The following is a 42,149-nucleotide window of genomic DNA, read 5'->3' on the forward strand; positions in this document are numbered from 1 at the left end:
GGGTAGCGGTCGGCTCCACCGTCGGGGTGGCGGTGGGATCCGGGGTCGCCGTGCTTTCCGGGGTCGTGCTCGCGCTGGGCGAGGACTCTACCACCGAAGAGGAACCGTCCTCCCGCAGGATACCGCTCAGCGGCGCGGACCAGTGGCCCAGCGCCTGGGCGGACACGCCCGCGGCCTGGGACGAAGCAGAGGAAACCTTGTTCTTATCCAGGCTCAGGCTTACGATGTATGTATTGCTGCTGTCCATCACCGCCTTGTAGGGGCTGACGGAACCGTCGCTGTAATACACATAGCCTTCGCCGTTCACATTGCCGCTCTTGGCATAGGCCTGCGCCATCACCGGCACCGTGGTGGAAGAGGATTCCGCATAGGCCACCGTATCGCTCAGGGTACCGCCGCCGGCACCGGCGCTGCCGCCGCCGCCATAGCTGTTATCCTCTTCAGCCTCGTTGACCTCGTCCGCCTGGACGATCTCCTCTTCAACCTTTTCGATGTCTACCTTGTAGACCTTTTTCTTCTCCACGGTCACGGTCTGGGCTTCGGGCACCTGGTAGCCCTCGGCGGGCGCCAGGGAGACGGTATAGTCGCCCGGATCCAGTTCCTCGATCAGGACGGTGGCGGTATCCGGGTCAACCGGGTACTCGGTCTGTTTGCCGTCCTCATCGGCCACGATCGCCACAAACTCCACGCCCAGGGCGGGAACCATGTCTTCCTTGTCGCCCTGATCGGTTTCCGTTTCGGGGCTGGCGGCGGGATCCTGCTCTTCCCCGTCCGTCTCGGGGGCGGGCATCAGCACTTCCAGGCCCAGGTCCTGCTGGACCACGGTGGCCACCAGGGTCAGCGGCACATCCGGGCCCGGGGTGGGCGAGGGCTCCGCGGTGGGTTCCGCCGTAGCCGTGGGCGACGGGGTAGCCACCGGTACAACCACCGGCTCCGGCGAAAGGGCCGTGGCCGCCGCGTAGGCGATGCCGGTGCCGGTACTCACCACCAGAAGCCCTGCGCAGCAGACGGCCATCGCCGCCTTGTACAGGGGCAGACGGGCCAGCCGGCTGCCGGAAAAGTATCGGGAAAAATCATGTCGCATAGTGGGTGCTCCTTATGTAAAACGCGTAAAATCTCACAGATAACTATACTATATCATACCCCTGATAAAAAACAAGGAGTTTCCACATATTTCACCTTTTACCGGGCACTGGCAGGGCACCACCGGGCCACCAGCAGATCCACGCAGGCGCCGTAGCTGCGCATGCCCATCTCCTGGCCGTAGCTTTGCAGAAATCCGGTGTAGGTGCTTTCGGCCACCGTCTGCACCGGGCCCTCCATGGAAGCCCAGTATTCATTGTTCACCGCCAGGTCCTGCAGCGCCTGGGGGCACAGGGTGCCGTACACCTGGGCCCAGCGCTCCGGATCGGCGGACCAGAGCGCGTTGGACAGATGCTGGAACCCGAACAGCCAGCCGGAATACTCGTACACCGGATCGCCGCTGTCGGCACAGGCGGCCACCGCCACATAGTTGGCCTCCTGCTCCGGGGCAACGCCCCGCTGGTGGGCAAACTCGTGGGCCACCGTCACCGGCAGGAACACCGCCGGGCAATGCACGTTCAGGGTAGACTCGCCGGTAAACGGGAAGATATACCCGGTAAACCCGGTCAGGCTCATAATATAGGAATACACCGCCGGTTTGGGGCGGCGCTGGGGCCCGGTCAGGCTGGGATACCGCTGGCTGACCCCGTCGTACAGCCCTTCACTGCGGTCAAAAATCTCCTCCACCGTCATCGAAAAGGCCCCGTTTTCGTCCCGGGGCACCCCGGAGGCGGTGGCGTTTACCTGCCGGGCAAACCACTCGGCGGTGGCCGCCAGCTGTTCCACCGAAACCGGCTCCGCCTGGATGCCCTCGGTTTCGGCAAAGCTGTCGGCGTAATACTCCGCCCCCCAGAGCAGGCAGACCCCCGCCCAGATCCACACCCCGGCAGCTGCCAGGATCGCCAGCCGCCGGCCGGCCGCCAGCCACTGGCGGCGCACCGCACAGCGTATCCCGCCCGCCAGCATCCACAGCCCGGCCAGCACCGCCAGGGTGATCAGCAGTTCCGCGCCGCTGAACGGCAGCGGATTCAGCACAGCGCTCACCGCGCCGCGCACCGGGCGGCTTATGTGTCTGACCAGGGCGTTCATCACCGCCCGGCTGCCGCTGAGCCCCCAAAAAAGCGCCAGCGCCGCGGCCCCTGCCGCCAGAACGGCCAGCGGCCCGGCCAGGCGGCCCATGACCCGTCTGTATCGGTTCATCCGATTCTCTCCCCTTTTTTCGTCCGTTTCTACCAGTATAGACACGCCCGCCGCCCCGGCGCAAGCGGCAGGCATGTGAAAAATGCGCGAATAATAGTTTGAACATCAAAATTGTCTTGACTTTTCCTCTGAGAGCCGCTACAATCGGAATTGTTTGAACTTCAAAACGATTGGAGGGAGACTGCCATGACCCGACAGGAGGAACAGATCAACGCCTTTCTGGTGAATGTATTCAACGACGTGCTGCGCCTGGAGGAGGAAAACCTGCGCTGCCTGGAGGGCAAGCGGCTGAGCGTGAGCGAGATGCACGTGCTGGAAGCGGTGCAGCAACAGGGTGAAGCCGATGTGACCATGCGGCAGCTGGCCGCCGGGCTGGGGGTAACCGCCAGCACCCTGACCATCGCGGTCAAGACGCTGGAGCGCAAGGGATACCTGGTGCGGCTGCGTCCGCTGCCGGACAAGCGCCGGGTGGTGGTACAGCTGACCGAGCCCGCGCTGCGGGCGCTGGAAGCCCACGCCCGGTTCCACGAAGCGCTGGTGCATCAGGTAAGCACCCGGCTGACCGGCCCGGAACTGGACGCTTTGTGCCAGGCGCTGGCCCGGCTGCACGGCTTCTTTACCGAGCTTTCCGGCGAAACCGGGCAGCCCGGCCCGAAACAAGCAAGCTGACCCGGGCCAGAGGGCCCGCCCGAACCAAGAGAAATCTGAGAGGAGAACGAGATTTATGATCCGCATCCTGACCGACTCTTCCGCCGACATCCTGCCCGCCGAAGCCGCCCGCATGGGGGTGGAGGTGGTTCCCCTGACCGTTACCTTTGAGGACGGCACCGTACTGCGGGACGGCATCGACCAGACCTCCGACGAGTTTTACGCCAAGCTGGCGGTATGCGACAAGCTGCCCACCACCAGCCAGCCCAGCCCGGACGCCTTTATCCCCCACTTTGAGGAGGCCATGGCCGCCGGGGACACCACCATCGCCATCCTGATTTCGGGCGAATTGAGCGGCACCCTGCAGAGCGCCCGCATTGCCGCCCAGACGGTGGAGTATGAGGACATCCACTTTATCGACAGCCGCAACGCCACCCTGGGCCTGCGTCTGCTGGTGGAGCTGGCGCTGAAGCTGCGGGACGAGGGCCACAGCGCCCCCCACATTGTGGAGGAGCTGGAAAAGGCCAAGCAGCGCATCCGTCTGCTGGCCATTGTGGATGACCTGAAATACTTCCGCAAGGGCGGCCGTCTGCCCGCCGCCGCGGCCTTTGCCGGGGCGGTGCTGGGTATCAAGCCGGTGGTAAGCGTGGTGGAGGGCAAGGTAGTGCTGGCCGGCAAGGCCCGCGGCCTGCCCGGCGCCTATGTGGCCCTGTTCAAGCTGATGGACGAGCAGGGCGGTCTGGACAGCTCCATGCCCTATGTGCTGGGCTACACCGCCCGCCGCAAAGGGGCGGAGCCGCTGCACCGGTACCTGACAAGCAACCTGAAGCTGCCCGCCTGCCCGCTGTACCACATCGGCGTAGCGGTGGGCACCCACGCGGGCCCCGGGGCCTGCGGCATTGCCTTCTTTGCCAAAGAGGGCTGATCCTTCGCCATTTTCTCTGCACACATACAAACCGGCAGGGGGCGCGTTCCATACGGAGCGCGCCCCCTGCCGGTATCTTTTTGTCAGATCTCCCGCACCAGGGCCGGGTCGTAGAAACCCCGGGCGGCGGGCGCCTCGTCGGGAACGCCCAGCGCCACCACCGCCAGCGGCATACCCTGGGTGCCCAGCAATTCTTTCAGCGCCAGGGCCCGGTTCTCCACCGGCCAGCAGCCGCACCAGCAGCCGCCGTACCCCAGTTCCACCGCCTGCAGCAGCAGGTTTTCGATGGCGGCCCCGCAGTCCTGGGGCCAGAACTCGGCGCAGCGGCCCTGCTGCCGGTCCGGCCGGCCGCAGACCACCACCGCCAGCGCCGCGGTGGCAAGCATTTTGGTATAGGGATGCAGTTCCATGATCGAATCCAGCACCGGGCGGCTGCGCACCACCACAAACTCCCAGGGGCGGGTGTTGCAGGCGCTGGGCGCCATCATGGCCGCCTCCAGCATCAGGTGCAGGTGTTCCGGCTGCACCGGTTCCCCTGCCTTGAATCGCCGCACGCTGCGGCGCGCCCGGATCAATTCGGTTCCGTTCATGGTTTCTGCCTCCTTTATAGTTCAGGAATGGATCATGTCCTCCGCCTGACGGATGAACGTCTGCCGGGCGTCCTCGTCCGCGAAAGCCTCGTTGGGGATCACATGGGCCTGCACGCCGCTGCGCATCACCAGGTAGACCCCCTGCTTGCCCGCCAGCACCCGGCGGAACATCTCATACCGGATCAGGCTGTCCCCGTCCGCCCGGCGCACCAGCACCCCCTGCGGGGTGAGGGTCAGGCTCTGGGTGCCCAGGAACCGGTTCATCTCCGGCCGTTTGGCCTGCCGGCGCACCAGCGCCCGCTGCACCGGCGGCAGCCGCATGACCACCACCAGCGCCAGCATCAGCCCCAGCACCGCCGCCAGCAGCGGCTCGGAAAAGGCCAGCGGGATCAGCATTGCCAGCACCAGCACCAGCGCCACCAGCTGGGGCGCCAGGAACCGCCAGTAGCTGCCGGTGCGCATTACCAGGCTGCTCATCTCGGCAAGCAGCGCGGCCAGTTCTTCCCTGTCCAGCGTAAAGCAGACCTGCCCTTCCCCGCCGGTCACCGCGGGCGGAACCGGCTCGCCCAGATCCTGCTGCCGGGCGGCGTCCGCCTGCTCCATAAGCCAGCGGCACCAGGCGGGCGCGGGGCATCCGGCGTGAAACGCTTTCACCGGCACATAGTCGCACATGCCGTTTTCAAACTGCAGCACCACGCCGCAGCCCTCCCCCAGCCGGGCCCACTGCAGCCCGGCCAGCGGCAGCCGGTTGGCGGCGGCCTGACCGGTCTGCCGGATGTAGAAGCCATCCTCCACCCAGACCCGGCTGGTCTCCTTGAACCGGTCGCCCTTGATGCCGTTGAGGGCTTCCATCCGCATCTGGCGGCGGCGCAGGCTCCAGGGCGGCATGAACCAGGCCAGGATCGCCAGCAGAACGATCTCCACCAGGGTGGTGCTGCCCAGCCTCTGCAGGCGGCCCGGATCCTGCAACGCCCCGGGCAGCTGCACCAGAAACGCCAGCGCCACGATCACCACAAAGATCACCGCGGACATGGCACGGGTCAGCACCAGCTGTTTGTGCAGCTGGGTGCCGGGCATCCGCATCAGGGCATTCAGATACCGTTTGTGTTCCTTTTTGCTGAGAATAAATTCGTTTGGCTGCATGGTTGTACCTCATGGCGGCCGCAAAGGGCCGCGTTATTTTTATACAATACGGACAAGCATGCCAAAATATTACATTTTACAGATGAAATGCCCGCTGCACCGCCACCAGAATGCCGGCGCGGGTAGCGGTAAAGTTCAGCCCGCCCTGCAGATAGGCGGTGTAGGGCTCACGCAGCGGCCCGTCGCAGCTCAGCTCGATGCTGCTGCCCAGGGTAAAGGCCCCCGCCGCCATGACCACCGGGCTCTCGTAGCCGGGCATGGCGTAGGGTTCCGGGGCCACAAAGCTGTCCACCGGGCTGCCCGCCTGGATCCCCTGGCAGAAGGCCACCAGCGCCTCGGCGCTGCCGGTGTCCAGGCTGGTGATGATGTCGTTGCGGGGCTCGTTGTACCGGGGGGTGGCGGTGCGGCCCAGCAGCTCCAGCAGGCAGCTGGCGTAGATGCTGCTCTTGAGGGCCTCGGCGGTCACGCCCGGGGCGTAGTAGAGGCCCAGATACAGCTGGCGCAGGGTGTCCAGGGTGCAGCCCAGTTCCCGGCCGGTGCCCGGAGCGGTAAGCCGGTGGCCGCACTTCTCCACCAGATCGGCCCGGCCCGCGATGTAGCCGCCGGTGGGGGCGATGCCGCCGCCCGCGTTCTTGATCAGGCTGCCCACGATCAGGTCGGCCCCCACGGCGGTGGGCTCCTCGGTCTGGGTAAAGGTGCCGTAGCAGTTGTCCACCAGCACCACCGCGTCCGGATTGGCGGCCTTGACCGTCTTTACGATGCGGCCGATGGTCTCCAGATCAAAGGCGGGGCGGTTGGCATAGCCCCGGCTGCGCTGGATGTGGCAGACGGTGGCCCCGGGGGCCTTTTGGGCGATCTGTTCCCAGTCCGGTTCCCGGCCGTTCACCAGCGGAACCTCGTCGTACTTCACGCCGTACTCGGCCAGGCTGCCGCAGCCTGCCCCGGCCCCGTTGATGCCGATGACCCCTTCCAGGGTATCGTAGGGGCGGCCGGTCACCGCCAGCAGGGTATCCCCCGCCCGCAGGCAGCCGAACAGCGCCACCGTCAGCGCGTGGGTGCCGGAGAGAAAATGGGGCCGGCAGAGGGCGTCCTCTGCCCCCACCAGATCCGCGAATACCCGGTCCAGCTTATCCCGGCCCGCGTCGTCATAGCCGTACCCGGTGCTGCCCGCCAGATGGGTGGCGGCCACCCGGTTTTCGGTAAAGGCGTGCAGCATCTTCAGCTGGTTGTGGTCGCGGATGGCGTCCACCTTGGCAAATTCCGGCGCGCACAGTTCCAGCGCCTGCTTGTCCACGGCCAGCAGCGCGTCGCTGATGCCGAACCATTCTTTCAACATTCCGTATAATTCTCCTTATGTTTTACAATTTTCCCGATCCGCCGGAACCCACCAGCGGGGCGCGGGGATATCGTTTGGCTGTGTAAAGCCCAGCGGGCCATAAAAGGCAGTCAGGGCGGGGGCGCACTCCAGCAGAAGCCGCCAGCCCCCGTAGGGGCGGCAGAGTTCCGCCACCAGCCACCGGCCCAAGCCTCTGTCCCGGGCGGCGGGGGCCACCGCCACCGCCGTGAGCACCCCGGTGCGGGTGCCGGGTTCCAGCAGCAGGGCGGCGCAGCCCAGCGGCCCGCCGCCCTCCTCCACCGCCGTGACCAGCGCCCCCTGGCCGTGGTTGCGGCGGGTGCACAGGTCGGCGTAAAAATTGTCCTGCTCCTCCCCGGTCAGGCCGGGCTGCAAAAGCGCCGCCAGCCGGGGGGAGGGCTCTTCGCTCAGCCGCGCCCCCTGGGGGGCGGGCAGCGCGGGCAGCGAACCGGTCAGCGCCAGCTGGCACACCGGTTCCCCGGCCCGCCAGCCCTCCGGCATGGCCCCGTCGCTGCGCAGGGCCCGCACCCCGGCAAAGGTCAGAAAGCCCGCCAGTTCCTCGCTGTCGGCGGGGCCGGCGGCCAGCGCCCCGTCCCCCCGCAGCTGCACCAGACCGCCCTCGCTAGTCAGAAAGGTGCGGCAAAAGGCGGGGCAATCCGCATACAGCCGGTGGTTGACCGCAATGGTGGCGGCCAGCGCCCCCGCGTTCGGGCCCAGCGGCGCCGGGCCGGTGAGCGGAGCGATCACAGGGCGTTCACCAGTTCCTTGAAGTGGCGGCCCCGCACCTCAAAGTTGGGGTACAGGTCAAAGCTGGCGGACGCCGGGGACAGGCTTACGATATCTCCCGGGTTGGCCAGTTTGCGGGCGGCGGCCACCGCCCCGGCCATGTCGGCCGCGTGCTCGATGACCAGGCCGCTCTCGGCAAAGCCCGGGCACTCCCGCACCGCCTTTTCGATCAGCGGGCCGGTCTGGCCCATGAGCACCAGCGCCTTCACGTGGGCCAGGATCTCCGGGGCCAGCGGCTCGTAGGGGATCTTTTTGTCGTAACCGCCGGCGATGATGATGATTTTCTGATCAAAGCTGCGCAGCCCCGCGATGGTGCGGGTGGGGCTGGAGGCAATGGAGTCGTTGAACCACTGCACCCCGTCCAGGGTACGCACCGGCTCGATGCGGTGCTCCACCCCGGCAAACTCCCGGCCCACGGCGGCGATGTCCGCCACCGGAACCAGGCCCCACACCGCGGCGGTGGCCGCCAGCAGGTTTTCGATGTTGTGCAGGCCCCGCAGCCGCACTTCCTCCTTGGGCAGGATCGGGGTCACGGTACCCTTTTCGGCCATGCAGAGCATGCCGTCCTCCCGCAGGAACGCGCCGTTGTCGGTCTCCCGCAGGCGGGTGAACCAGACCTGCTCGCCCTTGCAGTCCGCCTGCATGGAGCGGCTGACCTCGTTCTCGTAGCCCAGCACGGCCCGGCAGGGCGGGGTCTGCCACAGCAGGATGTTCCGCTTGGCGTCAATATACTCCTGCATATCCTTATGATGATCCAGGTGGTTGGGGGTCACGTTGGTGACCACCGCAATCTTCGGGCTGCGGCGCATGCTGATCAGCTGGAAGCTGGACAGCTCCACCACCGCGATATCCGCCGGGGTGATCCCCCCGATAATGGGCAGCAGCGCCCGGCCGATGTTGCCGCCCAGATGCACCGTGCGGCCCGCCTGCCGCAGCATGGCGGCGATCAGGCTGGTGGTGGTGGTCTTGCCGTCGGAACCGGTCACCGCCACAATCTCGCAGGGGCAGAGTTCAAAGAACAGCTCCATCTCGCTGGTGATCTCGGCGCCGGCCTTGCCCGCGGCCTGCAATTCGGGGGTGAAGAACTCAAAGCCCGGGGTGCGCATGATCATGTCCTGCCCCGCAAAGCCCTGCATATAGTCCGTCCCCAGGCTCAGCGCCACCCCTTTGGCGGCCAGCTGGCCCGCCAGTTCGCCCATCTGGTCGGCGGTGCGCTTGTCGCACAGGGTCACCTGGGCGCCCATCTCCACAAACTGGCCGATCAGCTCCCGATGGCTGACACCGGCCCCGATAAACGCTACCTTGCGGCCCCGTACCCGCGAAGCCAGCGGTTCATAGTACTGCTGCATCCCGCATCCTCCCTTACCGCCCGGCATAGGATGTTGTGGCCGGGCATTCTCATTATAGCCGCTTTGGTTGGCGGATGCAAACGAAATCCCGCACAGAAAGCGGCTTTCGGCCTTGTTTTGGCCTGTGATATTTGGTATAGTGAATTTGTATGCGGCACGGCGCTGTACAAAGGCCGGGCCGATCCTGTGGGATAAGGAGATCTGCCATGAAGCGAATCAGGCTTTGGAGCCTTTTTTGTATATTGCTGCTGGCGCTGGGCCTGACCGGCTGCGGCGCCGATCTGAACACCTTTACCTGGCGGGTGGACGCGGTGCCGGTGAACCTGGACCCGCAGCTGGCGGTCAGCAGCGAGGACGTGACCGCGGTGATGCACCTGTTCCGGGGGCTGATGCGTCTGGACGCATCCGGCGAACCCCAGCCCGACGCGGCGGAAAGCTGGACGGTGAGCGAGGACGGCAAGGTATACACCTTTACCCTGAAAGAAGATCTGGAGTGGGTCTGGTACCGGCAGCGCAACCAGGACTATCTGCGGGCGGTGACCGCGGAGGATTATGTGTATGGTTTCCAGCGGGTATTTGACCCGGAAACCGGCAGCCCCTACGCGGACGATTTCAGCTGCATTGCCGGCAGCGAAGCGGTGCGGGAGAGTCGGGCGGACCCGTCCACCCTGGGGGTAGAGGCGGTGGACGAGCGCACGGTGCGCATCACCCTGGAAACCGCCGACCCGGAATTTCTGACCAAACTGTGCCTGCCCGGGGCCATGCCCTGCAACCGGGAGTTTTTTGACAGCACCGAGGGGTCTTACGGACTGTCCTCCAGTTCGGTGATGGGCAACGGGCCTTTTTATCTGTACAACTGGACCAGCGAGGGATTGTTTCTGCGGCGGAGCAGCTCCGGCAGCGCGATCAACAACCTGCGGCTGGTGCTGCGGGACCCGGAGGACACCGCCTCCCCTGCCGACCGGGTGCGGGATGGCTCCAGCGGCGCGGAACTGAGCGATACCGCGGCGGAGGATCTGGCGCAGATTGCCTATACCAGCCGCACCTGGGGGCTGCTGTTCAACTGCAGCGGCGAGGACAACCCGCTGGCCAATGTCTCGGTGCGGCAGGCGCTGGCATCGGCGGCCACCGATGCGGACCTGACGTTGCCCAGCGGCTGCGAACCGGCCCAGGGGCTGATCCCGCCCTCGGTGAGCTACGCGGGGGAAAGCTACCGGGCTACGGTGGGCAGCGCGCTGTTTACCGCCTCCGATCCGGTGCCCCTGTACCAGCAGGGCATGGCGGAACTGGGCCAGACCACCCTGCGCAACATCAGCATCCTGGCCCCGGAGGGCAGCGACTACACCCAGCTGGTGGGGGCGATCAACGCCCGCTGGCAGCAGCTGTTTGCCTGCTTCTTCACGGTGCGGCAGCTGCCGCAGGAGGAATACCAGGCCGCGCTGGCCAGCGGCGATTATCAGATTGCGCTGGCCTCGCTGGAGCCCTCCTCCTCGGCCCTGCTGGATCTGCCCTCCCGCTTTGACGGGGAACTGGCCGGCTTTTCCGACAGCGGTGTGCACGCCATGCTCACCTCTCTGCAGGCCGAGCCGGAACGGGTGAACGCCCAGACGGTGCTGGCGCTGGAAAAGGCCATCCTGAATGCGACCCCCTTTGCGCCGCTTTACTGCCAGCAGCAGTATCTGCTGGTGGACCCCACCGTACAGGGCCTGGGCTTCAGCCCCTTTGGCCCCACGGTGGACCTGACCGCCGCCACCCGCCCCTGACCGGAACGGCGGAATCTTCTCTGGAGAAGACAAACGCGCCCGGGCCAGACGGCCCGGGCGCTTGTTGTTTTATCTGACAGGCGGATCATTTTTATGCCGCAGCCCGGCCCAGTACAGGAACACAAACAGGCCCGCCATAGCCATCACTGCCAGCACCATGGGCACCGCCTCCCGCCATCGGGCGGGCAGGCAGACCGCGGCGGCGCACAGCAGCGGCAGCAGAGCCAGCGTTCCGCAGCACCACCAGCGGAGGGCACACAGAACATAGGGCCAGTTGCCGTTGTGCAGCTTCAGCCCCATCAGATACATCCGGATGGGCCCATCACAAAACAGCTCCATGGGGTGCGCATCGTACCAGGCCGGAAGCCGGGTGGGGGCAAAGAAGCAGGCATACGCCCCGAAAAATGCGCACAGGAAGGTCATGGTCAGGCAGCCGGGCAGCACAAAGGGCAGGCAGTCCGCCCGCCAGGACAGCCAGATGGCGGTCGCCATTCCCGCCGCGCCGACGGGCAGCGCGGCCGCATACCGCCATTTCCAGCGCGGGCCCTCCTGCCAGGCCCGGGGCAGCTTTTCCCGCCCGGTGGCCCGTACCGCCGTCTGCAGCAGGTCCTCCACCTGGTCGGGCGCCATCGGGGCCGGCTGCTCCATCCGTTTGCCCATCAGCAGCTCGGTTACCGTCACCCCCAGCTGTTCCGACAGCGGGATCAGCAGCTGGGTATCCGGCAGGCTGGTACCGGTCTCCCATTTGCTCACCGCCTTGTCGGACACCAGCAGCCGCTGGGCCAGTTCTTTCTGGGTCAGCCCCTTTTCCTTGCGCAGCCGGGCCACAAACGCGCCCCAGCTGGTTTTGTCGATCTGATACATGCCGTTCACCTCTCCCCCATCCTACCCCGGCTGTGGGGTTTTGGTCAACCGATTGTTGGTAGAATGGCGCTGTTACGTCAAAAAACCGGCGCACAGGCAAAGGCTGTGCGCCGGTTTTGCATTTGTTGTGCAGGCGGCGGCCCGCTAAATCAGCGGATGCCGTGCTCTTCCAGCAGGTGGCTGATCTTCTCGTGGGGATCGATGATGGCGCTCACCGACATGTCGTGGTTGATAGCGGCCACAAAGTAGGCGATGTACTTGGACACGTCCACCTCATGGAACCACTCACGGCTGAGCAGCTCGGGGGTGCGGTAGGTCAGGTTGGTGCCGAACACGCCGCTGACGATGCCGTCTTCGTAGGCCTTGTCGAACTCGGCCACGCCGCCGGTGAAGATCGGATAGGTGGCATAGGAGTAGATGTTGCCGGCGCCCCGCTTCTTCAGCTCGTAGGCGATATCCAGCATGCTCTCGCCGGAGGAGATGATGTCGTCGGCGATGAACACGTCCTTGCCCTCCACGCTCTCGCCCAGGTACTCGTGGGCCACGATGGGGTTGCGGCCGTTGACCATGCGGGAGTAATCCCGGCGCTTGTAGAACATGCCCAGGTTTACGCCCAGCACGCTGGCGTAGTACATGTTGCGGTTCATGGCGCCCTCGTCCGGGCTGATGACCATAAAGTTGTCCCGGGTGGGCTGGAAGTTCGGGATGCTGTTGAACATCGCCTTGAGCACCTGATAGGTGGGCATCACATTGTCGAAGCCCATCAGCGGGGCAGCGTTCTGCACCCGGGGATCGTGGGCGTCAAAGGTGACGATGTTGGTCACGCCCATCTGCTGCAGTTCCTGCAGGGCATAGGCGCAGTCCAGACTTTCCCGGTAGGTGCGGCGGTGCTGGCGGCTGCCGTAGAGCAGCGGCATAATGACGGTGATCCGGTGGGCCTTGCCGGAGGCGGCCTGGATCAGGCGCTTCAGGTCCTGATAATGGTCATCCGGGCTCATGCTGTTTTCCGCGCCGAACAGCCGGTACTTGCAGCTGTAGTTGCCCACATCCACGATGAAATACAGATCGTCGCCCCGGACCGTGCTCTTGATAACGCCCTTGCCGTCGCCGGAGGAGAACCGGGGGCACTCGCTGGGGATGATAAAGGTTTCCTTGTCCATCCCCACCCGCTGGGCCCAGCGCACCAGATGCCCGTTGATCTTTTCGCCCAGCTCCTTGGCGCCGGGGGCCACGATCAGCCCCAGGTCGGCCACGCTGTCCTCGCGGTTAAAGAAGTCCTTTTCCGATACTGCGTGAATCATGAATCTTCTCCCGTCCTATTTTCTCTTCGTTTTTCCGTGCCGCCCCCGCGGCGGTACACGGTGCCTATTTCATGTTCAGTTTAACATATATTTTACAAAAGAAACAGTGCTTTTGCGACGATTTCCGCCTGCAGACAGCTTTTTCCGCGCCTTGTCGGTTTCTTCTCGCCGGTGTGCGCACAAAATGCGCGTTTTGCACAAATCAACCTGATAAAGTTTGGTCAAAACAGAAAAGACGGCCGCCCGAAGGCAGCCGTCTTTATTAAAATCAAACCAGCTCGATAATCGCCATCTCGGCGGCGTCGCCGCGGCGCATACCGGTCTTGATGATGCGGGTGTAGCCGCCGTTGCGGTCGGCATACTTGGGGCCGTACTCATCAATAACCTTCTTGGCAACGGTCTCCTTGGTGATGTAGGAGAACACCTGACGCTTTGCGTGCAGGTCTTCCCGCTTGCCGAGGGTGACCATCTTTTCGGCCATGGAACGAACTTCCTTGGCACGGGTAACGGTGGTTTCGATTTTGCCGTTCTCAAACAGATAGGTGACCATAGCGCGCAGCATCGCGTTGCGGTGGTCGCTGGTACGGCCAAGCTTTCTGGTACCGGGCATCCCGTTTCACTCCTTTTGCTGTAATTACTCGTCGTCTTTCGTCAGGGTAAAGCCCAGAGAATCCAGCTTTGCCATGACTTCTTCCAGGCTCTTGCGGCCCAGGTTGCGAACCTTCATCATTTCGTCTTCCGACTTGTTGATCAGGTCCTCAACCGTATTGATGCCGGCGCGCTTGAGGCAGTTGAAGGAACGCACGGACAGATCCAGCTCTTCGATGGTCATCTCCAGAGCCTTCTCCTTGCCCTTGTCGTCTTTTTCCACCATGATCTCAGCGCCCATGCCCTCTTCCGAGAGGTTCACGAACAGGTTCAGATGCTCGGTGAGCACCCGGGCGGCCAGGCTGACCGCTTCCTGTGCGCTGATGGTGCCGTCGGTCCACACTTCGATCGCCAGCTTATCGTAGTCGGTGATCTGGCCCACACGGGTGTTCTCCACCGTGTAGTTCACCTTGAGCACCGGGGTATAGATGCTGTCGATGGGGAGCGTGTTGATGTCGTTCTTCTCCTGGACTGCCTGCTTGTTGCGCTCGGCGGGAACGTAGCCCCGGCCCTTGTCAAAGGTCAGCTCCATCACCAGCTTGCCGTCTTCAGACAGGGTGGCGATGTGCCATTCGGGGTTCAGGATCTCGATGTCGTCGGCCTGCTTGATGCTGCCGGCGGTAACTTCGCCGGGGCCCACCGCCTCGATCCGAACGGTCTTGGGGCCGTCGGAGTACAGCTTGGCGGCAATGCCTTTCAGGTTCAGCACGATCTCGGTGACGTCTTCCTTGACGCCGGGGACGGTGCTGAATTCGTGAACTACACCATCGATCTTAACGCTGATAACCGCTACGCCGGGCAGAGAGGAGAGCAGGACGCGCCGTAAGCTATTGCCCAGAGTCGTGCCGAATCCGCGCTCCAGAGGCTCCACAACGAACTTGCCGTAGCGGCCGTCCGGGCTGAGCGCGGCGGTGTCGATTCGGGGGCGTTCAATCTCCATCATGCAATAACCCTCCTTGGTAAGCCGGCGGCGGAAAACCGCCGGCTGTTTGTAATCGCGTTGCAGTGATCAACCGGCTTACTTGGAGTACAACTCGACGATGAGGTGCTCCTCGATGGGCAGATCAATGGCCTCACGGACGGGCATCTTCACAACGGTGCCCTTCAGGGTGTTCTTCTCGCGCTCCAGCCACTCAGGCAGGGTCACCATGGGGGCGTCCTCACCGGTGAGCTTGGAGAACTTGACGGAAGAACGGCTGGCAGCGGCAACCTCGACCACGTCGCCGGGCTTGACCAGGTAGGAGGGGATGTTGACCTTCTTGCCGTTCACAGTGAAGTGAGCATGGCTCACCAGCTGACGGGCCTCGCGGCGGGTGTTGGCAAAGCCCAGGCGGTAAACCACGTTGTCCAGGCGGCGTTCCACCAGGATCAGCAGGTTCTCACCGGTCTTGCCCTGCATGCGGCTGGCCTTCTCGTAGTAGGAACGGAACTGACGCTCCATGATGCCGTACACGAACTTGACCTTCTGCTTCTCGGCCAGCTGCAGAGCGTACTCGCTCTTCTTCTTTCTCATCTGGCTGCCGGGCTTACGCTTGGTGGTCTTCTTGGCATAGCCCATCACGGCAGGAGAAATGCCCAGCGCATGGCAGCGCTTGGCGATCGGCTGCATATTCTTAGCCATAAATGTTGGTTCTCCTTTCAATCAGATCCGGCGGCGCTTCGGGGGGCGGCAGCCGTTGTGGGGGACCGGGGTCACGTCCTTGATCATGTTGACCTCCAGGCCGGTAGCCTGCAGGGCGCGGATCGCAGCCTCACGGCCAGCGCCGGGGCCCTTGACGTAGACTTCAACGGTCTTCATGCCATGCTCCATCGCAGCGCGGGCAGCGGTCTCAGCAGCAGACTGAGCGGCGAACGGAGTGCTCTTGCGGGAACCGCGGAAGTTGAGCCCGCCGGAGCTGGCCCAGGAAACAGTGTTGCCCTGCGTATCGGTGATGGTGACGATGGTATTGTTGAAGGTGCTCTGGATGTGGGCCGCGCCGCGCTCGATGTTCTTGCGCTCGCGCCGCTTGGTACGGACAGCGCCCTTTTTAGCAGCAGCTTTCGTTGCCATTTCTGTTCCTCCTTGTGCTTACTTCTTCTTGTTGGCGACCGTGCGCTTCGGGCCCTTGCGGGTGCGGGCATTGGTCTTGGTGCGCTGGCCACGGACGGGCAGGCCCTTGCGGTGACGGACGCCGCGGTAGCACTGGACTTCTACCAGACGCTTGATATCCAGGGCGACCTGACGGCGCAGATCGCCTTCCACAACCAGGTTGTTCTTGTCGATATAATCGCGGATCAGAGCTTCCTGATCGGCGGTCAGATCCTTAACCCGGGTGTCCGGATCGATCTGGGTGCCTTCCAGGATCTTCTTCGCGGTGCTGGGTCCGATACCATAAATGTAGGTCAGGCCCACTTCCACCCGCTTCTCGCGGGGCAGGTCTACGCCGGCAATACGTGCCATAGTTCTTAGAACCTCCTAAGTTTCCATCCCATGTCCTTCTCGGGGCCTGCGCCGGGACTCTACGCACTTGGCCCCATAGCCGGGCTTAGCCCTGGCGCTGTTTGTGCTTGGGGTTTTCGCAGATGACCATCACGCGGCCTTTGCGCTTGATGACCTTGCACTTTTCGCAAATGGGTTTCACGGAAGGCTTAACCTTCATGATGACAAACCTCCTTTTGACAGGGCGCCTTACTTGGAGCGCCAGGTGATGCGGCCCTTGGTCAGATCATAGGGCGACATTTCCAGGGTGACCTTATCGCCGGGCAAAATGCGGATGAAGTTGGTGCGCAGTTTGCCGGAGATGTGTGCCAGCAGGCGGTGGCCGTTTTCCAGCTCCACCCGGAAGGTAGCGTTGGGCAGAGCCTCGACCACGATACCCTCAACTTCGATGACGTCTTCTTTAGACAAGCTCTTACCTCCTCATGCGTTCACGCATGCCGCCTGGCCTTCAAAGGCCTCGATGGCGGCTTTGAGCTGATTGTCGCCGGCGAGACACTCGCCTTGCAGGACGGTGGCGGTGGGGGCCACATGCCTCTCCTTCTTCCGCTTTGGATTCGCGAGCGTGCGGCGTGAGCCGTCCGCCAGGAGAAGAATCTGGCCTTCCACGGCCAGAACCGCGAAGGTATGGCCCTTATCCCGCCCGGCCAGGGAGCGGACAAGCTGTCCTTTTACAAACTGCATGTCGGCTCCTCCCAGCCCAGGGTCAGGATCTCGGGGCCGGCGGGCAGGATGGCCACGGTGTGCTCAAAGTGAGCAGAAAGACCGCCGTCCGCCGTTTTTACCGTCCAACCGTCGGGTAACGTGATGACGGAGTGATGCTTTTGGTTGACCATCGGCTCGATGGCCAGGGTCATCCCGCCCACAAGGCGGGGGCCCCGGCCGGCGGTGCCGAAATTGGGGACCTCCGGGTCCTCATGCAGCTCGCGGCCCACTCCGTGGCCCACAAAGCTGCGCACGACCGAAAAGCCGTTTTGCTCCACATAGGACTGCACGGCGTGGCTGATGTCCCCCACCCGGTTGCCGCACACCGCAGCGGCAATGCCGCGGTGCAGGCTTTCGCGGGTGACGTCCAGCAGCCGCTGGGCCTCCAGGTCGATCTTGCCGCACCCGAAGGTGCAGGCGTTGTCGCCGTTGAAGCCGTCGATGGCAGCCCCGGTGTCAATGCTGACGATATCGCCCGGGCGGATCTGGCGCTTATGGGAAGGGATGCCGTGGATCACCTCATCGTTGATGCTGATGCAGGCGGTACCCGGGAACCCGTACAGCCCCTTGAAGTTGGGGCGGGCGCCCTTGCCCTTGATATAGTCGAACAGAATCTTATCCAGGTCGGCGGTCGTCATGCCCGCCTCAATGGATTCGCCCGCGAGGCGAAGCGCCGCTGCACTGATCGCGCAGGCCCGGCGCATAGCCGCCAGCTCGTGGGCATTCTTGATCTGGATCACGATTTACGCCTCCAGAGCTTTCATCAGCAGCGCGGTGGTATCGGCAATCTCCTCCTGGCCTTCCACCACCACCAGCTTACCCCGCTGGCGGTAGAAGTCGATCAGGGGCTCGGTCAACTCGTGGTAGACCTTGAGCCGCTCCAGCACCGTGGCGGGCTCGTCATCCTTGCGGATGATCAGAGCGCCGCCGCACCGGTCACATTTGTCCGGCTGGCTGCTGGGTTTGAAGGCGGTGTGGTAGGAAGCGCCGCAGGCGCTGCACACCCGGCGGCCGCTCAGACGCTCGATGATCTTCTCGTCGGCGACTTCGATATCCACAACCTTGTCGATGCGCACGCCCATGGTCTCCAGGGCCTCGGCCTGGGCCACCGTGCGGGGCACGCCGTCCAGGATGAAGCCGTTCTGGCAATCGGGCTCGGCCAGGCGCTCCTTGATGATGCCGATGATCACATCGTCGGGGACCAGGGCGCCGGAATCGATGTAGCTCTTGGCCTTAACGCCCATCTCGGTGCCTTCCTTGACTGCCGCGCGGATGATGTTACCCGTGCTGATGGCGGGAATATTCAGCTTTTCGCAGACTACTTCCGCCTGCGTGCCTTTGCCGGCGCCCGGGGCGCCCAACAGAATCAGATTCATAGCGCTTTACGTCCCCTTTCGATATTTAGTTTACTGCAGGAAGCCCTTGTGGTGACGCATCACCATGAAGCTTTCCATGCTGCGGGAGGTGTCCAGGGCCACGCCTACCACGATCAGCAGGCTGGTACCGCCCAGCTGGATGGGAAGGCCGCTCACGTTGCCCAGGAGAATGGGCAGCACGGCGACCACGCCCAGGAACAGGGCGCCCACCAGGGTGATCTTGCCCAGTACCTTGGTGATGAAATCGCTGGTCGGCTTGCCGGGACGGTAGCCGGGGATCGCGCCGTTGTTCTGGCGCAGATTGTTGGCGATCTCAACCGGGTTGTACTGGATGGCCACGTAGAAGTAGTTGAAGCCGATGATCAGCAGCAGGTAGAACACCATGTAACCCCAGCCGCGGGCACTGAAGAAGTTGAAGAACGCGGTCCAGTAGGGGTGAGCAGCGGCATCCAGGTTGATGAAGCCGCCGATGGTGCCGGGGATGCTGCACAGGGCGCTGGCGAAGATGACGGGCATAACGCCGCTCATGTTCACCTTGATGGGAATGTGGCTGGACTGGCCGCCGTACATCTTGCGGCCCACCACACGCTTGGCGTACTGCACCGGCAGGCGGCGTTCGGCGTTGGTCAGGATGACCACGAACACCACGGCAGCCAGGGCGAGGATGATCACGCCCGGGAAGGCCAGGTAGTACAGAGGCTGGGTAGCAGCCTTGGTCAGGATGCTGTTGACAGCGGTGACCACGTTGCTCCAGTTGGCGATGATGCCGGTGAAGATCAGCAGGGAAACACCGTTGCCGATGCCCTTGCTGTCCACCTGCTCGCCCAGGAAGGTGGCCAGCTGCGCGCCAGCCGTAAAGCACAGGATGATGACCACGGCCACGAACCAGGCCTGCCAGCCGGTGACGCTCAGAGCGCCCAGGTTGCGCAGCACGAAGTAGTAACCGATGGACATACCCAGGGCGATGCCGCCGCTGGCGTATTTGGTGATGCGGGTGAGTTTGCGGCGGCCCTCTTCACCCTCCTTGCTCAGCCGCTCCAGGGCCGGGATGGCCACCGTGAGCAGCTGAATGATGATGGAGGAGTTGATGTAGGGGGAAACGCCCAGGGCGAACAGCGTGCACTGCGACAGAGCAGAGCCGGACATCATGTTCAGGTAGTCCAGCATATTGCCGGTGCCGAACCAGGCGTCCAGCACCGAGGCATCCACGTAGGGCACCGGCACCGCACAGCCCAGGCGGAAGATGACCAGGATCAGCAGCGTATACAGGATGCGCTTGCGAAGCTCCTCCACCTTCCACGCGTTGCGGAACGTCTCAAACACCTCAGATCACCTCGGCCTTTCCGCCCGCCTTTTCGATCTTCTCCTTGGCAGAGGCAGTGTAGGCGGCGACCTTCACGGTCAGGGCCTTGGTCAGTTCACCATTGCCCAGAACCTTGACGCCGTCCAGGCTCTTCTTGATCAGGCCGCAGTCCAGCAGGGCCTGGGTGTCCACCACGCTGCCCTCAGCGAACTTCTTGTCCAGGTCGCTGATCTTAACGGTAGCATACTCGGTGGCGAAAATGTTGTTGAAACCGCGCTTGGGCAGACGACGCTGCAGAGGCATCTGGCCGCCTTCGAACCCGGCCTTCTTGACGCCGGAGCGGGCTTTCTGGCCCTTGTGGCCGTAGCCGGCGGTCTTGCCGTTGCCGCTGCCGTGGCCGCGGCCTTTGCGCTTGGCCGCGGTGTTCGCGCCCTGCGCGGGCTGTAATTCATGAAGCTTCATGTGCTTGCACCTCCTTGCCTTTACGCTTTGGTAACCAGGACCATGTGGCTGATCTTGGCGATCTTGCCGTTGGTCTGGGCGTTGTCGGGCTGCACGGTCACATCGCCGATCTTCTTCAGGCCCAGGCTCTGGGCGGTGGCGATCTGCTTCTCGCTGCGGCCGGACAGGCTGCGGGTCAGCTTGATGGTCAGGCTGGCAGCCTTCTTAACAGCGGGCTTCTTGGCCGCAGGCTTCTTAGCCGCGGGCTTCTTGGTTTCTGCCATTGTTAGCTGCCTCCTTACTCAAACAGTTCTTTCACGGTCTTACCGCGCTTGGCAGCCACTTCCTCAGCGCTGACCAGGCTGCACAGGCCGTTGAAGGTGGCGGTGACCACGTTGCAGGGGTTGTTGGAGCGCAGGCTCTTGGTACGGATGTCCTTGATGCCGGCAGCTTCCAGAACCGCACGCACCGGGCCGCCGGCGATAACGCCGGTGCCTTCGGGAGCCGGACGCATCAGCACGCGGCCAGCGCCGAACTCGCCCACGATCTCGTGGGGGATGGTGGTGCCCTTCATGGCAATCTTGTGCATGTTCTTCTTGGCAGCCTCAAGGCCCTTGCGGATCGCTTCGGGAACCTCACCGGCCTTGCCCATGCCAAAACCGATGGTGCCTTTGCCGTCGCCCACAACGACCAGGGCGCTGAACTTCATTACGCGGCCACCTTTGACGGTCTTGGATACGCGGTTGATGGCGACGACTTTTTCCAGCATGCCGTCATCGACTTCACGATTTCTTCTTTCCATCTGTATCCTCCTCCTTACAGCTGCAGGCCGCCTTCGCGGGCGCCCTCAGCCAGAGCTTTCACGCGGCCGTGGTACACGAAGCCGCCGCGGTCGAACACGACGACCTTGATGCCTTTTTCCAGAGCGCGCTCGGCGATCTTGCGACCGACCTTGCCGGCAGCCTCAATGTTGCCGCCGAAGCCCTCGAAGTCCTTGTCCATGGTGGACGCGCTGCACAGGGTAACGCCAGCCACATCGTCGATGATCTGGGCGTAGATGTGCTTGGAGGAGCGGAATACATCCAGACGGGGCCGCTCAGCGGTGCCGCTGATCTTACCGCGCACACGGCGGTGACGGCGCAGACGCGCAACGTTCTTATCAGGTTTATTAACCATTGTCTTTCACTCCTTCCCTTATTTGCCCTTACCGGCTTTGCCCTCTTTGCGGATGATGTGCTCGCCCGCATAGCGGATGCCCTTGCCCTTGTACGGCTCAGGCGGACGCTTCTCGCGGACTTCCGCCGCGAACTGGCCGACCTTCTGCTTGTCGATGCCCTTGATGATGATGGTGTTGGCATCGGGAGCGTCGATCTTGATGTCGTCGGTCTCGCTGACGATGACCTGATGGCTGTAGCCCAGGTTCATCACCAGGTTGGTGCCCTGCTTGGCCACACGGTAGCCAACGCCCTGCACTTCCAGCTTCTTCTCGAAGCCGTGCATAACACCTTCCACCATGTTGCTGATGTTGGTGCGGGTCAGGCCGTGCAGGCTGCGGGCCTGCTTCTCGTCATTGGGGCGGGTAACCAGAACTTCGCCAGCCTCGACCTTAACGGTCATGAGGGGGTGGAAGTTGGAATGCAGGGTACCCTTGGGGCCCTTCACCGTGATGGCGTTGCCCTCAACGGCAACTTCCACGCCGGCGGGGATGACGATGGGTTTTCTTCCAATTCTCGACATTGTCTTATACCCCTTTCTTACCACACAAAGGCGAGAACTTCACCGCCGACGTTGGCAGCGCGGGCAGCCTTGTCGGTCATGACGCCTTTAGAAGTGGAGATGATCGCGGTGCCCAGGCCCTTCATGACCCGGGGCATATCTTCGCAGTTGGTGTAGATGCGCAGGCCGGGCTTGGACACGCGGCGCAGGCCGGAGATAACGGGGACGCCGTTCTCCTGATACTTCAGGGTCAGGCGCAGGGTCCCCTGCTTGTTGTCTTCGATCATCTGCACACCCTTGATGTAGCCCTCGTCAACCAGGATCTGGCAAATTGCCTTTTTCAGGTTGGAAGCGGGAACTTCGACAGAAGGGTGTTTGGCAGTGCTGGCGTTGCGGATGCGGGTGAGCAGGTCCGCGATAGGATCGGTGATTTGCATGCCACTAACCTCCTTAAGGTTCTTCGTTTCGTAATTTCAGGCTTTTCGGCCTGTTTGGTAAAAGCCGAATTTACCAGCTGGCTTTCTTCACGCCGGGGATCTCGCCCTTGTAAGCGAGCTCACGGAAGCAGATACGGCAGATGCCGTACTTGCGCAGGTAGGCGTGGGGACGGCCGCAGATTTTGCAGCGGTTGTAGGCGCGGGTAGAGAACTTGGGCTCGCGCTGCTGCTTGATTTTCATAGAAGTCTTAGCCATCGTGCGTTTCCTCCCTTAGTTGGCGAAGGGGGCGCCCAGAGCCTTCAGCAGCTCCTTGGCCTCTTCGTCGGTTTTGGCGGTGGTGACGAAGCAGATGTCCATGCCGCGCACCGCGTCGATCTTTTCGTAATCGATCTCAGGGAAGATCAGCTGCTCCTTGATGCCCACGGCGTAGTTGCCGCGGCCGTCGAAGGAGTTGCCGTTGATGCCGCGGAAGTCACGCACGCGGGGCAGAGCCACGCTGAACAGACGATCCACGAACTCGTACATACGCTCGCCGCGCAGGGTGACCTTCGCGCCGATGGGCATGCCTTCGCGCAGCTTGAAGTTCGCAACGCTCTTCTTGGCGCGGCAGACCACGGCCTTCTGGCCGGTGATCTGAGCCAGATCGCTCAGGATGGCGTCCATCATCTTGACGTTGTCCTTGGCGTCGCCGCAGCCAACGTTGATAACGACCTTATCCAGCTTGGGGATCTGCATCACGCTCTTGTACCCAAACTTGCTCATCAGGGCGGGAGCGACTTCATTCACATACTTTTCTTTCAAACGTGCCATGTGTCACTTACCTCCCTTACAGCTCGGCGCCGCACTTGCGGCACACGCGCACATTCTTGCCGTCCTTGACGGAGTGGGCCACGCGGGTGGCCTTGCCGCACTTGGGGCATACGGGCATGACCTTGCAGGCGTACATAGCGCCCTCGGCCTTCACGATGCCGCCCTGCTCGCCCTGACGGCGAGGCTTGACGTGCTTGGTAACCATGTTGCGGCCTTCAACGATGACCTTGCCCTCCTTGGGGCTCACAGCGAGCACCTTGCCGGTCTGGCCCTTGTCCTTGCCGCTGATGATCATAACGGTGTCGCCGGTTTTAACATGAAGATTGTTCATTCTTAAAACCTCCTTACAGCGATTCGGGAGCCAGGCTCAGGATCTTCAGGTAGCCGTTCTCGCGCAGCTCGCGCGCCACGGGCCCAAAGATACGGGTGCCTCGCGGATTCTTGTCGTCACGGATGATAACGGCGGCGTTCTCATCGAAACGGATGTAGCTGCCGTCCTCACGGCGCAGGCCATGCTTGCTGCGAACGATCACAGCCTTGACCACGTCGCCTTTCTTCACGGTGCCGCCCGGGGCCGCCTTCTTGACGGAAGCCACCACGACGTCGCCGATGTTGGCATATCTCTTGCGGGAGCCGCCCAGCACACGGATGCACATTAACTCCTTGGCACCGGTGTTGTCGGCCACTTTGAGATACGTTTGCATCTGAACCATTGCCAGATCCTCCTTTTCAAAGTATCAGGCTTATTTCGCCTTTTCTACGATCTCGACCAGGCGCCACCGCTTGTCCTTGGACAGGGGGCGGGTCTCCATGATGCGCACGCGGTCGCCCACGCGGCACTCGTTCTTTTCGTCATGCGCCTTGAACTTGACGGTGCGCTTCAGGATCTTCTTGTACAGGGGATGCTGAACGCTGTCCTTGACGGCCACGACGATGGTTTTGTCCATCTTATCGGAGACAACGGTGCCCACACGGGTCTTTCTCAAATTGCGTTCCATCGTTTACTCCTCCTCACGCTTTCTCCGCCAGGACGGTCAGCACGCGGGCGATGTCCTTGCGGACGATCTCCATACGGCCGGGGTTGTCCAGCTGATTGATGGTGTGCTGGAAGCGCAGGTTGAACAGCTCTTCTTTCAGCTCAGCCAGCTTCTTGTTCAGCTCGGCACTGGACATATCACGCAGTTCTGCGGCTTTCATCAGGCTTCAACCTCCTCTTCACGCATTGCGAATTTGCACTTGACCGGCAGCTTGTGCATGGCCAGGCGCAGCGCCTCGCGGGCGACGGCCTCATCCACATCGGCCAGCTCGAACAGTACGCGGCCGGGCTTAACCACGGCCACCCAGTACTCCGGAGAACCTTTACCGGAACCCATGCGGGTCTCGGCCGGCTTCTCGGTAACGGGCTTGTCGGGGAAGATCTTGATCCAAACCTTACCGCCACGCTTGATGTAACGGGTCATGGCGATACGGGCAGCCTCGATCTGACGGCTGTCGATCCAGCCGGGCTCGAGGGCAACAAGGCCGTACTGGCCCTGGTTGACGGTGTTGCCGCGCATGGCCTTACCGGTCATGCGGCCGCGATGGACGCGGCGGTATTTAACGCGCTTAGGCAGTAACATTACTTGTTGCCTCCTTCCTTGCGGGATGCGGGCTTGGCGCCCTTCAGAACCTCGCCCTTGTAGATCCACACCTTGACGCCGATCTTGCCGTAGGTGGTGTCGGCCTCAGCGAAGCCGTAGTCGATGTCGGCGCGCAGGGTCTGCAGGGGGATGGTGCCCTCATGGTAGTGCTCGGTGCGGGCGATGTCCGCGCCGCCCAGACGGCCGGAAACCTGGGTCTTGATACCCTTGGCCCCGCGCTGCATAGCGCGGCCCATGCACTGCTTCATCGCGCGGCGGAAGCCGATGCGGCGCTCCAGCTGAGCGGCGATGTTCTCGGCCACCAGCTGAGCGTTGGTGTCCATGTTCTTGACTTCCACGATGTTCAGGTTGACGCTCTTGCCGATCATCTTCTCCAGCTGAACGCGGAGCTTCTCGATCTCGGCGCCGCCCTTGCCGATCACCATGCCGGGCTTGGCGCAGTACAGGTTGATGCGAACCTTCGGAGCGCCGGTCTGGTTGTCGACGGTGCGCTCGATTTCGATCTTGGGCAGGCCCGCGTCGAACAGCTGCTTCTTCAGGGTCTTACGGATCTTGTAATCCTCGACCAGGGTGTCGCCGAACTCCTTCTTGGAAGTAAACCAGCGGCTGTCCCAATCTTTAATTACGCCCACGCGCAGACCGTGGGGATTGACTTTCTGGCCCATTGTTTACCTCCTCCTTACTCTTTCTCTTTCAGAACGACGGTCACGTGGCTGGTCCGCTTCAGGATGCGGTAGGCACGGCCGTGGTCGCGGGGCATGATGCGCTTCAGGGTGGGGCCGGGGGTGACAAAGCACTCGGCCACGTACAGGTTGTTCTTGTCCATGTTGTGGTTGGTTTCCGCGTTCGCGGCAGCAGACTTCACCAGCTTCAGAAGGGGCTCACAAGCGGCCTTCGGGGTGTACTGCAGGATCGCCAGCGCCTTGTCCAGAGGCTGATTGCGGATCAGATCCAGCACGATCGAGACCTTCCGGGGGCTGATGCGGGCGTATCGAAGATGTGCCCTAGCTTCCATGGTTGTGTTCCTCCTTCTCTTATTTCGTGGTCTTCGCGCCCGCGTGGCCCTTGAAGGTCCGGGTGGGGGCGAATTCGCCCAGCTTGTGGCCGACCATATCCTCGGTCACGTACACAGGCACGTGCTTGCGGCCGTCGTGCACGGCAAAGGTGTGGCCCACGAAGTCGGGGAAGATGGTGGAGGAACGGCTCCAGGTCTTGAGCACGCGCTTCTCGCCGGACTCGTTCATCTCACGGACACGCTTCAGCAGAACAGGCAGGACATAAGGTCCCTTCTTAACACTTCTACCCATGTTCCTTCTCCTCTCTTAACCGTTCGCGCGCTTGACAATGAACTTGTCAGAGCGGTTGTGATGTTTGCGGGTCTTGTAACCCATAGCCGGCTTGCCCCAGGGGGTAACAGGGCCGGGACGGCCAACCGGGCTCTTGCCCTCGCCGCCGCCGTGGGGGTGGTCGCAGGGGTTCATGACGGAGCCGCGGACGGTGGGACGCCAGCCCATGTGGCGCTTGCGGCCAGCCTTGCCCAGGTTCACGTTCTCGTGATCCAGGTTGCCAACCTGGCCGATGGTGGCGATGCAGTTGAGAGGCACGTTGCGCATCTCGCCGCTGGGCAGACGCACCAGGGCGTAGCCATTCTCCTTAGCCATCAGCTGGGCCATGTTGCCGGCGCTGCGCACCAGCTGGCCACCCTTGCCGGGGTACAGCTCGATGTTGTGGATGGTGGTACCAACGGGGATGTTGGCGAAGGGCAGCGCGTTGCCCGGCTTGATGTCGGCGTTGGGGCCGGCCATCACGGTGTCGCCCACCTTCAGGCCGTCCGGAGCCAGGATGTAGCTCTTGACGCCGTCTTCGTACTCGATCAGGGCGATGTGGGCGCTGCGGTTGGGATCGTACTCCAGGGTCTTGACAGTGGCGGGCACGTCAAACTTGTTGCGCTTGAAGTCGATCACGCGGTACTTGGTGCGGTTGCCGCCGCCGTGATGGCGAACGGTGATCCGGCCGGTGTTGTTGCGACCGGCAGCCTTCTTCATAGGCTCCAGCAGGCTGCGCTCGGGCGCGACCTTGCTCAGCTGGCTGTAATCGGTGACAGTCATGCCGCGGCGGCCCGGGGTAGTCGGCTTATACTTTTTGATAGCCATGGCTATTTTCTCCTTTTGATCTTATGAATTATTATCGGGGTCATATCCCCATAAGCAAGCCCTCGGGGGCTCTTTATACCATGGACTCGAAGAAATCGATGCCCTTGGAATCCTGTTTCAGGGTCACGATGGCCTTCTTGGCAGCGGCGGTGTAGCCGGCATGCATGCCCTGGCGGCGGTAACGGCCGCGCACATTGATGGTGTTGACCTTGGCAACCTTCACGCCGAACAGGCTTTCAACAGCCTTGGCGATCTCAATCTTGTTGGCGTCGGTCGCAACCTTGAAGGTGTACTTCTTGCTGGCAATACCCTGCATCGAGTTCTCGGTAATGACAGGGGCCAGGATGATGTCTTGTGCAGCTTTCATTAGCCCAGAACCTCCTCGAGTTTTTTGGCAGCGTCCACGCTGATGATGAACTTGTCGGCATTCACGACGTCGTAGGTGTTCACGCTCAGAGCGGTGGTGGTCTTAACGCCGGGCACGTTGGCGGCGCTCTTGACGAACTTGGCGTCCACAGCGTCGTTCACGATCAGGGCCTTCTTGGAAGCGCCCACAGCGGCCAGCATGTTGACCACGGTCTTGGTCTTGTACTCCTCGCAGGCCAGCTTGTCGATCACGATCATGTCACCGGCCTGGGCCTTGGCGCTCAGGGCGCTCAGCACGGCCAGACGGCGGACCTTCTTGTTGATGCGGTAGCTGTAATCGCGGGGCTTGGGGCCCAGGGCAACGCCGCCGTGAGTCCACTGCGGGCTGCGGGTGGAACCCTGACGGGCATGACCGGTGCCCTTCTGACGCCAGGGCTTGCGACCGCCGCCGGAAACCTCGCTGCGGGTCTTGGTGCTCTGGGTGCCCTGGCGCTGGTTGGCCAGGAAGTTGACGACCGCGATGTGCACGGCCTTCTCATTGGGGGTGATACCGAAAACGGCGTCGGAAAGCTCTACGGTGGAAACCTTCTTGCCGTTCATATCCAAAACGTCAAACTGTGCCATTGTGCTTTCCTCCTTTACGCCTTCACGCTGTCGCAGATGCAGACCACGGCGCCCTTGGGGCCGGGCACAGCGCCCTTGACGGCGATCAGATTATTTTCCGCGTCCACCTTGACGACGGTCAGGTTCTGGATGGTCACGCGCTCAGCGCCCAGGTGACCGGGCAGCTTCTTGCCCTTGAACACACGGCTGGGGGTGGAGCAGGCGCCCATGGAACCGGCATGGCGGGAAACGGGGCCGGTGCCGTGGCTCTCGCGCAGGCGATGGCCGTTCCAGCGCTTGATGGTGCCGGCGTAGCCCTTGCCCTTGCTGACGCCGACCACGTCGATGTGGTCGCCGGCGGCGAAGACGTCGGCCTTCAGGATGTCGCCCACGTTCACGGCGCTGATGTCAGCCAGACGGAACTCACGCAGGGTCTTCTTGGGGGCCACGTCGGCCTTGTCGAAATGACCCTTGGCAGGCTTGCTGACCTTGCGGGCGGCGATGTCGCCGAAGCCCAGCTGCACGGCCTGGTAACCGTCGCTTTCCACGGTCTTCTTCTGCACCACGGTGCAGGGGCCAGCCTCGATCACGGTGACGGGAACGACCTTGCCGTTCTCATCGAACAGCTGAGTCATGCCCAGTTTCTTGCCGATGATACCTTTTTGCATTTTCTTTTCCTCCTATAAGGTTATTGGTTGACGCGCTTTCGCGCCAACATGACCTCTCCGCTGGGGAGCGGTGCTCGGGATCGGGTGTTTGCGAAGGGGCGCCGGGGTTTCCGGCAGTTGGCGGCTCGGCGGCTGCCCTTACCGATTAAGTAAGGCGCCCGTGCACGCTCACAGCTTGATCTCGATGTCCACGCCGGCGGGGAGCTGCAGGCCCATGAGGGCCTCGACCGTCTTGTTGGACGGCTTCAGGACGTCCACCAGACGCTTGTGGGTGCGGGTCTCAAACTGCTCGCGGCTGTCCTTGTACTTGTGAACAGCGCGCAGGATGGTCACCACTTCCTTGTCGGTGGGCAGGGGAATCGGGCCGGACACGCGGGCGCCGGTGCGCTTAGCGGTCTCCACGATCTTCTCCGCGGCCGCGTCCACCAGCTGGTGGTCGTAGCTCTGCAAACGAATCCTGATTTTCTCCTTGACTGCCATTTTGTTCGCCTCCTGTTAAATTTTGGTGCCTAGGCGATCCGATAAACCACTGTACACAGCGCCGGGTGTTTCACGTTTTTGCATCAGAAAAGCCGGTGAACCGCTAGGCAGTTCCCCCGGACAGACCTGTAGCAAATTAAGTTGGACATTGGTTCGCACGGCAAGCCGGTGAGAACGTATCCCTTTGCTGTCAGTAATTCTTTCGCCCGGTTCTAGATCGGACATACTCCGCGGAAAAACCCGTATCGCTACGGCAACCTCCCGCATCATCGCATATCGTGGCCCCGTACCCCATTGTGCACGGGGTCCTTTGCAGCCGAGGTTTATTTTAGCACACACCGCCGGGTGTTGCAACCCCTTTTTGTAAAAAAGTTAGAATTTTTTTTGAGAATTTCTCCCTTTTGCGCAAACGGGCCCCAAACGGCCGGAAAAAGGCCGCCGGAAGCGGTTTTCTGCCCCTCCGGCGGCCCTTTTTTCTGTCAGCTGTACAGAATATTCCGGCTGTACTCCTCGCCGAACATCAGATCGTACTGGACGGTCCAGTATTTTCTCAGCAGCTCGTTGATCTGCCCTTCCGGCAGGCCCACGCTGCCGTCCGGGGCGATGGCATAGCCCCGGGCCAGGCCCCGGCATTCCGGCAGGGTGCTGTGCAGCCAGCTCATCCAGGCCGGCTGGGGCGCATCGTAGTAGGCGCCCAGCATAGGCAGCAGCATATAGGCGGTGGTGAGCGGCTCGGTGACCGCGTCCTTCTTGTCGTGGTTGCTCCAGATCAGGAACGGCACCTTGTACTTCTCCACCATCCGCTCCTGGTCGGGCAGGCCCAGATAACTGGCCGCCTTCTCGTTCACGTTGATGGTATCGTCATCGGCCACGCCGGTCTGGTGATCGCCGAAGAACAGGACGATCACGTCCCGGTCCACCGTTTCCAGATAGTCGGTCAGGCGGCCCAGCGCCCGGTCGATGTCCCGCATGTTGGTGGCCACCGTTTCCAGCAGGGCGGTCTCCTCCTTGTTGAGCTCCGGCACCTTGGCGGTGACCCGGTAGCCGTCCGGATAGATCCCCCCGGTATAGGACACGTGGTTCTGGATGGTGACGGTATGGATAAAGACGCCGCCGTCGGTTTTGGCGGTCTCTTCTTTATAGGTATCAATGAGCTTGTCGATGGTGCTCTTTTCGCTGATGTAGTCGCCGGCGTAGGTCGGGTCGGCAAAGTCCTCCATATCATAGAAGGCGTCGAATCCCATGTCCGCGTAGGCGTCCTCCCGGTCATAGAAGCTGCGCAGGTAGGGATGGATGGCCACGTTGGTGTAGCCCTGCTGCTTCAGGTAAAGCGGATAGCTGGCGAAGTCCTCGTGCATGTACTCGCTGTAGGCGGTGCTGCCCTGGGGCAGCAGATCGGTGCAGAAGCCGGTAAGAGCCGAAAACTCGATGTTGGCGGTGCCGCCGGTATAGCCCTCGCTGAGGAAATACCCGCTGACCCCTTCCCGGGACAGCCGGTCGAAGTTGGCGGTCAGATCCTGGGAGTACTCCCCGGGAATGACCCGTTCCAGATCAAACCAGCTTTCGGACATGACCACCAGGATATCCGGGGTGGCCTGGGAATCCCGTTCCCCCGCCTGGGCGGCCATCTCCCCTGCCAGCTGCTCCACCGAGGTTTTCCGGTAGCCGGCGGGCGGGTCGATCTTCATATCCCCCAGCATATGCAGGAAGATGGGCACAAAGGTACCTTTATAATATTCGTCCGCCAGGCCGGTGGAGAAATACCCCAGCCCCCGGGCGCGCATGCTGGGCTCGTGCCAGATCTCCCGCACGGTGAACAGGCAGGCGCAGACCAGCGCCATCCCGCCGGACAGCGCCCGCAGCGCCCAGCCCCGGCCGCCCTTCGGCCAGGGAAGCCGCACAAAGGTGAGGGCCACGGTGACCAGGATCACCGCCAGCGCAAAGACTACCATCTCCCGGGTGATGGCGGGCCGCATCTCGGTGCCGATGGTGGCTGCGTCCCGCAGGATGAACAGATCACTGGGCACCACCGGCTCGTCCCGGTAGGAGAGTTTCAGATAATTGGAGATCCCGCCGGTGGCCAGAATGACCCCCATGATCCCGGCCGGCACAGCAGGCCGCCGAGTGAGCAGGGTAAGCGCCAGAAACAGCAGGGCCAGCGGCACCCAGCCCAGCAGCAGATTGGAAATCCGGCCGCTCAGATAGGTCAGGGTAACGGTAAAGGAGCGGATGCGGGTAAACTCGATCAGCACCTGGTACAGCAGGGGCACCCCGGCACAGGCCAGCAGGCTGATCACCGTACAGAGCACCGGCCGCGCCGCAAACCAGCGGCGCAGGCGTATCCAGGGGTTGCGGATCCGGGTAGATTGTTGCATGATCGTTGACTTTTGCCTCCGTGCCGGCAGGGCAGCTTTCCGGTGCCCGCCGGCCGTTCGCGGTTGGGGTCCGGCAGAGAGCGCCCGTTATACCCGCAGTTTCTCCCGCAGGGCGGGGTCCGGGGTGATGTAGGCGGTCTCATAGGTGTCGTAGAGCACCATGCCGGGCTTCAAATCGCCGGTCTTGCGGATGTTGCGCACAAAGGTGTAGTCCACAGGGACCTTGGCGCCCCCTGCCTGGCTGGAGTGGAGCACCGCCAGCTGGGCAGCTTCTTCCCGGGTGGAGTCCGGGATGGGCTGGCCCTCGCTGATGACCACCGTGTGACTGCCGGGGGCGTTCTTTACGTGGAACCACAGATCCCGGCCCCGGGCGGTGTGCAGGGTGAGTTTGTCGTTCTGGGCGTTGTTGCGGCCCACCAGGATCAGGAAGCCGTCGGTGGAGCGGTACCGGAAGAAATCGGCAGGCTTCTGCTTTTTATCCCGTACCTTATAATATTTCAGATAGCCCTGGCTTTTCAGCTCGGCCCGGATCTCGCCCAGGGCCTGCTCGCCGGAGGCGGTCTCCACCTCATAGACCACCGTCTCCAGATACTCGATCTCCCGGGCCCCCTCTTCCAGCAGGCGGGCCAGCATTTTGGCGGCGGTCTGTTTCTTTTTGTATTCCTTGAAATATTTCTGGGCGTTGCCGCTGGGCGACAGCCGCACGTCCAGGGGGATGGTCTCTTTCTGGCCGGTGTAGTAGTTGTCCACCGTGACGCTGGCCATCCCCCGCTCGATCTGCCACAGGTTGGCCTGCACCAGTTCGCCCTTGATGCGCAGCTCGTCGCTGGCCTCGCTCTGGGCCAGTTCCTCGGTGCGGGCGGCCTGTTTGCGCACCGCCCGCTCGTGCAGGTTGCGCACCGTCTTGAGCAGGTCGCGGCTCTTCTGGCGCAGACGCTCGGCCCGGTCCTTGACCGCGTAGTAATCCTCCAGCAGGGCGCTGAAGTCCGGATAGGTACGGCAGGCGTCGGGGCCGTACTGGGTCAGGGCGGTAAAGCTGAACTCCACCGGGCGGCCGTCCGGCGCCGCGGCGGCGGTGGGCACCCCACCGGCGGCGTGATCGTCCCGGATGGCGTCCAGCGCCGCGGCCAGGGCGGACTGCTCGGCGGCGGTGAGTTCATTGGCCGGGCGGTGGCTGTCCCCCAGTGCCCGAAAGGCGGCTTCCCGGCAGACCACCGGGCCTACCCCGCCGCAGCTTTTCATCAGCGCGTCGGCCACCGGCAGGTCCTTCTGCATGGCCAGCGCCACCAGCGCGGCGCTGCTTACCGAGAAGAAGTCCGGCCGGGCGGGCCGGGGCGGCATGGTGTAGGGCAGGCCGGGCAGCAGCTGCCGGATGGCGGAATCCTCAAAATCCACCCGCTTGAGGGCGTCCAGAATGCGGCCGTCCTGCACCAGCACCAGGTTGGAATAGCGGCCCATCAGTTCGGCGGCCAGGGTGTTTTTGACCAGGTCGCCCATCTCGTTGACGCACTGGAAATCAAAAAAGACGATCCGTTCCCCCGGCTCCATCCGGATATCCAGCAGGCGGCCGCCGGCCAGGTGCTTGCGCAGCAGCATGCAGAATCCCGGCGGGGTGGCCGGATTTTCAAAGCTCTCGCCGGTCAGGCAGACCCGGGCGGAGCCGCTGCGGGCGCTGAGCAGCAAGCGATAGGTATCGGTGCGGGTGCGCAGAAGCAGCAGCACCTCGTCCCGGGTGGGCTCGAAGATCTTGTCGATCCGGGAGTCCAGCAGAGTGGTTTTCAACTCGCGGGCGCAAAGCGCCAGCGTGGCGGCATCCAGAGCCATGGTTCACCTCGCGATATAACAGGACAACGGCCAAAACGGGGCCGCGGGGACAGCATCCTGCCCCCACAGCCCCGCAAGCCGTTACAGATACGTAAAGGGGTCCTTGCAGCGGCGGCTGCACAGCACCCGCACGCCGGGAAACTTCCGGGCCAGCTTGTCTGCCAGCACCGGCACAATGGGCAGCTCGGTGGCGTAGTGCCCGGCCACCACCAGGCTGAGCCCTGCGTGGCGGGCGTCCAGCGCCGTATGATGCCCGGCCTCGCCGGTTACCAGCGCGTCCGCCCCGGCAGCCAGGGCCGCTTCCAGGAAGTCCCCGCCGCTGCCGCCCACCACCGCGACCCGGTTGATGGGCTTGCCCGCGTCCACCAGCTTCACATGCGCCCCCAGCACCTGGCGGCACTGTTCCGCCAGCAGGTCGGCGCTGGTGGTGCGCACCCGGCCGATCCGGGCCAGCTTGTCCAGCGGCTGTACATCCTGCACCCCCAGCAGGCGGCACAGAATGTCGTTGACCCCGCCCTCGGCCGCGTCCAGATTGGTGTGGGCGCAGAGGGCGGAGATGTTTTTCTTGATCAGGCGGTAGGGCAGCGATCCCCGCGCCAGCGACCGCAGCGGTTTGAAGATCACCGGATGGTGGGTCACGATCAGCTGGCAGCCCTGGTACTCCGCTTCGGCGATGACCTCATCGGTCACATCCAGCGCCACCAGAATGCTGGTGACCTCCGCGCCGCAGTCCACCAGCAGGCCGGGGTTGTCCCAGCTTTCCGCCAGTTCCGGCGGGGCCAGCTGCTGCACATAGGTCAGGATCTCGTCCACACGGGCCATGCGGGCCACCTCCTATCCTTCCAGTTGCTCGATCATTGCCAGCTGCCGGGCGCGCTCCTCCTCGTCGGGCATCCCCCGCAGCCGCTTGCGCCAGCGGATCAGCCGGTCGGCCTTGTAGCCTTCCCCGCCGGGATAGAGGCCGGTATCCCCCAACTGGCACCAGGCCTCCTCCGGCTCCCGGCCTTTGCCGGTATAGTCCGCGGCGATCACCGCGTACCAGCGCCCGGCGCACTGCACCGGGATGTCGGCGGCCAGGGCAAATCCCCGGCGGGCCAGCCAGCGGCGCAGCACCTCGTGCCGGGTAGCGGGAACCAGCACCAGCCGCATCCCGGGTGCAAACACCCAGGGCGCGGCTTCAAACACTTCGATCATGGTTTCGGCGCTCAGGCCCGCCACCACGATGTCCTGCACCTGGCCGGGCTCCAGGCCCTCCAGGCCCGCCGCCAGCCGGCAGTCCACCCGGTCTTCACAGGCAAAGGCCCGGCAGGTTTCCCGGGCGGTTGCCAGCGGAGCGGGACGCAGATCGCCGGCCATCACCCGGGGGCAGCGGCCGGTACAGGCCAGCCAGGCAGCCAGACGGCCATGGTCACAGCCCACATCCGCCGCCACACTGCCCGGCCGCACCAGATGGGCGGCAGTCAGCAGACGGGCGTCCAGATGGGGCGCGGGCCGGTCAGTTGTTGCCAAAATGGGCGTTCAGCTTGGCCACCAGCTCGTCCACGTTGGTGCCGTGGACCATGCAGGCCTGCTCCAGGGTTTCCCCGCGGGAAGCCGGGCAGCCCAGGCAGTGCATCCCGATCTCCAGGAAGTAGGGAGCGGTGTTGCGGTCCATATCCAGAATGTCGCCGATGATGGAATCCTTCGTGATCATAGTTGTATCTCTCGCTTTCTTATACTATTGTCGGGGCAGAGCGCCCGTTTTTGCATATACATCGGTATTGTACTCCAAAGGGGCAGGTTTGGCAAGCCTTTCACAGGGCGGCCAGCTGGGAAATCGCTTCCAGCAGCACTGCGGCGCACAGGCCGATCTGGGCCAGCCGCACCCCGGCGGACAGGTCCCGGCTGCGCACCACGCCCCGCCATTCCCCGGCGGCCAGGGCCAGCAACGGCACCAGCGGCAGGAAGTACCGCCCCTGAATGCCAAAGATCTGTTCATAGTTCAGCGGCGTCCAGGTCAGGCAGGCAGCCACGCACAGGGCCACACAGCCCGCGCACAGGGCCAGCACCCACCACAGCCGCCAGCCGGGCAGGCGGCGGGGGCTGTCGGCGGCGGGCATGGCGGCCAGCCACAGCACCCCTGTCAGCGCCAGGGTCAGCAGCCAGCTGACCTCCACCGAGTAGATCACCGGCTCGCCCAGGGCGGTGCCCAGCGCCTGCTGCCAGTAGGCGGGCAGCTTGGCCGCAAAGGTGGCCACCGTAAGCTTGACCACCCGGGGCAGATTGCGCAGGATATAGCCCACACTGTAGGTGTAGATGGAATCGCCGTTGGGCTGTATCCCCTCCACCAGCTGCTGCGGGGTGGGATCCTCGCCCCAGTGGGAGGCCATCCAGAACAGCGCTGCCAGCGCGACCAGCGCCAGCGCCACACCCACCAGCAGAATCCAGCGGCGGGCGGCGGGGCGGCGCTCCCACAGGCGGGCGGCGCACAGCCCGATCACGGCGGCGGCCACCGCCGCGGCCCCGCCCAGCCAGAAAGCGGCGTCGGGCATATCCCGCATCAGGTATCCGAAGTAAGAAGCATTGGCCGCAGCCCAGGACAGCGCAGCCGCCCCCAGGATAGCGGTCTTTTTCCAGCCCGGACGCGCCCCCAGATTGGCGCCGGGGATCACCAGGCACAGCCCGGTCAGCGGCAGGTAGATGGCCTTGGCCGGGGCCAGCAGCGCCGCCAGCAGCATCCCCGCCAGCCAGCCGGCGGTGGTCACCGGTCCGGCGCAGCCGCGCAGGCACCAGGCTATCCACAGCAGGGTCAGCGCCATCACCGGCATATCGGCGGACAGGCAGCCCGCCACCTGCAGCGCCATGGGCAGCAGCGCGGCGCAGAAAAAGACATTTTTCGCCCGGGGCGTCAGGTGCAGCGCCAGGGCGGCCAGCGCCAGATACACCGCCAGATTGCACAGCCGGGCCAGCCAGAGCATTCCGTAAAAGCTCAGCCCAAGCACGCGGCCCAGCGCCATGCCCAGCACCATGGGCGCATAGAGCAGCCGGTTGCCGGACGCGGCGGCGCGCACATCCTCGGCCACGGCGGTCAGCGCCCCGTCATGGCCGGTCTCCAGCAGCTGCCCGGCCATCCGCTTGTAGGCAAACACGCCCCGCTCGCCGGTTTCGTCGGTCATGTGGGGCGCGTCGCATTCCCGCATCCGCAGGCGGCCCTGCTCGTCGTAGGGGGCCTGGCCCAGCAGTTCGCTGGCCTGGGCGTAGGCGGTAGCAGCGTGGGCGTATTCATCCGGCCCGGCCAGCGGCGGGATGATCAAACTCATTATCAGCCCCAGCAGCGCGCCGGCCACGCAGAGCACCGGCACGGCCCCGGCCTTTTTCACAAACAGCAGCCACCAGCCGCCCAGCACCGCCAGCGCCAGCAGCGCCCCCGGCACCCAGAATGCCCGGGAAGCAAAGCCGCCGCTGTGGTCGGTGACCAGCTGCAAAGCGGCGGTGCCCTCCCCGCTGTCCGCGGTTCCGCCGGTAAGCGGCATGTTCGTCAGCACCGTTTCGCTGGCCCACAGACCCACCACATCCTCTGCCGTGGCGGGCTGGTACCAGACCCGCAGCCGGTAGGATTCCCCGGCGGTCAGGTTCACCGGGCCCTCCTCAAAAATAAAGGTATAGAAAGTGTTGTCCAGCAGGGCGGTCATATCGCAGGCAGCCCCCGCCAGGCGGGTTCCGGCGCTGTCCTGCAGTTCCGCGTACAGGGTGCCGTGGGCCACCCGGCCATGGATGGAAAACAGCAGCCGCACCCCGTACAGTGCCCCGCCCTTCTCCCAGGCAAAGGTCTGCACAAGCCCCGCCGACGGATCGGCCGGGTCCACCACCTGGCTGTATTCGTCGTTGATCTGCTCATAGCGCGAGCGGCCGTCGGCGGTCTGCCGTACCCCGTACCAGGTCCAGGCCAGCGCCGCCAGCACGATCACCGCCAGCACTGCGCCGGCCAGCCAGCGTCTGCATGTTTTGTTCATGAATGGTCCCCCGCTGCACAGAATTTGCGGGCGCGGCGGTTTTCAGCCCGCGCCCCGGTGTGTACCATTGTACCGTAAAATCCGCCCGGGCGCAAGAAAAGCGCGGACGGGCCGTCCCGCAGCAAAAAAGCGCCCTCCGGGCGGAGGGCGCTTTTTCATGCATTCATTCAGCCGTGCGGCAGGATGGGGAGATTACTGGTTCTCCTTCATCTTGGCGAAGCACTCGCTGCAGTAGACCGGACGGTCCTCACGGGGCTGGAAGGGCACGCGGGCCACGCCGCCGCAAGCAGCGCAGGTAGCCTCGTACATCTCGCGGGTGCCGCGGGTAGCGCTCTTGCGGGCGTCACGGCAGGCCTTGCAGCGCTGGGGCTCGTTCTCGAAGCCGCGGCTGGCGTAGAACTCCTGCTCGCCGGCGGTGAAAACGAATTCCTTACCGCAGTCTTTGCATACTAAAGTCTTGTCTTCGTACATGATTTCTGTCTCCTTAATGGAAATTTTTTGCCCGCGGAAGGATTCAAACCGACACCTTTGGTTTTGGGACCAACGCTCTGACTGTTAAGCTACATAGGGCACATTTATCGCGGCAGGCCAACCGGCCTGTCAGACCAGATCTTCGGGCAGATAGCGGCGCAGCTTGCGGCGCACCCGGCCCATGGCGTTTTCCGCCGTTTTTTCATCCCGGCCCAATCGCTGCCCGATCTGCCGGGCACTGCACCCGGCCAGATAGAGGGCCAGCACCTGACGCTCCAGCTCGGACAGGCGCACCTCCATCTCCCGCACGATCTGCTGGTACCGCTCGGCAGCGATGGCCAGTTCCTCGGGGCTCTGGGCGGTGCCGCTCTCTTCCAGCGGAACACTGTCGTTCAGCGGCCCGTGCTTTTTGCTGCGGGCCGAGCGGGCGGCGGCGATCTGCGCGTTGAGGGCGCACACGCCGGCGTAGGTTTCAAAGGACGCGCCCCGGCCGGGATCGTAGGTCTGGATCGCGCGGAACAGGCCGATGATCCCCTCCTGCACGGCGTCCTCAAACTCCATACCGGGGCCGGCGCAGAACGCGGCGCCCCGACGGATCGCGGGCATCATGCGGGCGATGGCTGCCGCCATGGCAGCTTCGTCCCCCCGGCGCAGCAACTCAAGGGAAAGCGGTTGGCGGGACGGCATATACGGCCTCCTGAAACCTGGGATTCTACACCTTAATAGGGTACACCGTCTTTTGGCATTTGTCAATAAATTTTTTCGTCTCTGTACCCATCTGTTCCACCAACCTGCATAATTTGCAACCTTTCGCGTTTTTCTCCGTCAAAATGTCCTTGATTTGTCCCTCTTTTCATATTATAATGGTCATGTTACACATCATGCCGGTGTGTTGGAATTGGCAGACGAGACGGACTCAAAATCCGTTGCGGGCAACCGCGTGTGGGTTCGACCCCCACCACCGGCACCACGCATGGTTATAAAGCCGCTTGGTTCCTACATCTTGATAGGCTTCCAAATCGCGCGATAACCACAAAATCCCCCAGCTGCAGCGGCTGGGGGATTTTGCTTTGTAATGCGACCGAAGCAAACAAAAAGCGGCCCCAACCGTCCGGAAAGTCCGGATGGTTGGGGCCTTTCTATAACTCTGAATTAACTTCAAATTAACTTTAAGTTAACCTGTTAGCTAATATGTTAACTCGCACGGACTTTGCACGCCGTGCAAGCCGGTACAACTTATTCCGCCGGGGAATCGTAAGTAAGCGCCCGGGCGGAATCGCCCAGGCCGGCGGTGGTGGGATCGTTGAGGGCGTTCCAGACGCTCACCGCCGCCAGCGCGCACACATACGGGTTGCGGATCGCGGCCAGCAGGGTCTGGCCAAGGATCGGCCAGCTGGTGATGTCCGCGCCGGTCAGGCCGAAGTAGGCCAGAACAGGAGTAAACACCGCCAGGCCCAACTGCGCCCAGAATACCGGATTTTTCAGCCGCACGGGAAGATTCAGTTTCATGTATCTCTCTCCTTTCAGAAATGGGTGGGCAGCTCGTTCACGTCCTTCACCAGGGCGGTTACTGCTCCATTGCCGCCCAGGGCGTGATAGGCTGCGTACATACTTTGGATGTTCTCCCGGCCATGCACCGAGATGCTCTGCTTTTTCTGGTAGTAGTCGCAGGACTGGATGATCCTGTCGCGCAGCAGGGCCTGCACGCCGGTTTCCAGCGCTTTCTGCCGTTTGTGCTGGGCCAAGGCGTACCGCCACAGGGCAGCGAGACAAGCCGTCAGAAGTCCGAAAGCCCAAACTACCCAGTACTGCACGGCCCAGTCAGGGAGCTGCATTGTCATCGCCCTCCCTGTTCGATAATTTTCACGCCGTATTCTTCAGCACAGGTGTGCTCGATACGGCACCCACGGGCGGATTCCCACCCACTGGCAAAGAAAGCCACGTCAGCTCCCGCAAGGAGCTCAATGCTTTTCGCCAGAAACCAAAGCGGTTTTGCTTCAGCTGGTGCGCCGAGGAAGAAGCTATCTACCACTTCCACCTTTTCATCGAGCGCCTCTTCTGCTGCATGTACAGCCTCTTTCCTTTCTTTCAGGATCTCCTCGTCGGATTTTCCGCGCATAGGTTGCGAGATGAACAGTTTTTTCATGTCTCTCTCCTTACTTCGCCAACGCAACGCCGGAAGCGGTGAGCTTGTCCTGCAGGGCGGTAAGTTGCTTGCCCTGCTCGGCCTGGTTGGTTTCGATCCGGCTCTGCCCGGCCTCGATGCGGGCCAGCGCAGCCAGCACCTCGGTCAGATCCACGGCCGGGGTCTCGACGGCGGGGGCATCCTCTACCACACAGCGGCCGTCCGGCAGTTCCAGACAGTAGACCTCTGCGCCGTCAGCGATGATCTTGTACCAGGTGCCGGTCATGTTCGCCAACTGGATGGTGTTCCCCTTGGCAGTGATGGGATAGATTTCGTTCAGTTCCAGCACACCCAGGCTGGCGTTGATATCCGGGGCGCTGAAAGTCTCACACTTCGGATTTTCCGCGCTGGTGCAGCGCAGCACCTTGCCGGTAATCGGCTCAAAACTCATGGGCTTGTCCTCCTTATCGAGTTCCCTGGGGAAATCCCGGAACAGGTTGTTGCAGTCCACCCGCCCGGTAATGCCCGCCACCGTGCCGCTGCTGGTGTACTGGTGCATATCCCGGGGGATGGTCTTGTCGTAGCTGGCCCGGTAGTCGGCCAGCCATATGGTGTCAGCATAGGCCTGGATGGTGGGGATGTCCACGCTGGCAAAGTAGGCGGTGTAGCTGTAGTATCCGGGCATATAGGGGCTGTTGGCCCGGATATGGTCGAGGAAGGCCACCGCACAGGCGGTGCGGTTGGCCGTCGGGATGTCATTCTCTTCCTGGTCGAAATAGAGGGGCATCTGCAGCCCCCGGCCCGCCAGCACCTGCAGGCAGATCTGTGCCTCCTGCACGGCCTCCTCCGGCGTGTGGGCGTAGCTGAACCAGTACACCCCCACAGGCAGGCCCGCCGCCTGAGCGTCCGCGTAGTTTTCGGCAAATCGAAGGTCCTCCTGCTTGGCGTACCGGCCATAACCTGCTCGGATCACCGCAGCATAGATACCGGCGGCCTTGACCTGGGCCCAATCGATGGTCCCCTGGTATACCGATACATCTACGACCCTTGCTTCAAAAGGCATCCGGGTACACCTCCTTCAGCTCCGCCCGCTTGGCCGTCACGGCGGCCTGCTCAGCCGCGGCCAGGGCATGGGCCTCTTCCACCGTGACCCCGTTGCAGGCCGCCGCCGTCGCCTCGTCCAGGCCGTAGGCCAGCGCCTTCAGAATCTCCTTTTTTTGTTCGCTCGTCATATGTACTCCTTTCTCACTTCGCCACCCGGGCGGCATCCGCGTCCAGGATATCCTGCCAGCGGGGAATATCCAGTGCTTTTTCCATGGGTGTTCCTCCTTACAAAACATGCGCTCGTGCCGTATCAGGGCCGATTCCTCCACCGCCCTGTAAAGTAAACGAAACAATCGTATCATCTTGATAGGTGTATGAGCCTGTGCCGCTTCGCCCTCCTCCAAAATTCATTATAAGGCAGTTGCCTATGTTGTACCAATAAAGGGTTTGGCCCTTTCTTACCTTACATTTTCCCGATACAGTAGCACCCCTATAAGATGCAAACCCTACAAATTGATTGTTTTCGTTGATGTAGAATCCACCATACCCGGAATCTCGCGTATTCGAGGCGAATACACCAGCACCCACGGCAAAACTTGGAGCCACAATATTGCCTGTTACGCTAACCACTTCTTTTGTGCCCTGCTTCACGGTCACTGTCTTTTCAGCCAACACCACATCGGCAGACAGCCCCTCCACCGTCACCTTGCCGCCTCCGGCGGCGGCCATCATGCTTTTGCTCATACGCTCACCTCGCTTCCACCAAATAAACAGTAAGGTTTACCGCCGGCTTATCCTCCCAGCAGGTCACCGTCACCTGGCCGGCCAGGGTCTCCACCATGGAGATGTACCCCAGGGCCTCGCGGGCGGCAATATCTGTCGCCCGGTCGCCGGTGGGCAGGATCATGGGCTGCAGGGTGACCACGTCGGCGGTCATACCCTCGCAAGCCACTGTCTGGGTGTAGCCGGTCTCCCCGTCGCCGGTCCACCCCTCCGTGGGCAGAACAGCGGTGTAGGTGCGACTGGTGGCTGCCTGGGCAGCGGCGGCAACATCGTCCACCTGCAGCTGCAGATTTCCGGCTGCGTCTTCACTGAGCTGTCCTTTCATTGCCTCAAACCAGGCGTTAAATGCTACCTGCCAGGCATTCATCTGCTCGGTGCCCGCCTGGGCCTGGGCGGCAATCACAGCCTGCAGTTGCGCGAAGTACGCCTCCCAGTCGGGTGTTTCGAGAGGCGTCATGACCATGCCGCAGCGGCTGGTGTCCAGCCGTGTGTCGGTAATACGCTGCTGGGAGATGGTGGACACATTTTTCGCCACGAACAAATTGGCCAGGCCCAGTTCCCAGATGGTACTGTCCCGGGTAAGAGCAGGCGCCTGCGGGCTCTCCGCGGCTGTGCCTTTCACGATGTACAGGTCTATGCTGCGCACCGCTCGAGACAGGTCCAGACGGGCCACCACCGTATCGATACGGTCCAGTTCTTCCGCCGC

Annotated in this window: 58 protein-coding genes, 1 tRNA gene and 1 pseudogene; 4 read left to right on the forward strand and 56 right to left on the reverse strand. The window is 63.1% G+C overall.

Features of this window, described 5'->3' with window-relative positions:
• Both B5E65_RS13615 and B5E65_RS13620 read right to left on the reverse strand, forming a co-directional pair.
• Window positions 1–1,084, reverse strand: a 1,084-nt coding sequence (locus B5E65_RS13615) for a hypothetical protein (RefSeq protein WP_206406313.1), incomplete at its 3' end; no start/stop codon positions are given.
• Window positions 1,085–1,182: 98 nt separating this feature from the next.
• A complete protein-coding gene (locus B5E65_RS13620) occupies window positions 1,183–2,283 on the reverse strand; it encodes a DUF3810 domain-containing protein (protein ID WP_158098602.1) in 1,101 nt (366 codons plus the stop codon).
• A gap of 186 nt (window positions 2,284–2,469) precedes the next feature.
• Here B5E65_RS13620 and B5E65_RS13625 point away from each other — a divergent pair, with 186 nt between their 5' ends.
• A complete protein-coding gene (locus B5E65_RS13625; protein ID WP_087172314.1) occupies window positions 2,470–2,952 on the forward strand; it encodes a MarR family winged helix-turn-helix transcriptional regulator in 483 nt (160 codons plus the stop codon).
• A 55-nt stretch (window positions 2,953–3,007) separates the two neighbouring features.
• A complete protein-coding gene (locus B5E65_RS13630; protein WP_087172315.1) occupies window positions 3,008–3,856 on the forward strand; it encodes a DegV family protein in 849 nt (282 codons plus the stop codon).
• Between the two features lie 83 nt (window positions 3,857–3,939).
• Here the strand turns inward: B5E65_RS13630 and B5E65_RS13635 are convergent, their stop codons facing one another.
• The 5 genes from B5E65_RS13635 to murD all read right to left on the reverse strand — a co-directional run bounded on the left by B5E65_RS13635 (window position 3,940) and on the right by murD (window position 9,078).
• On the reverse strand, window positions 3,940–4,446 hold the full coding sequence (locus tag B5E65_RS13635; RefSeq protein WP_087172316.1) for a nitroreductase family protein: 507 nt from the start codon (window positions 4,444–4,446) through the stop codon (window positions 3,940–3,942).
• 21 nt (window positions 4,447–4,467) lie between these two features.
• On the reverse strand, window positions 4,468–5,589 hold the full coding sequence (locus B5E65_RS13640; RefSeq protein WP_087172317.1) for a YcxB family protein: 1,122 nt from the start codon (window positions 5,587–5,589) through the stop codon (window positions 4,468–4,470).
• A 76-nt stretch (window positions 5,590–5,665) separates the two neighbouring features.
• The gene (locus tag B5E65_RS13645; RefSeq protein WP_087172318.1) at window positions 5,666–6,925 is read right to left on the reverse strand and encodes a methionine gamma-lyase family protein; all 1,260 of its coding nucleotides are present in this window, start codon (window positions 6,923–6,925) and stop codon (window positions 5,666–5,668) included.
• A 15-nt stretch (window positions 6,926–6,940) separates the two neighbouring features.
• Window positions 6,941–7,690: a GNAT family N-acetyltransferase gene (locus tag B5E65_RS13650; protein ID WP_087172319.1), complete on the reverse strand. Its 750-nt coding sequence runs from the start codon at window positions 7,688–7,690 to the stop codon at window positions 6,941–6,943.
• On the reverse strand, window positions 7,687–9,078 hold the full coding sequence (gene murD / locus B5E65_RS13655) for a UDP-N-acetylmuramoyl-L-alanine--D-glutamate ligase (protein WP_087172320.1): 1,392 nt from the start codon (window positions 9,076–9,078) through the stop codon (window positions 7,687–7,689). Before murD ends, B5E65_RS13650 begins: the two co-directional genes overlap by 4 nt.
• Before the next feature lie 206 nt (window positions 9,079–9,284).
• Between murD and B5E65_RS13660 the strand changes: the two genes are divergently transcribed.
• On the forward strand, window positions 9,285–10,841 hold the full coding sequence (locus tag B5E65_RS13660) for a peptide ABC transporter substrate-binding protein (RefSeq protein ID WP_158098603.1): 1,557 nt from the start codon (window positions 9,285–9,287) through the stop codon (window positions 10,839–10,841).
• 69 nt (window positions 10,842–10,910) lie between these two features.
• Here B5E65_RS13660 and B5E65_RS13665 read toward each other — a convergent pair whose 3' ends face one another.
• From B5E65_RS13665 to B5E65_RS13870, 42 genes are all read right to left on the reverse strand, one after another.
• Window positions 10,911–11,705, reverse strand: a complete 795-nt coding sequence (locus B5E65_RS13665) for a helix-turn-helix domain-containing protein (protein ID WP_087172322.1) — start codon at window positions 11,703–11,705, stop codon at window positions 10,911–10,913.
• 149 nt (window positions 11,706–11,854) lie between these two features.
• The gene (locus B5E65_RS13670) at window positions 11,855–13,006 is read right to left on the reverse strand and encodes a ribose-phosphate pyrophosphokinase (protein ID WP_087172323.1); all 1,152 of its coding nucleotides are present in this window, start codon (window positions 13,004–13,006) and stop codon (window positions 11,855–11,857) included.
• 268 nt (window positions 13,007–13,274) lie between these two features.
• On the reverse strand, window positions 13,275–13,616 hold the full coding sequence (gene rplQ / locus B5E65_RS13675; RefSeq protein ID WP_087172324.1) for a 50S ribosomal protein L17: 342 nt from the start codon (window positions 13,614–13,616) through the stop codon (window positions 13,275–13,277).
• 24 nt (window positions 13,617–13,640) lie between these two features.
• On the reverse strand, window positions 13,641–14,597 hold the full coding sequence (locus B5E65_RS13680) for a DNA-directed RNA polymerase subunit alpha (RefSeq protein WP_087172325.1): 957 nt from the start codon (window positions 14,595–14,597) through the stop codon (window positions 13,641–13,643).
• 75 nt (window positions 14,598–14,672) lie between these two features.
• Window positions 14,673–15,275, reverse strand: a complete 603-nt coding sequence (gene rpsD, locus B5E65_RS13685) for a 30S ribosomal protein S4 (protein WP_087172326.1) — start codon at window positions 15,273–15,275, stop codon at window positions 14,673–14,675.
• Window positions 15,276–15,296: 21 nt separating this feature from the next.
• Window positions 15,297–15,704 (reverse strand): 30S ribosomal protein S11, encoded by a 408-nt coding sequence (gene rpsK, locus B5E65_RS13690; RefSeq protein ID WP_087172327.1) that lies wholly within the window; start codon window positions 15,702–15,704, stop codon window positions 15,297–15,299.
• An 18-nt stretch (window positions 15,705–15,722) separates the two neighbouring features.
• On the reverse strand, window positions 15,723–16,094 hold the full coding sequence (rpsM, locus tag B5E65_RS13695; RefSeq protein ID WP_087172328.1) for a 30S ribosomal protein S13: 372 nt from the start codon (window positions 16,092–16,094) through the stop codon (window positions 15,723–15,725).
• 85 nt (window positions 16,095–16,179) lie between these two features.
• On the reverse strand, window positions 16,180–16,293 hold the full coding sequence (gene rpmJ / locus B5E65_RS13700; RefSeq protein WP_058965281.1) for a 50S ribosomal protein L36: 114 nt from the start codon (window positions 16,291–16,293) through the stop codon (window positions 16,180–16,182).
• 29 nt (window positions 16,294–16,322) lie between these two features.
• Window positions 16,323–16,541 carry a translation initiation factor IF-1 gene (gene infA / locus B5E65_RS13705; protein ID WP_087172329.1) on the reverse strand — a complete coding sequence of 73 codons (219 nt, stop codon included), beginning with the start codon at window positions 16,539–16,541 and terminating at the stop codon, window positions 16,323–16,325.
• A 12-nt stretch (window positions 16,542–16,553) separates the two neighbouring features.
• Window positions 16,554–16,814 (reverse strand): KOW domain-containing RNA-binding protein, encoded by a 261-nt coding sequence (locus B5E65_RS13710; RefSeq protein ID WP_087172330.1) that lies wholly within the window; start codon window positions 16,812–16,814, stop codon window positions 16,554–16,556.
• Window positions 16,802–17,575, reverse strand: coding sequence for a type I methionyl aminopeptidase (map, locus tag B5E65_RS13715; protein WP_087172331.1), 774 nt, complete (start codon window positions 17,573–17,575; stop codon window positions 16,802–16,804). The genes B5E65_RS13710 and map overlap by 13 nt, the downstream gene beginning before the upstream one ends.
• 3 nt (window positions 17,576–17,578) lie before the next feature.
• Window positions 17,579–18,211, reverse strand: a complete 633-nt coding sequence (locus B5E65_RS13720) for an adenylate kinase (RefSeq protein ID WP_087172332.1) — start codon at window positions 18,209–18,211, stop codon at window positions 17,579–17,581.
• Window positions 18,212–18,241: 30 nt separating this feature from the next.
• Window positions 18,242–19,534 (reverse strand): preprotein translocase subunit SecY, encoded by a 1,293-nt coding sequence (secY, locus tag B5E65_RS13725; RefSeq protein WP_087172333.1) that lies wholly within the window; start codon window positions 19,532–19,534, stop codon window positions 18,242–18,244.
• A 1-nt stretch (window position 19,535) separates the two neighbouring features.
• Window positions 19,536–19,976, reverse strand: a complete 441-nt coding sequence (gene rplO, locus B5E65_RS13730) for a 50S ribosomal protein L15 (RefSeq protein WP_087172334.1) — start codon at window positions 19,974–19,976, stop codon at window positions 19,536–19,538.
• A gap of 20 nt (window positions 19,977–19,996) precedes the next feature.
• The gene (rpmD, locus tag B5E65_RS13735; protein WP_242957563.1) at window positions 19,997–20,167 is read right to left on the reverse strand and encodes a 50S ribosomal protein L30; all 171 of its coding nucleotides are present in this window, start codon (window positions 20,165–20,167) and stop codon (window positions 19,997–19,999) included.
• 86 nt (window positions 20,168–20,253) lie between these two features.
• Window positions 20,254–20,757 carry a 30S ribosomal protein S5 gene (gene rpsE, locus B5E65_RS13740; RefSeq protein ID WP_087172336.1) on the reverse strand — a complete coding sequence of 168 codons (504 nt, stop codon included), beginning with the start codon at window positions 20,755–20,757 and terminating at the stop codon, window positions 20,254–20,256.
• A 14-nt stretch (window positions 20,758–20,771) separates the two neighbouring features.
• The gene (gene rplR / locus B5E65_RS13745; RefSeq protein WP_087172337.1) at window positions 20,772–21,131 is read right to left on the reverse strand and encodes a 50S ribosomal protein L18; all 360 of its coding nucleotides are present in this window, start codon (window positions 21,129–21,131) and stop codon (window positions 20,772–20,774) included.
• Between the two features lie 18 nt (window positions 21,132–21,149).
• Window positions 21,150–21,692 carry a 50S ribosomal protein L6 gene (gene rplF, locus B5E65_RS13750; protein ID WP_087172338.1) on the reverse strand — a complete coding sequence of 181 codons (543 nt, stop codon included), beginning with the start codon at window positions 21,690–21,692 and terminating at the stop codon, window positions 21,150–21,152.
• Between the two features lie 17 nt (window positions 21,693–21,709).
• Window positions 21,710–22,108: a 30S ribosomal protein S8 gene (rpsH, locus tag B5E65_RS13755; protein ID WP_087172339.1), complete on the reverse strand. Its 399-nt coding sequence runs from the start codon at window positions 22,106–22,108 to the stop codon at window positions 21,710–21,712.
• 70 nt (window positions 22,109–22,178) lie between these two features.
• Window positions 22,179–22,364: a type Z 30S ribosomal protein S14 gene (locus B5E65_RS13760; RefSeq protein ID WP_087172340.1), complete on the reverse strand. Its 186-nt coding sequence runs from the start codon at window positions 22,362–22,364 to the stop codon at window positions 22,179–22,181.
• Between the two features lie 15 nt (window positions 22,365–22,379).
• Window positions 22,380–22,919 carry a 50S ribosomal protein L5 gene (rplE, locus tag B5E65_RS13765; RefSeq protein ID WP_087172341.1) on the reverse strand — a complete coding sequence of 180 codons (540 nt, stop codon included), beginning with the start codon at window positions 22,917–22,919 and terminating at the stop codon, window positions 22,380–22,382.
• Between the two features lie 16 nt (window positions 22,920–22,935).
• Window positions 22,936–23,250 carry a 50S ribosomal protein L24 gene (gene rplX / locus B5E65_RS13770; protein WP_087172342.1) on the reverse strand — a complete coding sequence of 105 codons (315 nt, stop codon included), beginning with the start codon at window positions 23,248–23,250 and terminating at the stop codon, window positions 22,936–22,938.
• A gap of 13 nt (window positions 23,251–23,263) precedes the next feature.
• Window positions 23,264–23,632: a 50S ribosomal protein L14 gene (gene rplN / locus B5E65_RS13775; protein WP_087172343.1), complete on the reverse strand. Its 369-nt coding sequence runs from the start codon at window positions 23,630–23,632 to the stop codon at window positions 23,264–23,266.
• 30 nt (window positions 23,633–23,662) lie between these two features.
• Window positions 23,663–23,917, reverse strand: coding sequence for a 30S ribosomal protein S17 (gene rpsQ / locus B5E65_RS13780; protein WP_087172344.1), 255 nt, complete (start codon window positions 23,915–23,917; stop codon window positions 23,663–23,665).
• A gap of 13 nt (window positions 23,918–23,930) precedes the next feature.
• Window positions 23,931–24,116, reverse strand: coding sequence for a 50S ribosomal protein L29 (rpmC, locus tag B5E65_RS13785; RefSeq protein ID WP_087172345.1), 186 nt, complete (start codon window positions 24,114–24,116; stop codon window positions 23,931–23,933).
• Window positions 24,116–24,538 (reverse strand): 50S ribosomal protein L16, encoded by a 423-nt coding sequence (rplP, locus tag B5E65_RS13790; RefSeq protein WP_087172346.1) that lies wholly within the window; start codon window positions 24,536–24,538, stop codon window positions 24,116–24,118. Before rplP ends, rpmC begins: the two co-directional genes overlap by 1 nt.
• On the reverse strand, window positions 24,538–25,224 hold the full coding sequence (gene rpsC, locus B5E65_RS13795; protein WP_087172347.1) for a 30S ribosomal protein S3: 687 nt from the start codon (window positions 25,222–25,224) through the stop codon (window positions 24,538–24,540). The genes rplP and rpsC overlap by 1 nt, the downstream gene beginning before the upstream one ends.
• A 14-nt stretch (window positions 25,225–25,238) precedes the next feature.
• Entirely contained in the window at window positions 25,239–25,574 is a 336-nt protein-coding gene (gene rplV / locus B5E65_RS13800) for a 50S ribosomal protein L22 (protein ID WP_087172348.1), read from the reverse strand.
• A 19-nt stretch (window positions 25,575–25,593) separates the two neighbouring features.
• Entirely contained in the window at window positions 25,594–25,866 is a 273-nt protein-coding gene (rpsS, locus tag B5E65_RS13805) for a 30S ribosomal protein S19 (RefSeq protein ID WP_087172349.1), read from the reverse strand.
• Between the two features lie 15 nt (window positions 25,867–25,881).
• On the reverse strand, window positions 25,882–26,712 hold the full coding sequence (rplB, locus tag B5E65_RS13810) for a 50S ribosomal protein L2 (RefSeq protein ID WP_087172350.1): 831 nt from the start codon (window positions 26,710–26,712) through the stop codon (window positions 25,882–25,884).
• A 73-nt stretch (window positions 26,713–26,785) separates the two neighbouring features.
• Window positions 26,786–27,079: a 50S ribosomal protein L23 gene (rplW, locus tag B5E65_RS13815; RefSeq protein WP_087172351.1), complete on the reverse strand. Its 294-nt coding sequence runs from the start codon at window positions 27,077–27,079 to the stop codon at window positions 26,786–26,788.
• Window positions 27,079–27,702, reverse strand: a complete 624-nt coding sequence (rplD, locus tag B5E65_RS13820) for a 50S ribosomal protein L4 (RefSeq protein WP_087172352.1) — start codon at window positions 27,700–27,702, stop codon at window positions 27,079–27,081. The genes rplW and rplD overlap by 1 nt, the downstream gene beginning before the upstream one ends.
• Before the next feature lie 14 nt (window positions 27,703–27,716).
• Window positions 27,717–28,349: a 50S ribosomal protein L3 gene (gene rplC, locus B5E65_RS13825; RefSeq protein WP_087172353.1), complete on the reverse strand. Its 633-nt coding sequence runs from the start codon at window positions 28,347–28,349 to the stop codon at window positions 27,717–27,719.
• 168 nt (window positions 28,350–28,517) lie between these two features.
• The gene (gene rpsJ / locus B5E65_RS13830) at window positions 28,518–28,829 is read right to left on the reverse strand and encodes a 30S ribosomal protein S10 (protein WP_087172354.1); all 312 of its coding nucleotides are present in this window, start codon (window positions 28,827–28,829) and stop codon (window positions 28,518–28,520) included.
• Window positions 28,830–29,308: 479 nt separating this feature from the next.
• Complete coding sequence (locus tag B5E65_RS13835) at window positions 29,309–31,204, reverse strand: LTA synthase family protein (protein ID WP_087172355.1); 1,896 nt, start codon at window positions 31,202–31,204, stop codon at window positions 29,309–29,311.
• A gap of 87 nt (window positions 31,205–31,291) precedes the next feature.
• Window positions 31,292–33,028 carry an Rqc2 family fibronectin-binding protein gene (locus B5E65_RS13840; RefSeq protein WP_087172356.1) on the reverse strand — a complete coding sequence of 579 codons (1,737 nt, stop codon included), beginning with the start codon at window positions 33,026–33,028 and terminating at the stop codon, window positions 31,292–31,294.
• Window positions 33,029–33,109: 81 nt separating this feature from the next.
• On the reverse strand, window positions 33,110–33,850 hold the full coding sequence (locus B5E65_RS13845; RefSeq protein WP_087172357.1) for a Nif3-like dinuclear metal center hexameric protein: 741 nt from the start codon (window positions 33,848–33,850) through the stop codon (window positions 33,110–33,112).
• A 12-nt stretch (window positions 33,851–33,862) separates the two neighbouring features.
• Window positions 33,863–34,537 (reverse strand): class I SAM-dependent methyltransferase, encoded by a 675-nt coding sequence (locus B5E65_RS13850; protein ID WP_087172358.1) that lies wholly within the window; start codon window positions 34,535–34,537, stop codon window positions 33,863–33,865.
• On the reverse strand, window positions 34,524–34,721 hold the full coding sequence (locus B5E65_RS13855) for a DUF1858 domain-containing protein (protein ID WP_087172359.1): 198 nt from the start codon (window positions 34,719–34,721) through the stop codon (window positions 34,524–34,526). The genes B5E65_RS13850 and B5E65_RS13855 overlap by 14 nt, the downstream gene beginning before the upstream one ends.
• Before the next feature lie 100 nt (window positions 34,722–34,821).
• Window positions 34,822–37,020, reverse strand: coding sequence for a DUF2142 domain-containing protein (locus B5E65_RS13860; RefSeq protein ID WP_087172360.1), 2,199 nt, complete (start codon window positions 37,018–37,020; stop codon window positions 34,822–34,824).
• 192 nt (window positions 37,021–37,212) lie between these two features.
• A complete protein-coding gene (locus B5E65_RS13865; RefSeq protein ID WP_087172361.1) occupies window positions 37,213–37,491 on the reverse strand; it encodes a zinc-ribbon domain containing protein in 279 nt (92 codons plus the stop codon).
• Between the two features lie 129 nt (window positions 37,492–37,620).
• Complete coding sequence (locus tag B5E65_RS13870; protein WP_087172362.1) at window positions 37,621–38,178, reverse strand: sigma-70 family RNA polymerase sigma factor; 558 nt, start codon at window positions 38,176–38,178, stop codon at window positions 37,621–37,623.
• Window positions 38,179–38,374: 196 nt separating this feature from the next.
• Between B5E65_RS13870 and B5E65_RS13875 the strand changes: the two genes are divergently transcribed.
• Window positions 38,375–38,461 (forward strand) — tRNA-Leu (locus B5E65_RS13875).
• A 266-nt stretch (window positions 38,462–38,727) separates the two neighbouring features.
• Here B5E65_RS13875 and B5E65_RS13880 read toward each other — a convergent pair.
• The 7 genes and pseudogenes from B5E65_RS13880 to B5E65_RS16265 form a co-directional block, all read right to left on the reverse strand.
• The gene (locus B5E65_RS13880; protein ID WP_164488817.1) at window positions 38,728–39,000 is read right to left on the reverse strand and encodes a phage holin family protein; all 273 of its coding nucleotides are present in this window, start codon (window positions 38,998–39,000) and stop codon (window positions 38,728–38,730) included.
• 14 nt (window positions 39,001–39,014) lie between these two features.
• Window positions 39,015–39,326, reverse strand: coding sequence for a hypothetical protein (locus B5E65_RS13885; RefSeq protein ID WP_087172363.1), 312 nt, complete (start codon window positions 39,324–39,326; stop codon window positions 39,015–39,017).
• Window positions 39,327–39,328: 2 nt separating this feature from the next.
• Window positions 39,329–39,637 (reverse strand): DUF4406 domain-containing protein, encoded by a 309-nt coding sequence (locus B5E65_RS13890; RefSeq protein ID WP_087172364.1) that lies wholly within the window; start codon window positions 39,635–39,637, stop codon window positions 39,329–39,331.
• A 10-nt stretch (window positions 39,638–39,647) separates the two neighbouring features.
• Window positions 39,648–40,679, reverse strand: coding sequence for a GH25 family lysozyme (locus B5E65_RS13895; RefSeq protein ID WP_087172365.1), 1,032 nt, complete (start codon window positions 40,677–40,679; stop codon window positions 39,648–39,650).
• Entirely contained in the window at window positions 40,669–40,848 is a 180-nt protein-coding gene (locus tag B5E65_RS13900) for a hypothetical protein (RefSeq protein WP_087172366.1), read from the reverse strand. The genes B5E65_RS13895 and B5E65_RS13900 overlap by 11 nt, the downstream gene beginning before the upstream one ends.
• A 97-nt stretch (window positions 40,849–40,945) precedes the next feature.
• A complete protein-coding gene (locus B5E65_RS13905; RefSeq protein ID WP_087172367.1) occupies window positions 40,946–41,404 on the reverse strand; it encodes a hypothetical protein in 459 nt (152 codons plus the stop codon).
• Window positions 41,405–41,408: 4 nt separating this feature from the next.
• A pseudogene (locus tag B5E65_RS16265) lies at window positions 41,409–42,149 on the reverse strand (hypothetical protein); the annotation flags it as partial.

This window comes from Gemmiger sp. An120 (assembly GCF_002160955.1).
Classification (GTDB): domain Bacteria; phylum Bacillota; class Clostridia; order Oscillospirales; family Ruminococcaceae; genus Gemmiger_A; species Gemmiger_A avium.

Coding starts and splice junctions, on each gene's coding strand:
- rplN (WP_087172343.1), bottom strand. CDS start 23,632: ATGGTTCAGATGCAAACGTATCTCAAAGTGGCCGACAACACCGGTGCC.
- B5E65_RS13905 (WP_087172367.1), bottom strand. CDS start 41,404: ATGAGCAAAAGCATGATGGCCGCCGCCGGAGGCGGCAAGGTGACGGTG.
- B5E65_RS13885 (WP_087172363.1), bottom strand. CDS start 39,326: ATGCAGCTCCCTGACTGGGCCGTGCAGTACTGGGTAGTTTGGGCTTTC.
- B5E65_RS13720 (WP_087172332.1), bottom strand. CDS start 18,211: ATGAATCTGATTCTGTTGGGCGCCCCGGGCGCCGGCAAAGGCACGCAG.
- B5E65_RS13710 (WP_087172330.1), bottom strand. CDS start 16,814: ATGCAGTTTGTAAAAGGACAGCTTGTCCGCTCCCTGGCCGGGCGGGAT.
- B5E65_RS13840 (WP_087172356.1), bottom strand. CDS start 33,028: ATGGCTCTGGATGCCGCCACGCTGGCGCTTTGCGCCCGCGAGTTGAAA.
- B5E65_RS13630 (WP_087172315.1), top strand. CDS start 3,008: ATGATCCGCATCCTGACCGACTCTTCCGCCGACATCCTGCCCGCCGAA.
- rpsQ (WP_087172344.1), bottom strand. CDS start 23,917: ATGGAACGCAATTTGAGAAAGACCCGTGTGGGCACCGTTGTCTCCGAT.
- rplD (WP_087172352.1), bottom strand. CDS start 27,702: ATGGCACAGTTTGACGTTTTGGATATGAACGGCAAGAAGGTTTCCACC.
- murD (WP_087172320.1), bottom strand. CDS start 9,078: ATGCAGCAGTACTATGAACCGCTGGCTTCGCGGGTACGGGGCCGCAAG.
- B5E65_RS13625 (WP_087172314.1), top strand. CDS start 2,470: ATGACCCGACAGGAGGAACAGATCAACGCCTTTCTGGTGAATGTATTC.
- B5E65_RS13845 (WP_087172357.1), bottom strand. CDS start 33,850: ATGGCCCGTGTGGACGAGATCCTGACCTATGTGCAGCAGCTGGCCCCG.
- rpsK (WP_087172327.1), bottom strand. CDS start 15,704: ATGGCAACGAAAGCTGCTGCTAAAAAGGGCGCTGTCCGTACCAAGCGG.
- B5E65_RS13895 (WP_087172365.1), bottom strand. CDS start 40,679: ATGCCTTTTGAAGCAAGGGTCGTAGATGTATCGGTATACCAGGGGACC.
- B5E65_RS13855 (WP_087172359.1), bottom strand. CDS start 34,721: ATGATCACGAAGGATTCCATCATCGGCGACATTCTGGATATGGACCGC.
- B5E65_RS13890 (WP_087172364.1), bottom strand. CDS start 39,637: ATGAAAAAACTGTTCATCTCGCAACCTATGCGCGGAAAATCCGACGAG.
- B5E65_RS13665 (WP_087172322.1), bottom strand. CDS start 11,705: ATGTATCAGATCGACAAAACCAGCTGGGGCGCGTTTGTGGCCCGGCTG.
- B5E65_RS13645 (WP_087172318.1), bottom strand. CDS start 6,925: ATGTTGAAAGAATGGTTCGGCATCAGCGACGCGCTGCTGGCCGTGGAC.
- B5E65_RS13835 (WP_087172355.1), bottom strand. CDS start 31,204: ATGCAACAATCTACCCGGATCCGCAACCCCTGGATACGCCTGCGCCGC.
- B5E65_RS13660 (WP_158098603.1), top strand. CDS start 9,285: ATGAAGCGAATCAGGCTTTGGAGCCTTTTTTGTATATTGCTGCTGGCG.
- rpsC (WP_087172347.1), bottom strand. CDS start 25,224: ATGGGCCAGAAAGTCAATCCCCACGGTCTGCGCGTGGGCGTAATTAAA.
- rplC (WP_087172353.1), bottom strand. CDS start 28,349: ATGCAAAAAGGTATCATCGGCAAGAAACTGGGCATGACTCAGCTGTTC.
- rplP (WP_087172346.1), bottom strand. CDS start 24,538: ATGTTACTGCCTAAGCGCGTTAAATACCGCCGCGTCCATCGCGGCCGC.
- rpmC (WP_087172345.1), bottom strand. CDS start 24,116: ATGAAAGCCGCAGAACTGCGTGATATGTCCAGTGCCGAGCTGAACAAG.
- B5E65_RS13865 (WP_087172361.1), bottom strand. CDS start 37,491: ATGTACGAAGACAAGACTTTAGTATGCAAAGACTGCGGTAAGGAATTC.
- rplQ (WP_087172324.1), bottom strand. CDS start 13,616: ATGCCCGGTACCAGAAAGCTTGGCCGTACCAGCGACCACCGCAACGCG.
- B5E65_RS13880 (WP_164488817.1), bottom strand. CDS start 39,000: ATGAAACTGAATCTTCCCGTGCGGCTGAAAAATCCGGTATTCTGGGCG.
- B5E65_RS13760 (WP_087172340.1), bottom strand. CDS start 22,364: ATGGCTAAGACTTCTATGAAAATCAAGCAGCAGCGCGAGCCCAAGTTC.
- rpsD (WP_087172326.1), bottom strand. CDS start 15,275: ATGGCTAAGAATATGCAGCCGATCGCCAAGCGCTGCCATGCGCTGGGC.
- B5E65_RS13860 (WP_087172360.1), bottom strand. CDS start 37,020: ATGAACAAAACATGCAGACGCTGGCTGGCCGGCGCAGTGCTGGCGGTG.
- rplW (WP_087172351.1), bottom strand. CDS start 27,079: ATGAAAGCTGCACAAGACATCATCCTGGCCCCTGTCATTACCGAGAAC.
- rpsE (WP_087172336.1), bottom strand. CDS start 20,757: ATGGAAAGAAGAAATCGTGAAGTCGATGACGGCATGCTGGAAAAAGTC.
- rplB (WP_087172350.1), bottom strand. CDS start 26,712: ATGGCTATCAAAAAGTATAAGCCGACTACCCCGGGCCGCCGCGGCATG.
- B5E65_RS13635 (WP_087172316.1), bottom strand. CDS start 4,446: ATGAACGGAACCGAATTGATCCGGGCGCGCCGCAGCGTGCGGCGATTC.
- B5E65_RS13640 (WP_087172317.1), bottom strand. CDS start 5,589: ATGCAGCCAAACGAATTTATTCTCAGCAAAAAGGAACACAAACGGTAT.
- B5E65_RS13870 (WP_087172362.1), bottom strand. CDS start 38,178: ATGCCGTCCCGCCAACCGCTTTCCCTTGAGTTGCTGCGCCGGGGGGAC.
- rplE (WP_087172341.1), bottom strand. CDS start 22,919: ATGGCACGTTTGAAAGAAAAGTATGTGAATGAAGTCGCTCCCGCCCTG.
- rpmJ (WP_058965281.1), bottom strand. CDS start 16,293: ATGAAGGTTAAGCCTTCCGTGAAACCCATTTGCGAAAAGTGCAAGGTC.
- B5E65_RS13670 (WP_087172323.1), bottom strand. CDS start 13,006: ATGATTCACGCAGTATCGGAAAAGGACTTCTTTAACCGCGAGGACAGC.
- B5E65_RS13620 (WP_158098602.1), bottom strand. CDS start 2,283: ATGAACCGATACAGACGGGTCATGGGCCGCCTGGCCGGGCCGCTGGCC.
- B5E65_RS13900 (WP_087172366.1), bottom strand. CDS start 40,848: ATGACGAGCGAACAAAAAAAGGAGATTCTGAAGGCGCTGGCCTACGGC.
- rpsM (WP_087172328.1), bottom strand. CDS start 16,094: ATGGCACGTATTGCCGGCGTAGACCTGCCCCGCGAGAAGCGGGTGGAA.
- rpsH (WP_087172339.1), bottom strand. CDS start 22,108: ATGCAAATCACCGATCCTATCGCGGACCTGCTCACCCGCATCCGCAAC.
- rpsJ (WP_087172354.1), bottom strand. CDS start 28,829: ATGGCAGTCAAGGAGAAAATCAGGATTCGTTTGCAGAGCTACGACCAC.
- rplO (WP_087172334.1), bottom strand. CDS start 19,976: ATGAAGCTTCATGAATTACAGCCCGCGCAGGGCGCGAACACCGCGGCC.
- rplR (WP_087172337.1), bottom strand. CDS start 21,131: ATGGTTAATAAACCTGATAAGAACGTTGCGCGTCTGCGCCGTCACCGC.
- rplX (WP_087172342.1), bottom strand. CDS start 23,250: ATGAACAATCTTCATGTTAAAACCGGCGACACCGTTATGATCATCAGC.
- rplV (WP_087172348.1), bottom strand. CDS start 25,574: ATGGAAGCTAGGGCACATCTTCGATACGCCCGCATCAGCCCCCGGAAG.
- rplF (WP_087172338.1), bottom strand. CDS start 21,692: ATGTCGAGAATTGGAAGAAAACCCATCGTCATCCCCGCCGGCGTGGAA.
- B5E65_RS13680 (WP_087172325.1), bottom strand. CDS start 14,597: ATGATGGAGATTGAACGCCCCCGAATCGACACCGCCGCGCTCAGCCCG.
- rpsS (WP_087172349.1), bottom strand. CDS start 25,866: ATGGGTAGAAGTGTTAAGAAGGGACCTTATGTCCTGCCTGTTCTGCTG.